This is a genomic window from Acinetobacter sp. S4397-1 (assembly GCF_024129285.1).
Lineage (GTDB): Bacteria > Pseudomonadota > Gammaproteobacteria > Pseudomonadales > Moraxellaceae > Acinetobacter > Acinetobacter lwoffii_C.
Map to the genome: position 1 here is coordinate 173,015 of NZ_JAMXXZ010000002.1, position 57,671 is coordinate 230,685.

A 57,671-nucleotide genomic window follows, 5' to 3' on the forward strand; every position below is an offset into this window, starting at 1 on the left:
GCTTTTGAATTGACTGAAGTACCATTACCTGACTGAACAGCAGAAACCCATTCAGCAAACTGAGCATCTGTCACAGAGTGAGCACGGAAATGCATTTGTGAGAAGCCGTAACCTGAGTAGTTGGAAGAGAAACCGCGGTAGCCTTCAGCCGGGCTAGTTTCATCAGCCAAGATATTCAAGTGGGTTTGCATACCTGCCATTGCATAGATCTGACCACTTAACGCCGGGATGAAGAACGAGTTCATCGTGAAGTTAGAGGTTAAACGAAGGCTTACCGGAGTTTTCTCAGGGAAACGCAATTCGTTAACAGTTGCAATATTTTGCTCAGGATAGATGAAAATCCATTTGAATTGTTCTGCAATTACTTGAACAGTTAGTGGTGCTTTATCCGCCTCAATTGGACGGTATGGGTCATACTTGTGGGAACCCCACCAAGTTAACCAGGCTAAAACACCAATAATAATGACAGGAATACCCCATACTACAATTTCAATCGCAGTAGAGTGTGCCCATGTAGGTTTATAGTCTGCGTCTTTATTCGATGCGCGATATTTCCAACCGAACCATAATGCCATAATGATAGATGGAATAACCACCAACAGCATTAAGTAGATCGCAGTCATCATCAGGTTACTTTGACCTTCAGCAACTGGACCTTTAGAGTTCAGAAGTACTAAATCACCACCACACCCAGTTAAGAGTGCAGCCATCGCAGATAAAGACAATACAGCTAAAATTGTTTGTCTCATTTTACAACCTCGGTGAAGAGTCCCATTCCCTAATTTAATATGGGATAGCGATTAAAGTGTGGCATGACTAAAAAGGCTGATTTTTTATAAAAACATCCTTCTGGTCACAACACACCGCTACGTTGTGGGGCATTATGCCTGATATTGATAAACTAAGCTATATATAAAGGTGCTTTAAATCCCTGTAAAAGAAACTGATTTTGCTGGTCGGGATTTAAGAATAATTGTTGGAATTTTATTTTAATTTCAACGTAATGAGGGAAAATGGGATGCACTCCATCCCATTTAAAAGAATGATAAGTTATTGTTTTACGACTTGTGTTTTAGCAAGTTTATCATGCAGGGTCTGTCGTTTTTCCCCCAGACCAAAAGCCCAGTCAATGATTGTGCTGATTGGCATAAGCATGATATTCAAGAAAATAAAGCAGACACTACGAATTGTAAAAGCACGTAGCAGACTGGTTTTCTCCCCAGTTTCAGCATCTACAATCTTAATTTTGGTTAGTTTTTTCCCGATACTCTGTCCTGATTTCGCAATCAGAAAAGCCTGTATTGCCAGCATGATAATGAGGTAAAGCGCGGTGGCGATCCAGGCCTGCTGTGAGAACATTTCGAACATTTGGGTTTGTAATTGTTGTGCCAGAGCAGGGTCAGCATTGCTGTCCAGCATGACATTTATAAATTCCTGATTCAGGGTTGCAAACTGAGTTTCCTGTGCCGGTGTAAAGAAAGCTGTCAAAATGAACGTCGCAGGAAGCCACAATAACAGATCAACAATCTTGGCAAGAATACGACTCGGGATGCTGGCCAGCTCATTTTTATTGGTTGTATGTTGAGCGTGGGTCTGCGTAGAAGAGGCTGGGGTTGAGGTGGTGTGCTGATAGGCAGTTGATGCAGGTGCAGGCGCGGGGGGGATATAGCCCTCAGGCATATATACTGATTTTCCTTGCGTCAGTTCACCTAAAGCCTTCCACTCTGTCATACCCTGATGCCAAGCCAGATCAGTCAGTAACACTTGCTGGTCAGCAAGCATCTGATTGAGTTGTTCCAAGGTATAAGGACCAGCTTGTTGATTATTTCGTGCCAAGTAAATCTGCATATAAACTGAATCTCAAAATGTAAATTTCAAAAAAGAACTGAAATCAGACTCTCTTGCGTTTTATGTTAAAACAAATAGAAGCGCCTGTGTTTAGATATAGAGATAAATTCAGTATTTTCAAGAATATTGATAATCTAAATTTTCTCTGGGTAAAACTAGTGTAACAAGGATTCGTGATTTTAGTACTCGAATATGGATTTCAGTGCTAATTAATTATGGCAATTTATAGGGTAATTAAATGTTGGTATTTGTTTGTTCTTGAATTAAGAAGGTGTACAGAGTGACCTATATTAAAATAATTAAAAATCAATAGATTAAGTTTTTCTGGAAACTGATTTACCACTATCTTTAAGCCATAAAAAAGACCCTGAAACGGGTCTTTTTTATCAGCATTTAGTTATGCTTTTTGAACTTTTTCTTCAGCCAGGAAGAACCAGGTATCTAGTACAGAGTCCGGGTTTAGAGACACGGATTCAATGCCTTGTTCCATGAGCCATTGTGCAAGATCTGGATGGTCTGAAGGACCTTGACCACAGATACCTACATATTTGCCTGCTTTACGGCAAGCATGGATAGCCATCGAAAGTAGCGCTTTAACGGCTGGATCACGCTCATCAAACAGGTGAGAGACGATACCAGAATCACGGTCCAGACCAAGTGTAAGCTGAGTCAAGTCGTTTGAACCGATTGAGAAGCCATCGAAGTGCTCCAGGAACTGTTCAGCTAATAATGCGTTCGTTGGCAATTCACACATCATAATAACTTTCAGGCCATTTTCGCCACGTTTCAAGCCGTTTAGGGCAAGGAGTTCGATTACACGTTTTGCTTCAGCAACTGTACGTACGAATGGAATCATAATCTGTACGTTGGTTAAGCCCATTTCATCACGTACTTTCTTCAGTGCGCGGCATTCAAGTTCGAAGCAGTCACGGAAGTTGTCAGACACATAACGGCTGGCACCACGGAAGCCCAACATAGGGTTTTCTTCTTCTGGTTCGTATAACTTACCACCGATCAAGTTGGCATATTCGTTTGACTTGAAGTCAGACATACGCACAATCACTGGCTTGTCAGCAAATGCAGCAGCAAGGGTAGAAATACCTTCGACCAGTTTTTCTACATAGAACTCGATCGGAGACGCATAGCCCGCAGTACGTGCCATAACTGCAGCACGAGTTTCACGTGGCAGGCTGTCAATATTTAATAGCGCTTTAGGATGCACACCAATCATACGGTTGATGATGAACTCCAGACGAGCTAAGCCAATCCCTTCGTTTGGAATTTGTGCAAAGTCAAATGCCCGATCCGGGTTACCGACGTTCATCATGATTTTGAACGGCAGTTTTGGCATTGATTCGATAGAGTTGGTTTGAATTTCGAAATCAAGTGCGCCTTCATAAATGAAACCAGTATCACCTTCTGCACATGATACCGTCACTTCCTGACCATCTGTCAGAACTTCGGTAGCATTACCACAGCCGACAATCGCTGGAACGCCAAGTTCACGAGCAATAATAGCCGCATGACAGGTACGCCCACCACGATTCGTCACAATGGCAGCAGCACGCTTCATCACTGGTTCCCAGTCCGGGTCAGTCATGTCAGATACAAGTACGTCACCATCTTGTACTTTGTCCATCTCTTTAATAGAGGTCACGATACGGACTTTACCAGAACCGATACGTTGACCGATTGAACGGCCTTCACAAATCACGGTGCCGCGTTGCTTTAACAGGTAGCGTTCCATTGTACCGACGTTTTCACGGCTCTTTACAGTCTCAGGGCGTGCTTGAACAATGTAAATTTTACCGTCATCACCGTCTTTCGCCCATTCAATATCCATTGGTGAGCCATAGTGATTTTCAATGATGATTGCTTGTTTAGCAAGTTCTTGAAGTTCTTGATCATTCAGTGCGAACTGTTGACGGTCTGCTTTTTCTACATCCACAACAACTACAGACTTACCTGCAGCGCCTTCCTCACCGTAGATCATTTTTTGGTGTTTAGAACCTAGGTTGCGGCGTAAAATCGCGTGTCGACCAGCATTGAGAAGAGGCTTGGAGATATAGAATTCATCCGGGTTAACCGCACCCTGTACTACCATTTCACCCAGACCATAAGATGCAGTGATAAATACCGCATCACGGAAACCAGATTCTGTATCCAGCGTAAACATTACACCGGCAGCACCTGTTTCAGAGCGAACCATGCGCTGTACACCTGCAGAGAGGGCAACCACGTCATGGGCAAAATTTTGGTGTACACGATAAGAAATTGCGCGGTCGTTGTACAAAGAGGCGAACACTTCTTTAATTGCGATCAGCACGTTGTCAATGCCGCGAATGTTCAAGAAGGTTTCTTGCTGGCCTGCAAAAGATGCATCGGGTAAATCTTCTGCGGTCGCAGATGAACGAACGGCAACCGCGATGTCAGTGTTGCCGTTTGAAAGCTCTGCAAAAGCTGTACGAATTTCTTTTTCTAATTCCGCTGTAAGTGGAGTATCCACAATCCATTGGCGAATTTTTGCGCCAGTTTCAGCCAGAGCATTTACATCATCTACATTCAGTGCTGCAAGCTCTGCATTAATTTTAGCGTTTAGGCCACTTTGCTCGAGAAATTCACGATAGGCATTTGCAGTTGTTGCAAAACCACCTGGCACTGATACACCAGCATTTGATAAATGGCTGATCATTTCACCTAGTGATGAGTTTTTCCCACCAACAAGCTCAACGTCGTGCTTCCCTAATTTTTCAAGACCAATTACGCGCGCTTCCAAAGTTGTTACTCCACTTTTGCAGTATTAATCACTATCTTGGCATGAGAGTATAGCAAATCGTCTAGGTTTTTGATTTTACTAAGCGACAGTCATGTAAGATCGGTTTACTATAAAGATTATATAGCACTAAGACAAATGTTTGAGGAGAATTTTAATGTCAGAAGGTAAACAAATTCAGCGTAGTGTTTTCTTTATTTCAGATGGTACTGCCATCACCGCTGAAACGCTTGGCCACTCGCTGTTAGCGCAGTTTCCACATGTAAAATTTGACATTCATATTATCCCTTACATTAGCTCTGAAGAAGCCGCTACAAGTGTGGTGGCAGAGATCAATGCAAGAGCTCAAATAGACGGTGAAAAACCTCTGGTATTTGATACTTTGGTTGATCCTTATGTGCGCGATATTATTAATACAGCAAATGCGGTAAATCTTGATGTATTTGAAGGGCTTATTAGTAAATTGGCTGATGAGTTAGGCACGATTCCTACGACTTTAGTCGGTCAGACTCATGCGGTTACAGATTCTGAATCTTATAAGGCCCGTATTGATGCAGTTCATTTTGCACTCGATAATGATGATGGCGCACGTACCCGCCATTATGATAAAGCTGATTTGATCCTGATTGGTGTGTCACGTTCGGGTAAAACACCCACCTCCATTTATCTGTCTTTACAGTTTGGAATTCGTGTGGCCAACTATCCATTGACTGAGGAAGACCTGGATGACAATCGCCTGCCAGCAGTACTCAGACCGCATAAGAACAAGCTTTTCGGCCTGATGATTGATGCAGACCGTCTGGTGGCAATCCGTACCGAACGTAAAGCCAATAGCCGTTATGCAAGTTTTAGTCAGTGCCAGATGGAGCTGCGTGCGATTGAAGGGATCTATATTTCAGAAGGCATTAAATACCTGAATGTCTCGGAAATGTCGATTGAAGAGATTTCCACCCGTGTGCTACAGATGACAGGTCTCAAGCGTCGTATCGGTTGAAAAATATCCAGGACCAAGCCTTAGCTTGGTCTTGATTTATAGATAAAAATAAACAAATCTCCCAAATTTATAGAAATAAAATATGAGAATTATAATTACAGGAAATGTTTACAATCACATTGAGAAATAAAAGAGCTGAATCATGATTAATTCTGGTTACTTAAACAGCTTAATTCTCATTGCTGAGGTGGCTTAGAGGGTCTTAAAAGTCATCGAAGCTTATGTGAATGACTTTATTGTGCATTATGTTCTGGTAAATAAGTATGCACAATAACTTCGACTTGATGCTGATCTCCATTAATGCAATAGAGAACATTGCCTGCAATTTTCAGGATTGGCCAAGTAATGAGCTGGCAGTTTTCACGCTGTAGCGCGACATAATAATCATCGGACTTTAAGTAAACTTTGGGCGGCGTTGCCAGATTAGGCATTAACTGACGTCTTAACCAGACATTGGCGACCTGATTTTCCAGATAGCGCAGTGAAAGTATGCTTTTAACCCGGTTGTTGAACAGGCGTCTATTTTTGCTAATTAAAGGATGGTGGAACATGCGCTGCAAGCTACGGGTAGAGCAAGGCAAGATAAATTGCGGACTAATCTGGAAAACTTTAACGGATTGAGCTTGCTGAGTGAGCCGGTCAAGCTGACTGACTGTAAACTGATCGGTCCCGATAATCGCAATGTGTTTTCCTGCACAATCAAATTCAGCCAGTTTGGAAGAAGCAAGTTGAACTCCCGTAAATTGCTGAAAACACTCAGCCCGATTTTCAAAAATACCGATGTGTGTATCCTGCTTGCTGGACATTTGTGTTCCTTGAAATTATTTATTAATTGGTTTTATTTTGAATAGATATAAACAAAATTGTGGAACAATAAAAGCAGAAAATTTAACTTAGGCAGTCATCTAATTTATAGAAACATAGATTTGATTTCTACTAAAGCATAGAAAGAGAGATCGCGTAGAAAGCTATTTTAGAAAGAGAAAATTTGCATCGGTGATATGCAAACAGTTCTTCTGCTCACGCATGAGGATGAGCAGAATATTTCAACTTCTAATTGAGGAGTTTTATTGCCCATTCTTGATATGCATGAGCAAATCAAAGTTATGCAGGCGTTTGTCCGTATCATAAATATCACAAGTAAAGATAAACTCATCAACCTCATATTTTTCCAAGAGTAATTCTAGGCCCTGTTTTACCGTAGCTTTAGAACCTACTTGCGCCATGCCAAAGAAATTATCTACGGACATTTTTTCAGGGGCTGACCACAGGCCTTCCATCGAATTAACAGGGGCTTTTAGTTTCAGGCTTTGACCACGAATCAGCGCCAATACTCGCTGATAAGCACTGGTGGCCAGATAGTGAGCTTCTTCATCTGTGTCAGCCACACAGGTGGGTACACCCATCGACACATAAGGGCGGTCCAGATATTCAGAGGGTTCAAAGTTGTCACGATATAATTGAATGGCCTGGCCCAGCATACGTGGGGCAAAGTGCGAAGCAAAAGAATAGGGTAGACCGAGTTTTGCTGCCAGTTGTGCACTAAACAGGCTCGAACCTAATAACCACACAGGTACGTGTGTGCTTTGGCCTGGAGTTGCAACAATACGCTGGTTGGGTAAAGGTTCTTTGAAATATTGCAAAATTTCCATAACATCCTCAGGGAACTGATTTTCAGTTTCCTGGCGGCCACGGCGCAGGGCACGCATAGTCATTTGATCTGTTCCGGGTGCGCGGCCCAGCCCCAGCTCAATGCGCCCCGGATATAAGGTAGCCAGAGTACCGAATTGTTCAGCTACTATAAGTGGTGCATGGTTGGGCAGCATAATTCCGCCTGAACCCAACTTGAGGGTCTGGGTGTTGGCCAGTAAATAGCCTAAGAGAACAGCCGTGGCCGAACTGGCGATGCCATCCATATTATGATGCTCTGCCAGCCACATCCGGTGATAACCCAGTTTTTCAGCGGTCTGTGCTAACTCTAAAGCATGTTGCAAGGAAAATTGAATGCTTTTGTCGTCTCGAACCGGCACCAGTTCAAGAATAGAAAATTGAATATCTGCGAGTGTGCGCATGATCAATCCAAATAAAAAATAATTGTAGACAGCATACGATTTTAGGCCGGTTTTGTATATCGATAAAAAACGATATAAATACAAAAGCATAAAAAAAAGCATCCGAAGATGCTTGAAGGGTAAAACAGAAAAGAAGAATAAATTAACGGCGTTTGCCATTTTTATAATGACCTAAATGGCGGCCATTATCGTGACGATTGTTATAGCGATAATCATTGTAGCGATAGCCATTTGAATTATAACGGCGATCATTACGGTCATCATAGCGGCGGTCCTCACTCACTTTCTTGCCCAGTACTGAACCACCAGCAGAGCCTAAAGATGCACCAATCAAGCCGCCATTGCTGCCTCCCATGTTATTGCCTACTGCATAACCGGCACCACCACCCAGTGCTCCACCAATAATTGCACCATTACGATCACGTTTATTGGCTGAAACTGCTGCGCCTGCACCACCGCCAATGGCTGAACCAATGGTTGCGCCAGTTTGGCCACCTAGCTGTTTGCCTACGGCAGCACCGGCCACTCCACCCAGAGCAGAAGCAAGAGCAGTATTGGTTGAATTGCCGGCATTGGCTGCTGTCATACCCATGGCTGAGGTTGCAATAACAGCAATTATTAAATTCTTATAGTTCATGAGTACACCTATAAAATATCTGGATCTAATTTGTATAACTTATAAGTTAAGGCAGTAAATTTGAGTGAGCATGAAGGCAATGTTATAAAACTGTATGGGTTTTATCCTTTATTTATTCATAATCTTAGAAGGTATTAAAAAGCATACTAAAAAAAGCACCCGAAGGTGCTTGTTAAATATCGTGGGTTTAAAACTTAGTGATGGCGATGACGTTTTTTCCAGTGTTTAGAGCGTTTTTCCGCAGCACGATCAGCAGCTTTGTCCTTAGAAATTTTGTTACCCAGTGCTGCACCACCAGCAGCACCTAATGCTGAACCGATATAACCGCCATTTGTGCCGCCCATGTTTTTACCTACGGTATAGCCTGCGCCACCACCCAATGCACCACCGATTGCAGATTCGGTGCGGTTACGCTTGTTGCTCGCGACTGCAGCGCCACCTGCACCGCCCAGTACGGCACCAATGGTCGCACCTGTATTACCACCCATATTTTTACCCACTGCCGTACCCGCAGCGCTGCCTAAAGCACTAGCTGCTGCAACACGTGCAGTACTGTCGGCATGTGCATTAACAGTCATCATTGAGCCGGCAGCAAGTGCTGCACTCATTAAAATTGCATTGAGTTTCATGTCCAACTCCATGTCCCTACAGGACTATAATTAATTTCGATGCGCAAAATGTAACAAATCATTCGTAAAAAAATGTGAAGATCAATCTCCATATTTGCTGGCTTTGTTGGGCAAATTGTAAAATGAGCGAAGAATAAGAATGCAATCGCTTATAAAAAAACCAAGCACAAGTATTTTGATCATATTGGTTAACAAATCTCAGGATCGTACAAATCTGCTAGGCGGACTTACTCAATAATGATGTTCATTAACCCAGAGAATCGTTAAACTAGGCGCAATTTTTTGATTTCGCTGTGCTAAATGAGTTTTAGTTGCAGCCTATGTTTGAGATTTTTTAGAAAATGAAAGAATCGTTACGTTTACGATTAGACCAACTCTCTGACCGCCACGAAGAACTGACTGCATTATTGGCTGATGCAGAAGTCATTTCAGATAACAAACGCTTCCGTCAATTGTCTCGCGAGCATAATGACTTGACCGAGATTAGTGAAGTCTGGAGCAGATACAAACAGGCGGAAGAAGATATTGAAACTGCGCAAGCAATGTTATCCGATCCTGACTTTAAGGAAATGGCACAGGAAGAGATCAAGGAAAATAAAGCCCTGACTGAGCAGTTGGAAGCTGACTTGAATATCCTGATGATTCCGAAAGATCCGAATGATGCAAACTCGGCTTATCTGGAGATTCGTGCCGGAACGGGTGGGGATGAAGCGGCGATTTTCTCGGGCGATTTGTTCCGCATGTATAGTCGATTCGCAGAAACGCAGGGCTGGCGTATCGAGATACTTTCTGAAAACGAAGGCGAGCATGGCGGTTATAAAGAAGTCATTTGCCTTGTAAAAGGTGAAGGTGTTTTTGGCCGCTTGAAATTTGAAAGTGGCGCGCACCGGGTACAGCGTGTACCCGCGACCGAGTCTCAGGGCCGTGTACATACTTCCGCCTGTACGGTGGCAATTCTGCCAGAAATTGATGTAGATACGACTGTGGATATTAATCCGGCAGATTTACGTATTGATACTTACCGTGCTTCGGGTGCCGGTGGTCAGCACGTGAACAAAACGGATTCTGCGGTACGTATTACCCACCTTCCAACGGGAACTGTGGTGGAATGTCAGGAAGAACGTTCACAGCATAAGAACAAAGCCAAGGCAATGGCGCTGCTGGCATCACGTCTGGAAAATGCCAAACGTGCTGCGGCTGATGCAGCGACTTCGGAAATGCGCCGTGACCTGGTGGGTTCGGGTGACCGTTCTGAGCGTATCCGTACTTATAACTATCCGCAAGGCCGTATGACAGATCACCGCATTAACCTGACGTTATATAAGCTGGATGCCGTGATGGAAGGTGATCTGACCGAGCTGCTCGATAGCTTGCAGCGCGAATATCAGGCTGATCAGCTTGCAATGCTGGCACAGCAGAATGGTGGCTAATGAATATTTTAGAAGCACTGGCCTTACGCGGCGAAGCTGAAAGTTATGAGCGTCAGGAAAATGCCTGGCTGCTAGAGCACATTACCAAGGTTGATTCTTTTGATTTGATAATGAAGAAAGAGCAGCAGCTGACAGCAGAACAGGAGCTGGCTTATATTGAAGGTTTGGCACGTATTGCAGCGGGTGAGCCTTTGGCCTATGTCACCGGTTCGCAGCCTTTCTGGACACTGGATCTGAAAGTCACTCCAGATACTCTAGTGCCGCGTCCAGATACAGAAGTGCTGGTCGAAACTGTCCTGAAACTGGAGCTGCCAGAAGATACACGTCTGGTCGATTTAGGTACAGGAACAGGGGCGATTGCCTTATCTCTTGCATCTGAACGTCCTCAGTGGGCAGTGACGGCTACAGATATTTATGAACCCACACTGGAAGTCGCCAAATATAATGCTGAAAAGCATGATTTAAATCATGTGCAGTTTGTACTGGGCTCATGGCTAAAACCATTAGGCCGCCAGTTTTTTGATGTGATCGTATCTAACCCGCCGTACATTGATGCCGATGATGAGCATATGCCAGATCTGGCGACTGAGCCGGAACGTGCGCTGGTTGCGGACAAACAGGGTCTGGCTGATATTGAAATGATCATTCTGCAAGCTAAAAAGCATCTTGCGGTGAATGGCTGGGTGGTACTGGAACATGGCTATGATCAGGGGGAGGCAGTACGTCAGTTGTTTACTCAGGCTGGTTATAAGCAGGTACGCACTCTGAAGGATTATGGTGGAAATGACCGCGTAACACTGGGGCAGTGGCCACATTAATCACTCATCCATGCGGGTTCTTATTGATAAAAAAGCGGCTGAACTGAGTCGCTTTTTTATTGGAATATGAGTTTTAGGGGGCATTTCTATCAAGACAGGAACCGGCTTTAAAACTAGATTTTGCAAATATAGAGTTTCCTGGCCACAGCTCGGTAGCTGGCCAGTATCTTAGCTGGCCGCCCTTCGTTTTATGGCCCTGAATCATTACTCCGGCAGGATGAACACTATCAACTTTATCTTCATAAGTGATTTGCTATTGGTTTTATTATTCAAACCAAAAAGCGATGCGAAGGCACCGCTTCTGAATAATCCTTTAGACGAATTACATCGGATAATCTTCTAGACAGTCATAAATTTCGACTTGATCGAGGCTGCCGGTTTCCATTGCCAAGCATAATGCGACAACTTTTATCGTATCTGTCAAAAATTTTTCATCTTTTAAGTCAATGCCTTGCTGTAATTCCTGCATACGCTCTGCCGGAATTTCAAGTGCATGCGCTGTTTCCGTTGCGTCCACCTGGTTAAAGAAGTGCGAAATTGCGTCTTTCAGTTCTGCATCCGATGCATTCAAAATTCCTTGATTCAACTGCTCTGTCAGCAGATCAGTTGAAGAAGATAAAGCTTGAGAGAATTTTTGAGCAAGGTTTTGACCCAGCACATCAGTCATCTTTAACATGGAGATACCTTCAACAATAAAGGAGAAAAGGGAGAACATAACCCAAAGGGATGTTTTAAATTGGTTGAAAATTAACCTATATTGGGTGGAAATGCAAAGCTTTGTAGATGACTGAGCAGTAGGATAATTTAAGAGAATAAGCCTTGAAATATATAACTATCAGATAAATATGAGCTTAAATGGGTTTTTAGAGCCGAATTTGATTTTTTGGAGCTATATTAAAGGAATTATTTAGTAATATTTTGCCGATACGCCCCTGGACTTACACCTGTCCATTTTTTAAAAGCCCGATGAAAAGCGCTGACTTCCTGAAAGTTCAATTGTTCACTGATGTCTTGCAAACTTTGGGCGGTACGGGTTAACAGCTCAATTGCGGTATCACGTCGAATCTCATTTTTAAGCTGCTGATAACTAAATCCTTCATTTTTTAGGCGCCGTTGCATCGTGGCTTCGGACATATTCATTTTCAGGGCCAGTTCATTGAATTCCAGCCATTCGGCGGGTGGAACCGTTAAAAGCCGTTTGCGAATCTGGGTGCTTAGCGCATAAGGGTTTTTAAACCGGACCAACAGATTGTCGGGCGTTCGCTGGATAAATTGATACCAGGAGTTTTGATCCTGCTTCACCGGCAGATGTAAATAGGCTGCATCAAACTGGATATAATTTTCGCTGGCCTGATATTCAATCTGTTCACAAAAACGGACTTTATAATCAAAATCTTCCAGCGGTGCAGCGCACTTGAGTTGAATCTGATTCAGCAAAATTCGCTGTCCACTTAACCAGCATAAGAGAGAATGAATTAGCATTAGATAGGTCGCATAGCTAAACATGCGCTTGGTCTGCTTCTGGTCATAAATCAGAATATAAGCGAAGTTTTCCTGAACCATGAGGGTGCTGTGCAGGTCGTCCAGAACCAGATTAAAAAATTGCAGGATTTGTTGCAGGGCTTTTTCCAGCGTGTCGGCTTGTAACAGCATTCTAGATAAAAGCTTAAAGCTGCCACGGCGCATCGGATGGCTATCCATCCCAAAAAATTCATCATTCATGCTGTCGGCAAGTACAGTCCACAAGGCGGCATATTGCGCGACCGAAACCCGAGCTTTGGCTGAGTGAAGAATTTCTAGCGGAATACCGGCTTTAGTTAAAATTACAGAAATGTCATAGTGCTGCGCTTTGGCATTTAATAGCGCCTCATGAACCAGATCAATCGAGATCGTTCCCTTACTATATTTCAAGGCAGGTAAATGCATGGCCAGTCCAATCTTCCTTTTTTATTGTCCAAATCCATCAATCAAGATGCGATATTTGGAAATTGTACAGAATTAAATCTCTGTTTACTCTGCCTATTAAGTCTTAGCTTGCCAAACTATCTTAATAGGACATTAAAATGAAGGTTCAGGGAAAAGTCATTGTGGTTACAGGTGGTGCATCAGGTCTGGGTGCCGCCACCGCCACGCATCTGGTAGAGCAGGGTGCACAAGTGATTCTGGTCGATATGAACCAGGAACTAGGCATTGCCTTAGCGCAGCAGTTGGGCGAACAGGCGGAATTTGTGCAACTGGATGTCACTGATGAGCAGGCGGTAGAAACCTTTTTTGCTCAGGTGGAAAATAAATATGGTCAGCTCAATGGTCTTGTGAACTGCGCCGGAATCGCACCTTCAGCGAAGGTGCTGGGCAAGAAGGGTATTCACGAGCTTGCTATGTTCCAGAAAGTATTAAATATCAATGTGGTTGGCACCTTTAATATGTTGCGTCATGCAGCGGCATTAATTGCAAAATATCAACTGCAATCAGACGAAGAAGAACGCGGTGTAATTGTGAATACGGCTTCAGTTGCCGCCTTTGAGGGGCAGATCGGTCAAAGTGCTTATGCTGCATCTAAAGGTGCTGTGGTTGCCATGACTTTGCCTTTGGCACGTGAGTTGGCGCGTGAAGCGATTCGTGTAATGACCATTGCACCGGGCATTATGGAAACGCCCATGTTGAAAGGTATGCCACAGAATGTACAGGATGCCTTGGGGCAGATGGTTCCTTTTCCACCACGTCTGGCCAAACCTCAGGAATTTGCTCAATTGGTCGGTCACATCTTTGAAAATAGTTATTTAAATGGTGAAGTGATTCGTCTGGATGGGGCGATTCGTATGGCAGAGAAATAAAGATTTGAGCTTAAAGGGCATAAAAAGACCGGGTAAGAGACTTTTTAGGCATTTACCCTGTATTAAAAAATAAGAAAGATGAGTAAAGGAAATACGCTGTGCTTTTAAATGATGAACAAAAAATGATTCAGGAGATGATGCGTAACTATTCGCAGCAGAAACTGAAGCCTACCGCGGCCTTGCGCGATAAAACGGCCCAATTTCCAGCTCAGGAACTCAAAGAACTGGGTGAGCTGGGAGCGCTGGGAATGACCGTTGCCGAACAGTGGGGCGGTGCAGGTCTGGACTATGTTTCTCTGGTATTGGCACTGGAAGAAATTGCCGCCGGAGACGGAGCTATCTCGACTATTGTCAGTGTACAAAACTCCCTGCCTTGTGGCATTACCCAGCGTTATGGCACAGAAGAACAAAAGCAGACCTATTTAACCAAACTGGCTTCGGGTGAATGGCTGGGTTGTTTCTGTTTGACTGAACCACAGGCTGGCTCAGATGCCAGTGCTTTGCAATGTAAAGCAGAACGTGATGGAGATGAGTGGGTACTCAATGGCACCAAGCAATTTATTACCACTGGCAAACATGCCCAGATTGCCCTGGTGTTTGCAGTCACCGATAAATCTGCTGGCAAGAAAGGTATTTCATGCTTTCTGGTACCGACAGATACGCCGGGTTATCTGATTTCAGGTCTGGAAGAGAAAATGGGCCAGCATTGTTCTGATACGGCCACGATTATCTTTGATCAATGCCGGATTCCAGCTCAAAACCTGTTAGGACAGGAAGGTGAGGGCTACAAAATTGCCTTGTCTAATCTAGAATCTGGCCGGATCGGGATTGCAGCACAGTCTGTCGGCATGGCACGAGCTGCGCTGGATGCCGCAGTGGAATATGCCAATGAACGCAAATCTTTTGGGGTGGAACTGGTTCAGCATCAGGCAGTAGCCTTTCGGCTTGCTGATATGGCGACCCAGATTGAAGCAGCGCGACAACTGACTTTGCATGCAGCTACTTTGAAAGATGCCGGTTTAGCATGCTTGAAAGAAGCCTCTATGGCCAAACTGTTTGCTTCGACGATTGCAGAGCGGGTCTGCTCTGATGCCATTCAGATTCATGGCGGATATGGCTATGTGTCGGATTTCCCCGTAGAACGTATTTATCGGGATGTACGCGTCAGCCAGATTTATGAAGGGGCTTCAGATATTCAGCGTCTGGTGATCGCCCGGGAGGTCAGCAAAATCTAAGGCGCAGGATGAAGAGGACTGTTCAAATCCTGCAGGCCTATTGAGGGATATGGAAATTGTAGAAGGTGATAAAGCATGGTGAATTATTGATTCAATCGAAAAGCCACTCGCTACAAGGACAGCAACACATGCTCTGAAGCTAAAGCAGCTTTTAACCTGCCTGTAATGGACTTCGCAGGCAGTAGAGATAACAACAACTACAACGGACACAGACACATCGTCTGAACATACAACAGAAATAGAGGTTGTCGGGATGAAGACACTAGAACAAGCATATCGCGAATTTGATTTTGACATGATGGTTCAACAACAGCTGGCAGGAACGCCGGAGGCTCTCAATGCTTATACAGAATGTTGCGGACGCTATCTGGGCCAGAACCGGACTGCGCTGATCTGGGAAGGTAAAAATGGCACAACACAGCATTGGAGCTTTGAACAGCTGGCAGATGCTTCAGCACAGCTTGCCCACTATATGACAGCACTCGGTTTGCAGGCAGGTGACTGCATTGCTGGTCTGCTTCCGCGTACTCCTGAATTACTGATCACTATTCTTGCCACCTGGCGTATTGGTGCTATTTATCAGCCTTTATTTACGGCTTTTGAGAGTAAGGCGATTGAGCATCGTATTAATACGGCTCACACTCGACTGATTGTTGCTAACCATGAACAGCGTCCAAAACTGAACGGGCTAGATATTCCCCATATTTTAACGGTGCAACCAAGTTCAGAAAATGCGGCTCGAGATGCTGATTTCTGGGCTGAGCTTAAAAAGCATCCTACCGAGTTTGACACGGTTCAGGGCGGTTTAAGTGATATTTTTCTGATGATGTTTACCTCAGGTACGACTGGTCTGGCGAAATCCGTACCTGTGCCTTTAAAAGCTCTGCTGGCCTTTAAAGGTTATATGTTGCACGCCGTAGATTTGCGTGAAGAAGACTCATTCTGGAATCTGGCCGATCCCGGTTGGGCTTATGGTTTGTATTATGGCATTGCCGGCCCATTGAGTCTGGGGCATAGCATTATTATGGATGAACGTGCTTTTAGTGTAGACCATGCAGTTGAGATTATTAAAAAATATCAGGTCAATAATTTAACCGGCTCACCAACAGCATTCCGGATGTTCTTTGGTTTTAAAGAAAAATTTGATGCTGAAATCAGTTCATATTTACGTGTGGTCAGTAGTGCAGGTGAACCTTTAACTCCAGAAGTCATTCAATGGTTTAACCATGAACTGGGAGTAAATATCCACGACCAGTATGGACAGACTGAGCTAGGAATGGTGATCGCCAATCATCATGCACTGGATCATCACAAGAAAATTGGTTCAGCCGGTTTTGCGATTCCTGGGCATCGTTTTGCAGTGCTTAATAATGACCTTCAGGAAGTAGGAAAAGGTGGTATTGGTACTTTGGCGATGGATTGTGCTGCTTCACCGCTGATGTGGTTTGAAGGCTATGGCGGTCATAACCGGAAGGCTTTTGCCGGCCAGTATTATTTAACTGGTGATACGGTCAAACTAAATGAATATGGCGGGGTTGATTTTATCGGACGTGCTGACGATGTTATTACAACTTCAGGGTATCGGGTGGGACCTTTTGATGTGGAAAGCACCTTGCTTGAATGTGAAGAAGTGCTGGAATCTGCTGTGATTGGCAAGCCTGATCCGGAGCGTACCGAAATTGTGAAAGCCTTTGTGGTATTAAAGCCACAGTGCTTGGCCAGTGAAGAGCTGAGGCTCAAACTTCAGCACTATGTACGTTCACGACTGTCCAAGCATGCTTATCCCAAAGAAATAGAGTTTGTGAAGGATTTACCAAAAACCTCAAGCGGTAAAATTCAACGCAACCTGCTCAAGCAACAAGAAATTGCAAAAACTCAGGACATTCAACAGGTCAGTTAATAATTTTACTTATCTTAAGGTCGCGGTTGCGGCCTTTTTTTGTCGGATTTGATTTGGTGAGGTCTAAAACTGATTAAACTCAATAACTGCTTTTTGTCATTACAATGTCATTTCATTTTTCTGGGGAATTTAAGTTTATCAAAAAATTAGCCCCTTTTAAAAAGAGGCTAAAAGGAGAGAAAGGTTTAAAAATTATAAGTTTATTTTCGCATGTTCTGCATCTGGCTTTTCTGGTTTTCCAGTCACATTACCTTTGAGTACTTTAAGTAAATGCGTCACTTTATTGTCGGTAATATTCCAGTATTCTGCACTGAAGGCTTTGGCCACCAGAACACGAATACTAGGATCATCCTTGCCGTCAAACCAGTTTTCCGCCCACGGATTCCATAATTTTTCAATGAGTGCACGATCGGTACTGATTTCACCATGCGCACTGATAGACACATAAGTATCATCCGAAGGCTTGGCAAATGACAGGCCTAAATGATGGCGTCCTGTAGTGATGGCCTGCACAATATCATTGGTATCTTTCATAATGAAATATAAGTTCTGGTTTTCATTCATTCCCTCAAAATTCAGCATTGTCATGGGCTGAGAGTGGATTTCTTGAGTCTCGGTCTGATGGCTGATCATGGTAAAACGAACACCTTTAATCAATTCCCATAATTTTTCACGATCATTATGTTCTGAATAAGATTCGGTCATACAAATTCTTCCTTCTGTTTTAGATGGGGTTTTCTGGGTGACTACTAAACAGCTTAATCTGATTTATAGGAGCAGGCAGAAGGTCTCACTGAACTTATACATTTTCAAACTGAAATACAGAGTGTGAATACAGAAGCACTCAAAAGAGTGCTATCTATTAAAGTTCGTTCAACAGAATAGGCAAAATAAGCGCCATGAATAAAGGCAGCATTCAAATGATTTCTACTTGATGCTGCGGGTTAAGCTGATATGCTATTTGACGCCCAGTTGCATTCTCCTTTATTAAATCGCTATTGAAGCGCTGTGACATTGATCACATTCTTATTGGTATGACATTTCCATATTTCTATAAAGGTAATTTTTGGGTAAGCGCTTTTTAAACATTTTGGAACAAGGAAAGACGTTGTCTACATTCACGATGGATGCTATCTCCCCGGAACTTGAATTGACAGATGCCGAATTGCACCTGTATAGCCGTCAGATTTTATTAGAGGGCTGGGATATTGAAGCACAGGAACGACTGAAATTCTCAAATGTCTGTATTGTGGGGTGTGGCGGGATCGGTTGTGTGCTGGCAGAACTGTTGGCGCGGGCTGGTGTGGGTAAAATCACCCTGATTGACCCAGATACGATTGAGATGAGTAATCTGCAACGTCAGCTGGCTTTTACACCTGAAGATCTGGGTTTCTATAAAGCAGAAATCCTGGCTAAAAGATTGAGACAGATTAATCCGCATGTACGGGTTGAATCTATTAATCAGGCTTTAACGACTGAAAATGCGACTGCTCTCATCCAGCATCAGGACTTGGTGCTGGATGGTTGTGACCAGTTTGCAACGCGTTATCTGGTGAATCAAAGCTGTGTAAAATTAAATGTGCCCTTATTAAGTGCCTCTGCCATTGGATTTCAGGGGCAGTTATTTATGCTTGAAGGAGATTCCGCCTGTTATGCCTGTCTGTTTCCTCCAGAAAATCAGGCGGATGAAAGCTTGCGCTGTGCGGATTCAGGTGTGTTGGCCACCACACCCAATGTCATGGCCAGTTTGCAGGCCCACCATGCTTTGCTTTACTTAGGCTTAGGAAAAATGCCATTGAGACAGAAGTTTCTGCTGTGGGATGGGCTCAATTTCAAACAGCGAATTTTAAGTTTCCAAAAAGATACAGATTGCCCGGTTTGTCAGGCAAGATAAGCCTGCAAAATTTATTTTTTTTGCTACACTGCGTGTAATTAATTTTTCCTAAGACATTATGAAAAACAATATCTGGTTAGATGGACTTCGTTCAGTGGCCCGTATGGGAGAAACTGCGGTCGTTGCAGCAAAGGCGGGCATTAAATATGCAACTGAAAAGCCGAGCAATGCCAAACTCATGCGTGAAACTTTTGAATCTTTAGGTTCGACTTATATCAAGCTCGGGCAGTTTATTGCCAGCACACCTTCGCTGTTTCCGCGTGAATATGTAGAAGAGTTTCAAGGCTGTCTGGATCAAACACCGACTTTGCCCTTTAGTTATATACAGCAAGTCTTAGCCTCTGAGTTTGCTGATCGTAATCTGGATGAAATTTTCGCTTCAATTGATGAAACGCCGCTAGCGTCTGCTTCTATTGCGCAAGTTCATGCTGCCAAGCTGGTGTCTGGCGAAAATGTTGTGATTAAAGTGCAAAAGCCTGGTGTGGAAACCATTCTTTACACTGACCTGAATGTGCTGCACTGGGCCACCAAGCTGCTGGAAAAAGCTGTACCTAAAGTTAAATTTGCGTCTCTGGCCGATATTGTGGAAGAAATTAAAACCCGCATGGTACGTGAAGTTGATTTTATCGAGGAAGCGCAAAATCTGGATGATTTTGTCAACTATCTCAATGTGACCAATAATCAGGCAGCAACAGCACCTAAGGTTTATCATCAATATTCTACCCGTCGGGTCTTAACCATGGAGCGTCTCTATGGGGTGTCATTGACAGACTTTGAAGTGGTCAAGAAAATTTCTAAAGATCCATCACAGGTGTTAATTACTGCAATGAACACCTGGTTTGGCAGCTTGATGATGTGTAACAGCTTCCATGCGGACTTGCATGCCGGTAACCTGATGTTGTTGGAAGATGGCCGGATCGGTTTTATTGATTTTGGTATTGTGGGGCAATTGAAGCCAGAAGTCTGGACTGCATGTATGGCCTTTATGGAGGCTTTGCAACACACCAATTATGGGTTGATGGCAGAGAACATGCTGAAAATGGGCATGACTGCGGTCGAGATTGACACCACAGTTCTGGCAGCCGATCTTGAACGTTTATTTAGCGGTGTACTGATGTCTGATCCTCAGGAGCTACTGAGTTCAAATCCTGCTGATCTGAATGACATCATGATGGATATGGTGGCCGTCGGTGAACGTCATGGTATTCGTTTCCCACGTGATTTTGCCCTGTTATTCAAGCAAATGCTGTATTTTGATCGCTTTATGCGAATTCTTGCACCGTATACCGATATTTATGCCGACCAGCGTCTGCAAATGGTGCAGGATATGGATCCTAATCTGCTGTTAAAGCATTAATTAAATCCCGCTCATCCTTCCTTTCATTCAAGTAAGGGAAGGATTCCCTCCAAAAGTTCTTTTTTATTCAAGGAGGGCTTTGGGGAGTTGACTTATCAATATCCTATTCTCGAGTGATCAAATGGACGCAATTATTATTGAAGGCTTAAAAGTCGATACGGTGGTCGGCTGCTTTAATTGGGAGCGTCAAATCATTCAGCCCTTATTGCTGGATTTGACCATCCATACCAGTCTGGAACAGGCATCACAATCAGATAGGCTGGACGATACGCTAAACTATGCCGAAATTTGTGAGATTTCAGCACGTGTCATTCAGGAAGCACAGCCAGAATTGATCGAACATGCAGCAAAATTGGTGCTGGATGCGCTTTTTACTACCTTTGAAAGTATAGAATCGATTATGATTACGATCCGTAAGCCTGCCATCATCGCGCAAGCCAATTCTGTAGGGATACGTCTTGAACGCCACCGAAACGATATTCGCCTTAGCACTGGCGAGTAATTGTCATCCACAGCAACATTTTCAGACTGCACAGCAATGTATTTCACAATGGGGAGAAGTGAAATTCTCGCCTATATATGCAATTCCATGTCGTGATGCGATTGGTTCAGATTACTGGAATGGCGCCTGTCTGCTATCCAGCCATATTTCTGTTGAGGAATTAATCAATTTTCTTAAGCAGCTGGAAGCAGACTCGGGACGGGTACGTCCATCCCATCAGATCACTCTGGACGTCGATTTAATTGCATGGGGATCTGATCTGGCCCATATGCAGCTGAATGAGAAAAAACTACCGCTCGCATTGGATGTCAAAATTCCAATGTGGGATGTATGGAAAAATGATCTTTTTCAACATCAAGCACACGCTTTTCCTGTTATCCAGCCTTAAGGCCTGAATATTAATTGCTTCATTAGACGATATAGTCTTCAAGCTGAATGGATGACTTGTTTATTATTAATTTTTGATCAATTTGGATAAATCGTTTTCAAATAGTCTGTTTTATAATTTTTGGTGCTGATGAATAAATAAAAATAATTATAAGTATAAAAAAAGCTTGTTTTAATGTGAAGGAAATAATTTTTCAATTTTAAATTGGCATTATTTTTATTTAAATTAAGTTTAAAACAGAATACAACATGGATTTAAGTCCGCGTTATATTCATTTTGATGGTCAGAATAGCGATATTGTTATGAACTAACAGGCACTAAATCTTCCTCGATCATCACATGGTAGATTTCTTCGTCCACCGCGGCGATCATCATCTTATGTTAGGGCGAAAAAAGCTCACCTTACGATGAGCTGTTGGGCTTGGTTAGCAATCAGATATAATAACTGGTTTGGGTCATTAATTTTGAAATTGCAGTCATGGTCATCCGTACGGGAGCAGGCAAATCTACGCCACCTGCGGCCAGCGCTGTATCGCGGTGATGCAGCTCATCTTCATTCATTTGCTGCAAGATGCGTCGGGAGCGCTCGTCTTGAGCTGGAAGCTGACGAATATGATGTTGCAAATGTATGCTGACCTGACGCTCGGTTTCTGCCACAAAACCCAGACTATATTTGTCACCTGCAATGCCGGCAATGGCGCCCATACCAAAAGACAGGCCGTACCAGACCGGGTTCAGCAAACTGGTATGACTGTCCAATTCTTTAAGCCGGTCTTCACACCATGCCAGATGATCCTGCTCTTCAATAGCTGCCTGTTGCATTTCCCGACGAACATTGGGAAGCTTTGCTGTCAAAGCCTGCCCGTGATAGAGTGCCTGTGCACAGACTTCACCACTGTGATTAACTCGCATCAGGCCAGCGACATGGCGGGCATCGCTCACCGTTAACTGGGTCTCTACCGATTGGGCTGGATTTTCACGTTGTGCAGAAGTACTCCCCGGAACAAGACTGCGTAGTGCCTGGTCAAAGGAATGAATAAGTTTATCGACACCTGTATATTGACGCATGAATTAATCCTCCAAAGGGGCGTTTGCGGTTTTGAGCATGGATTTGAGCCGGTAGAGTAGCCAGACCGTGAAGATGCCACTCAAGACTGCGGTAATACAAAAAAGTATTTTAAGATCAAACTCTAGAACGCTTAAAATAATAATTGAAAATATAGCAGAAGATACCATGAAAACAGCATTCAGGATGTTATTTGCAGCAACCACACGTGCACGATGTGAGCGAGGAGAATGTGCCTGCATCATGGTATATAACGGGACAATATAAAAACCGCCACTGATGCCCAGCAAGGTTACTGCCAGCATGACATGATAATAGCTCCAGCCTTGCTGAAATACCTCAGCCAGGCCGAGCAAAGCACCGCTACGTTCAGGAATGGCAGCCAGGCTTGCTGCCAGATAGAGGGCAAAAATAACGAGCCCAACTGCCCCAATCGGAACCATTTTAATATTGACTTCGGTGCCGCCCAATCTGCGGCATAAATAGGAACCAAGGCCAATCCCGACTGAGAAAAAAGTCAGTAGCAGGCTGGCTACATTTTCCGAGGCATGCAGGTTTTGTAGGGTCAGTTGTGGAATCTGGGTCAGATAGGTCGCCCCATAGAACCAGTACCAAGAGTTACCCAGTAAAATTAAAAAAATCAGCGGCAAGCTTTTTGCATATTTTAACGTCTGAAAACTGGTGCGAAAAAAATTCCAGTCAATCTGAATGTCCGGGGCTGGAATACTCTGTTTCAATATAGAGCGACTAGACCAATACCCCAGCATGGCAATTGTCAAGATAGTCAGACTAATCCAGAGCAGATGACCATTTGAGGCTGCAATAACAGCGCCGCCCAGAATCATACCAAACAGGATGGCCAGTGATGTGCCAGACTGAAACAGGGCATTTCCAGACATCAGCTCATCTGGCTTCAGGACTTCAGGTAAAATGGCGTATTTAATCGGGCCAAAGAACGTGGACTGGGTGCCCATCAAAAACAGGGCAAAGAGCAAAATCCATAAATTCCCCAGTAAAAAACCGATGGTTCCCAAAATCATAATGACGATTTCTAGAATCTTTAAATAACGAATCAGTTGGGCACGTTCATATTTGTCAGCAATCTGTCCTGCAGTGGCTGAAAAAATGAAATAAGGCAGGATAAATAGCAAAGCAGCCAAGTTGTTCAGTGTGCTGATATGGGTACTCTGTTGAATCCAGCCATAGGTGATGACCAGTAATAAAGCCTGTTTAAAAACATTATCATTTAAAGCGCCAAAAAACTGGGTCAGAAACATCGGTAAAAAACGACGGGAGCCCAGCAGATGTTCGTTATTATTCATAGACACGTGCTACATTAAGTTTTATGAAGAAATGTGAGAGATGCGTAAACATTCGGAAAAATCATGTAAGATACTTTCGGCTAGGTGAAGGTAAAAACCAGTAATTTAAGTTCTTTAGCTTATATTTTTTGGTCAAATAATCAATTAAAGAATGTATTTGTTTAGAGTTTGCTATGCTTGCAAAAAGAAATTTTAAAAAAACGATGCTGAATCGTAGTATGGGGAACCTCATACCACATCATGGCCGGACATGGCTGTGTATGAGCATATTTTTTATGATGTGGTCACATCAGGGCATAGCACAGACTGAACAGGCAGCAGACACTCCAGTCGCAGTGTCCCGAACGGAAAAGGTTGAAGAGCTGTCTCAGGAAGCCCTTCGCCAAGGTCTGGTTAATTCCGAAAGTGAAGCGGTCGAAACCATACAACAGGCACTGGTGCCGCAAATATCCGTTGATAGTATGCAGATGTTGCAAGAGCAGCAAAATGCCGGTGGTATTCTGGAAGAGTTTAGTCCAATTGAATTTGAAGATCTGGAAAACCTGCCGATGCAGAGTATTGACCAGAGCATGGCCAATGAAATTTACCGTGTCGCTGAAGAAGCCAAACGTGAAGCACAGGATTATCGCAATACCCAGCAGACTGAAACGGTGGTAGACATCAGTCAGCAGGAATTGCTTGAAATAAATCAGGCGCCAGTAAATGTTGATCAGCTGATGCAGTCTATTCGGGCAGATAGCAACATTAGCGTACAGAGTAATGAGGCGGCTCGGACTTTAAGAGATATTCCGGGGCCGACCGAGCCGGAAGATGCCAAAAAGCCCAATATCGTAAAACGACTCTGGTATAAGCTGCGCCCACCACGTCAGATCATGATCGCCAGCACACCCCGGATCAGTGCTGAAGTCATCATTATGAATGGGAATGGTACCGCCGAAAGTAATGGTGTGCTGAATCGTAGATATGAGTCTGAAGCTTATAATAATTTAAGCAATAATATTCGTGCCAAACTATCCAGTTTTACGCAGGAATCCTTTGAGGATTTTTCTTCGGCATTGCCCCAGTTACGCAACCTGTCTAAGCAGGCAGCGCAGGCAGTGGGCTATTATAATGCCGAGTTTAAGTTTGAACGAGTGTCGGATAGTCGCGTAAGAGTCCGGGTGACACCCAATGAGCCCGTACTGATTAGCAGTCATCAAGTGGAATTTACCGGACCCGGGGCAGAGCAGCCACAATTCCAGGTTATTGGTCTTTTACCGGAACAGGAAGAAGGTGATATTTTCAATCATGGTGCCTATGAAACCACCAAAGGCAGGATTGTTGAGGCAGCCAATCATAATGGTTATTTCGATTCCTTTTGGCGCCTGCATGATGTATTGATCAAACAGCCGCAAAATACAGCGGATGTTAACCTGCGCTTTGAAACCGGTGAACGCTATAAGCTGGGACAAGTTGAATTCAGAATGAGTGACCCTGAAAAAGAATTTCCGCTGGATCCAGATATTCTGGAGAGTCTGGTGACTTGGAAAGATGGGGCTGACTATGCCTTCTGGCGTGTCAATAGCCTGGCCAACAACCTGGCCAACTCGCGTTATTTTAACTATACACTGGTTGATGCGATACGTCCTGATCCGGTGGACAGAGAGCTAGAACTGGCTCCTGATATTCAGAACCTGATTGAACAGCAGAAACTGGAAGAGGATGGTTCTACTGCGAATGTTCCTCAAAAACCGGCTAATTCTCCTGAAGTCACGCAAAATGTCGTGGATGAAAGTCAATTTGCTGGTATACAGGATCAGGAAAATCCGAGTCTTATGAGCTTGCGTGTGGAGCAGAAAAGCAAGGAAAATGAGCAGGACCGTTTAAAAGCACAGGCACGTGAAGAGAAGAAAGTTCCGGTCATTGTGACTTTAAATGCAGACCGCCTGAATAGTGCTGAAGTCGGTATCGGTTATGGTACAGATACTAATGTACGCTTACGTGGGCAGTATCGCCGTGCCATTGTCAATAAACGTGGGCATTCATTTGACGCCAACCTTGAGCTTTCCGGGATCCGCCAGTCAGTTGATGGCCGCTATAACATTCCATATCATCATCCTCTCAATGACTATGTCAGTATTGTGGGCGGGTATGAACGTGAAGAGCGGGAAGATGTCGCTCAGGATACAGGCCTGTTAATTGAGTCGGCCGTACTAGGCGCAGACCGGCTTATTAAAAATCCGCTGGGGAATTGGCAGCAGGCCTTTGGTGTGCGTTATCGTCTGGACCGGCTGACACAGGACGGTTCGGTTGACTTTAACCAGATTCCAGAAGCTTTTAGATTTAATTCCGCTGCTGAGCAGCAATCTCTTCTGTTTGGTTATGAAGTGTCACGCACGGAGAGTGACCGCCGGATTAATCCGACCAAAGGCTTTAAGCAGATTTATAAGGTTGAACTCGGTAGTGAGGCTTTATTGTCTGATGCCGATATGGCCATCCTTAATGCGGGCTGGCGTTTTATCTATTCATTGGGAGAAAATGCTGACCATCAATTTGTTGGCCGTGCCGATCTGGGCTATATTTTCACAGAAGATTTTGCCAAAGTGCCTTATAACCTGCGTTATTTCAGTGGAGGCGATCAGACCATTCGAGGTTTTGATTATAAGAGTCTTTCGCCTGAAATTGATGGCTTTAAAGTAGGGGGGCAGGCTTTAGGTGTAGCCTCACTTGAATATAATTACCAGTTCAGGGAAGGCTGGCGAGCTGCAGTCTTTGCAGATGCCGGCAATGCCTATAATGAGGATTTTAGCAATCCGACTGAATATGGTGCGGGGTTGGGAATTCGCTGGGCCTCACCGATTGGCCCGATTCGGGTTGATGTTGCAACCGGATTATCAGATGACAGTCATCCAATCCGACTGCATTTCTTTATTGGTTCACCGTTATAAAACATTCATTTTTTAAAAAGATTTATTTGGGTACGTTATGGTCGAAAACCAACCACAGCCGGAACAAGAACAACCAAAGAGAGTGCCAAAGCAGCGCCGTATATTGAGAAGTATCCTATTGTCGGTACTTTTCTCTATCATTTTTTTGCTCTCTGTTCTGGCAGTTCTGTTTTCGACTAATCAGGGCAGCAAGTTTTTGCTGGAACAGGTCATGCAACGCCAGCAGATTATTCATTATGAATATGAAGGCGGGAATTTATGGCGTGGGATCATTTTAAAAAATATCCTGGTCAGTCTGGAGGCTGTAGATGTCAAAATTGACCGGGCTGATGTTACCTTGGGCTGGCGTGCGATACTCAAAAAGGAAATCCATCTCAATAACGCAGATGTGACGCATTTGCAGGTGATTAATAAAGGTCCTTCCAGTAATGAGCCTTTCAAGTTTAATGCAATCCGTCTGCCTTTTGAGTTGCGTGTCGATCATCTGCTGCTTGACCATCTGCTAATTAAAACCCAGACCACTGCGGTGGATATATTTAATATTGAATTAAATGATGCCTTATGGTCAGGAACTGAACTGAATTTTGAAGATTCCCGTATGGATATGGGGTATCTGTCGGTACGCGAAGCGAGCGGAAAAATGCAGTTTGAAGGCAAGTATCCACTTGATGCTCAAGGTATTGTAAATCTGCCTGCGTTAAGAGAAAGCCTGAATGTCCATGATATTCATCTACGGGCAAGAGGTACGCTGGATACAATTCAGGCTGGCGTTGCCACGAATACCCCTGATCTGCTGACCGGATGGGTAATCTTGCACCCGATGCGCCCTCATGTACCGATGAAAGGTGAGCTGAAGTTTAAAGAATATCACTGGCCAATTCTGCCTGAACAGAAGCTGTTTACTCAGGATGGTATTGCTGAATTTAATGGCAATATTGAACGCCTGAATTTAAATGTGCGTACCGACCTGAGCGGAGAAAATATTCCGCAAGGTGAATATAATGCGGTGATGCATACCGATCTGGTCAATCAGCTTAATATTAGCGACCTGAATGGACAGCTCATGAAAGGTTCAGTCAGTTTGGCAGGAACTGTGGGTTGGTCAGACCGGGTGGAGTGGGATTTAAGCGGTCGTATGAATGGGATTGATCCCAAGCATGATCGTATTCCACAAGTACTTCAGGATTTTTTGCCGCCTAGTCTGGATGGCAAGATAGCCTCTGCAGGTCATCTGGAAAAGGGTATGCATCTGACCGCTCTGGTCGATTTTGACCGCTATGAAAGCTGGAAGATCAAGCTGGATCAAGCTCCACAAAAAGCTAACAAACCGGAACCGATGCTACTGGATGTTGCCTGGAATAATATTGATCGTGCTGTCCCTTATATTGGCTGGCTGAGCAGTGACTCAGGGGATGTCAAACTGGCACTACGAGAAGGTCAGCAAAACATCCATGTGGCGACCAAGGTGAGCAGACATGACGACGGCGTGCTACCGCCAGGAATGTATCGGGCGCAGCTTGATCTGAAAGATAATATTCTGCGAGTGCCAGACTTTAATTATGGTGCTGATGCACAGGCCGGCAGCTTAAGCGGTAATGCGGTCATTGAGTTGCCGGACGAAAAACGTCAGCTGAAATGGAGCGCCGTATTAAATGCCAAGGGGCTGAATACACAAACGATTGCTGCGGCTTCACCCATTGACCGTTTAAGTGGTCAAATCAAGGCGAATGGCTATGCGCAACCAAATCAGCAGATTATTAAAGTAACGGGTGTGGACTTAAGCGGCAGACTGGCTGATCAAAATGAAACCGTACATTTAAAAGGAACCAGTGGAATTGCCCTGTTATTCCATAATGAAAAAGCCGGCGGCGGATTTAAAGGCTATGCGATGAATTATAATGGTTCATTAAGCAGTAGCCAGTTAAAAGCCAGCAAAGGGATGCTTAAAGTACGCCTGTCTGGAACGCCGGATATGTTGCGTATCGCAGAGCTACGACATGATGGGATCGCCGGGAAAATCAATGCCAATGGTCGCGTTCATCTGGCTAAAGGAATTGGCTGGGATATTAACGCCTCACTCATACGTTTTAAGCCACAATATTTTAATGCCAAGCTGAAAGGCGAGATTTCAGGCAACATCCAGACCCGTGGGCTGTGGTCAGATCAGCTGAAACGTATCCAGATTCAGCGTTTGAACCTGGCTGGGATATTAAACGATAAACCGGTTCGGGGCACAGGTAATCTGGCGGTCATTATTAATTCAAATCAGCGTGGCTTTGTACCGGAGCAGTTTGAAGCCAATAACCTGTTTCTGTCTTATGCCAGCAACCAGATTCAAGCGACCGGCAATGCGCAGAACTTGCAGTTAAAAGTGAATGCACCCGCCTTGTATGAGTTATACCCAGGCTTGAAAGGCCGGGTACAAGGTTATATTAATATGCAGTCCCAGCCGCGTTTGCAGGCCTCAACCAATCTTGCGATTGATAATTTAGCCTTTAAGCGACTGTTCAGTGTGCAGCAGGTTCGGGTGCGCGGTCAGCTACCGACTTCACAAAACACACCGACTTTATTAACTGCAACCATGGAGCGCTTACGTAGCGGATCACGGGAAATTGCTCATGGAGAGGTTTCTCTGGCGGGTACCCGTTCTGCACATATTTTAAAGGTTCGGGCAGAAAACCGCCTGTCAAAATTCTTTATCCAGCTGGCGGGTGGTTTTAATGCGCAAAATAACTGGTTGGGCCAGATTCAAAATGGTGACTTTGACTCCTTAAGAACTCATCTGGTGCAACGTCAAAATGTAGCGGTGATTTATAATACTGCTCAATCTGATCTTTTCATTGGTGCCCATTGCTGGATGAGTCAGCAAAGCCAGTTGTGCTTTGATCAGCCTGTTCGGGTGAATCCAGCGCGAGGCAATGTCTCTTTTGTGACCAAAAACCTCGACCTGAATGACTTTAGTGCCTTCTTGCCTGAAGGCTTGGCTCTGACCGGTAAAATTAACGGTTATGCCAAAGCTTCATGGGCTAAAAATGCCAAGCCAAAAATTGATGCCCGTCTGGTCACCCGCAGTGGTGTGGTCGGACTGTCTTCTGAAGATCCGGAATATCTGGGTTCGACCCTTCAGTATGATGAAGTGGGGCTGATCGCCAAGAGTGTTGCCGAGGGTTTACAGATTCGTCTAGATGTGAAAACGCCGGATATTGGTACGGGTTATGCCAATGTCATTATTGATCCGTATCAGGACAGTAAGCCAATGCGTGGTGAGATTGCCTTTAATCAGGTGCAGCTCAAAGTGTTTAAGCCATTTGTTCAGGATATCCGAAATCTGGAAGGGATTTTATCCTATGCCGGTAAGGTGGGCGGCACACTAAGAGATCCATTACTTGAAGGCGAAGTCCGGGTGAAAGATGCTGCCATCAGTATGATTTCCTTGCCGGTGAATCTGACCAATGTCCAGCTTTATTCATCCATTCGCCAGAATAGCGCCACTATTAATGGTGCATTTAATAGTGGTCGTGGAGCAGGGACACTGACGGGTTCGGTTGATTGGAAAGGCGATCCGCGTGTTCAGTTAAAGCTGCAAGGGGAAAATCTGCTGATCCGTCAGGCACCGCTGATTGCTGCAGTGGTTACTCCTGATTTGTCCTTGGACATGTATCCATTAAATAAAAAGCTCAGCCTGCGTGGGAAAGTAGAGGTGCCACGTGCGCTAATTTCCATGCCAGAAGCCTCTGAGCCGGTGGTGGGGCTGTCTTCTGATGTGCGCGTTGTGCATGAGGGAGATGATCAATTGGCCATTTTAAATGCGGCACGTCCATGGGATATTCGAGCAGATGTTGCAGTGTCTTTAGGTGATCGGGTCATTTTCCAAGGCTTTAATAGCCGGATTCCACTGGCAGGTCGGGTTAATTTATCTCAGCGTGGTCTGGAAACAGCAATGCGGGCCAATGGTGCAATTGGGGTATCACAACGGGTGAAGATTGAGGCTTATGGTCAAAGTCTGGACCTGACCCGTGCTATTGCCCGTTTTAATGGTGAGTTGACAGATCCGACTCTGGATATTGATGCCAATAAAACTGTACAGGGCAGCACCGTGGGGGTGCGTGTAACCGGTACGGCATCGAGTCCAAATATTCAGATTTATAACGATGCGGGCCTGTCTGAACAGGAAGCTCTCAATGCCTTGATTACCGGGCGGATTAATGAAGGTGCCTCTAGTCTAAGTCAGGCGGAAGGCTTTAGGTCTGATGTTAACAATACTATTGCTGCGGCAGGGATCAGCCTGGGCTTAGGTGGTACCCGTGCATTAACCAACCAGATTGGCCGGAGTTTTGGTCTAAGCGGTCTGGCACTGGATGCGGAGGGTACAGGTGATGATACGCAAGTATCGCTAACAGGTTATATTACGCCAGATCTTTATATCCGTTATGGGGTCGGGGTATTTACACCAGTCAACAAATTGACTTTACGTTATCAGGTAAACCAGCGTTTATATCTGGAAGCGAGTCAGTCTCTCGAACGAGCCATTGACTTGTTCTATAACTGGCGTTTCTGATTTAGAGACAATATATGTTGATATAAGTTGTTGTTATTTAATTCGTTATTCATTCAGTCTACATAGGAATGTGTAGACTATATAGTATATAGACTGTTGAGTAATTTCAGGCTTAAAATGCAAGTGTCGAATTTGTAGATTAAGCTTGAAATGAAACTCAACAAGACTAATGTTGATGCTATTGCATTGACTGAAAAAGGATAAACTATCTGTCTTGTCTGGGATCTGATTGGTTTTTTAGTTTAAGCCACTCTCAGATTTACCGATTATATCTGGCCTATCAACAACCTGCGTGACCGAAGTATGCGTCGGGGTTATCTTGCTGTGTATCCTGTGCACAGCTCATTCAGCTTGGACAGAGCGAGTAGTATTTCCAAGCCTCACCATTTTAAAATAACTTTTGGCAAGAAGAGGGCTATAAAATGCCCCGAAGCTTTGATCTCTAGTAAGTTGGTAATGATTCCGACCAAAGACTGGACTGCAAATGCTTTTCTGGCGTCAGCTGCGAAGCAAGTGTATGAATCTAAGAGTTAAAAAAGCCCTCAGGTTGAGGACTTTTTAATAATCAAGGTTTAATTCGCGAGATTACTTTTGACTTTTCAGCTTCTTTTTCAATTTAGCTAACTTGTCTTTGTGTTTAGATATTTTCTTAAGGCGAGCTTTAATTTTTTGCTTCAGGGATTTTACTTGCTTAGCCACAATGTTGCTCCTCTGTTGGTGTATCCGCTGACTGATTTTTTTTAATAAAACTACGGATGAATTTTCTTAACTCTCTAGCTGCGCTTGTATCCAGGCTATCACATAAGTGAATGAACTCATCACGCTCAGCTGTATTGATGCGAATTAAGAGCTGACCATCTTTTTTATTAAGCTTGGTTTTTTTGGGTAACTCAGTCATATCATGTTTCCCCACCAAAGCTAATAAATAAAATGTATATACAAAGTATATGCTGCACCGTATTTAGTCAACCACCTCTCATAAATCTCCAACAGTCAATATCCTATCCTGACTAAAATAATTCTGAATCAAGCTAACATAACTCATTGAAAAGAAATGATTATGTAGTTTGTATGGCCTGATAGTAAGTTTTTGTTGCTTAACTTCCATTGAATATCTTCCAAGCTGCGGCAGTTTTTCATTCTGTATAAAATATAATTAAATAAAGTCAACAAATTAAAACCTATATGCTCAGAGCTGATGCATTTCACGATAGGAACACAATCTTTTTAATGAGGGCTTTGTTTTTAAAAAGTTAATACGCAACGCCAATATTCTTGAGTCTGAACACCTACTATCATGTTTATTCCCCTCGACCATAAATCACAAAGGAATAGCTATGACTAATCAGACAGACCAAAAATCTAGTCCGCAAAAAGAATCTAATGATGATAAAGGAAAGCAGGAGTCTTATAAAAATACAGAGCCCAAGAAAAAACCGAATGCAGAACCGGAGAATCCACTGAAAGAGCAAAAATAGCTAATTCAACTTTAAAAAGCCCTCTGGGTGAGGGCTGATGATAAAAGTTAGATATTTGAGGAGTATAGATCATGAGGCTTAGATCAGCTTACAGAAAACTTAAACTCAAGCTATCTAAACAGTTTACAAAGCTATTGCTCATGGCCTGAAGTTTAAATGAATGAAAAATAGCCTAAGTCATATGGAAAGATCTGAGTGAATGCTATTTCTCATTCTTTGGAATTACTCCTTAAAAGTATCGTTCAACGCCGTTTGTACGGCTTCAACACGTGTCTTGCATGCTTTATAAGCGCTCATCGATTCTTCTACAATTTTCATCAGGTTGTCGATATCTGGCTCTTGCTGAGATTCAAGCAATTCAGCATTTTTTTTCAGGATGTTATAGCCTTCCTGAAAGCTTAAAGTGTCATGACTCATGAGAATTTACCTGTGTAAGTTGTACGGAGAAAATACCATCGTGTAATTCCACTTGAACGGGTTGTTGCATATCTAGTTGACGGACTGAGCGAACCACCTGATCTTGCTGGCGTACGATGGCATAGCCTTTAGCAAGAACATGACGCGGATTTTGTAATAAAGTTTCCCGCATCAGGGCATCCAGCTGTTGGCTGATGAGTTGAGTATGTTGTTGAGCTAGGTGTGAGGTATCAGCTTTAAGCTGTTCCACCATCTGCACGGCATAACTGAGTTGATGGCTGGCCAGATTTTGTATCAGCTTGAGATATTGATTATTCTGGTTTTGATAGGCCTGAATCTGTTGCTGGGAAAGACGCTGAATCTTTTGCAGGTTTTGCATCAGCGTCTGGGTGAGCTCCGCGATATGATTACGGATACCTGCAATAACTTTACTGGGTGTATCAAAGGAACGATGCGCAATTTCATCCAGAATTGTCCGGTCTTTTTCATGTCCAATGCCTACCCAAATTGGGACTGAGCGTTTACACAGCAGGGCAGCCAGCTCATAGTCATTTAAATAAGCCAGATCATTCACCGAACCACCCCCTCGAATGATAACGATCAGATCGGGTGCTTGGCTAAAAGTTTGTGCCCATTGTCTAAGTGCTTGGGCCAGACTTTGCATAATACTTTGCGGAGCCGTATTTCCCTGAAAAGTGGCGCTGTGATAAATAAACTGACAAACTTGTGCACGCTGCAATGCATCTGCATCTTTCTTGAAGTCACCCAAACCAGCAGCATTTTCAGGGGCGATTACCAGAATCCGGTTCAGATCAAAAGGGGCCGGCAGTTTTTTATTACGATCAATCAGTTTCTCAACAGTCAGCTTTTCTACGATCTGTTGATAACGTCGGGCAATGTCACCTAAAGTATAGCTAGGGTCAATCCCTACAATATTTAAAGAAAAGCCATATTGTGGGTCAAAACTGGCCTTGACCTTGAGCAGAACTTTTAAATCACAGCTGAGCTCAATTCCGCTGTGCCGTTCAAATTGGGCGACAATTTTTTGGGCACTAAATTTCCAGATTGTGGCACGACAGCTGGCAATGACCCGATCTGTTTCAGCTTCTTTTTCTGCCAGTTCCAGATAGTAATGACCCGCTTTTATATTCAAGTTACGAATCTCGGCGGTCACCCACACCGGCTGATCGAAAGTGAGTTTAACCACTTCCTGTACCGTAGACAGATATTCTTTCAGGGAGAGTTGAGCGTCGTTTTGCATGCCGGTATAAAGTGTATTATTCAATCGAATATTAAAGCAATATGGCAAACTTCACAAATCTCGAAGCTGATGAATGGGGCAAGTATTCCAGGATTTTAAAGCTTTTAAGCTCAATAAAATTGAGCATTTTTAAAATATGTAATGACATTATAATGTCATTGTGCTGTGAAGCTCCATGGATTTGATCAGTCATTATTTCGGAAATCAACACAGGAAGTCTAAATAGCTTTATATTCTTCAACTGATTTAAGCAATCATGTAGATCAATTAACAGATCACCACAAAATAGAATCCCCTTTTAGGAAAGAGATTCGGATTGAAAAATCCTGAGACAGGTAGGATTAAAAGAATAAGGTGTTGTGCTTTTAATGCTCAGCTAAGCGCTTAATAATTCAAACGAAGGATAGATTCAGGATTATGCGGCTGTAGTACCGGAAGATTTTGATCCTGTCCTTCCATATAAGCATAATCTGCCAAACTTAGCATTTCTTCATCTTCTTCACTATTTCCATAAGCATAAATTTCAGTAAAGTTTTCAAGGGGATATTTTTTCATTACCCTGATTTTCTTTTGTTCTTTACTACAGTCCGCAGTACGGTACATGCCTGTTAAATAGTCATTTTGAATGTCAGTTTCGCTACAAATCAGGTCGATTTTCAGATAGTCGCAAATCGGCTTCAAGTATAGATCTATGGAGGCTGACACCAGAACCACCTGATGGCCGAGCCGTTGATGCATTCTCAATTGCTCGAACAACTTGGGATTTAATTTAAAAACTAGCTGTTCGGCATAATCCTGAGCCAATTGCTGAATATCGGTAGCATTACTATTTTTGAACATGCTGGCATAAATTTTAGGGCGCATCGCATGAGCAGGATAGAGCTTGAGATAATAGGCCTGAATCCACGGCAAAATACGAATACCGCGTTTCAGAATATGCCTTTTCGACAAGGCATGGAAGATGAACCCGGTAAAACTGTCGTCAGGATACAGGGTGCCATCAAAATCGAATAAGGCTAAAGTTTGAGGTGTTTGACTTTGCGTATGCATGTTTGATATCGACCATCGACACGAGTGGCAAACCAGTTGGTATTATAATCCCGGCTGAGCTTCGGACCAGAAATTACCACTTCCGGCATTATGGCATAAAATGGGGTTTTACCTGTTTTCTCTTGGTAAAGTTTACTGACGCCTCGATAGGTCATGGTGTTTTCAAGGCTTTCTTCTTTTTCTTTCTTTAAGTCGGCCCGAATCTGGCGTTCAGTAATAACAAAATTATTTTTTGCGAAAACACTGATGAGCTCACGTTCTGACTGGCTCTTCTGTGCACGTATGCCACCATCTTTATTATAAAGTAATAAATCCCCATCTAGGCTGAGCTTAGTCTCGGTCAGGCTATTGAGCATCTTCTGGAAGGCTGCATTTCGGCTAGAATATTTACCTGAATTATAATCTGCAAAACGGTAAATCGGTTTGTCATAGTTTGTCGGATACATCATCAGCCGATGAATACCATAATATAAGCCGCCGTATTGGGTGTATAAGTCGCTGCGCAGCGCTGCAATATTTCCTCCCTGACGCTTATATTCTTTGGCATAACTTATATGAACCTGCATGGAACCCAAGGTGGTGATCGGATTCATCTTCTCACCAATATTTTGACCGAACAGTTTGGCGGCACCCGTTAAGGCACTTACACGATAATGCTTGGCCATGTAGTCAAAAATTTCACGATACAGTTCATCAAGTTCACGTTCGGTTTTCACCCGGCGCATCTGATTTAGATAATTATCTTTTGGATCCGGATGGTTTCTTAGTACATCCTGAAAATAACCCGCCACTGTTCCACCAATCGATTCGCCCAGTTTATCCTTGAATTTTTCTTCTAGGCGATCCTGCACTTCCTTCACGGCTTTTTCACCCAAACCTAGAACCACAGGATCGGCAACAAAGTTAGATTCCTGATCCACCACAGCTACAATAGTACAGATATTCTCTTTGGTTTGAGGAATGCCGAGCTGCTCGGTAATGTCATAAATATCCTTGGCCCAAGACTCGCGGTCATTGACCCGGGCTGGAATGGCTTTACGAATATGTTCAACCTCAAGGGTGGGTTCATGATCTTTAGACCACCAGGAACCATTACCGCAGCCCAGCAAACCTAGAGATAGTGTAAGCAAAGACAAGGACTTGATAGAAAAAGAAAGAGCAGGTTTTTTGTTCATGGTGCCGTAAATCAATTGAAAAGATGAGTGAACAAAGCAGATGCAGTATACTATGCTCATCAAAAAAGTGATGATTTTATATGTATATTGGTCCATATCAACTGTCAAATAATTTGATTGTTGCCCCGATGGCGGGCGTAACTGACCGTCCCTTCAGGACTTTATGCAAGTACTTTGGTGCAGGCCATGCCGTCAGTGAAATGATGACCTCGGATAAAACCCTGCGCATGAGTAAAAAGAGTTTGTATCGTGCAAATTTTGATGGTGAGCTGGCACCCATTTCAGCACAGATTGCAGGTTCAGACCCGCAGGATCTGGCAGAAGCTGCCCGTTATCAGGTTGCCAATGGGGCGCAAATAGTTGATATTAATATGGGTTGTCCAGCCAAAAAAGTCTGCAATAAACTGGCAGGCTCTGCCTTGCTGCAAGATGAAGATCTGGTAGCCCGAATTCTGGACACTGTGGTCGCAGCCGTAGATGTGCCTGTGACGCTCAAAACCCGTCTGGGTTTTCTCAATGGCCAGGAAAATATTCTACGTGTCGCCAAGCGTGCTGAAGAAGCAGGTATTGCAGCATTGGCCTTGCATGGCCGTACCCGGGAAGATATGTACCTGAATACGGCACGGTATTCGCTTATTAAAAATGTGAAAGAAATATTGACTATTCCTGTGATTGCCAATGGTGATATCGACAGTCCTGAAAAAGCCAAATATGTGCTCGACTATACGGGTGCCGATGCCATTATGATCGGCCGGGCTGCTCAAGGCAGACCCTGGATTTTTCGTGAAATTGGTCATTATCTGAAAACCGGAGAATATCTGGCTACGCCAAGCATTCATGAAGTTAAACAGGTTTTGCTTGGGCACCTGTCTGAACTTTATGAATTTTATGGTGAATACTCCGGTTGCCGTATTTCGCGTAAACATATTGCCTGGTACACCAACGGGCTGCATTCGAGCAATGAATTCCGGCAAAGTATGTATCAGGTGGAGAACACTGCTGATCAATATAAAGTAGTGGAAGATTATTTTAATCATTTACTTGAATATGGTCAGATCATGAGTGATGTGCAGATCGATCAAGTCAACCTGCTGGAAACCAAATAAATCAGCTCCATCGCTAATGAATTAAGGAAAGGTGCTGTAGTGAAAACAGTACCTTTTTTATCTTGAGTCGGACCTTTTAAGTGTTCCCGTTACATTCTATTCTGACTTAAACATAGCTGCATATTATATTCACCTAAACTGGACAGGACTTGGACACTGTTTACGTGAACCTTCTCTAAGATAGGTCTCTAGCATGGCAAGATGTAGTTTCAGTCTTGTTCATTCTCATGATCAAGGGAGATTCATAATGACTAATACTAATCGTCCAGTGACAGAATTCAGCCATAAAACTTCAACAGAATTACCAGAAGAACGCAGTGAAGCCTTAGATATTGATGCTACAGATGCAAGCGCACGTCCAGATTTAAATACACCTCCTAAAGAGAGTCATCGTGTTCCAGACATGAATGAAGGTGAAGATCATCTGGTGGCTACTGGTGCCGGTACTTTAGGCGGAGCTGCTGTAGGTGCCGCATTTGGTGCTGTGGGTGGTCCTCCTGGTGCAGTCGTTGGCGGTATAGTAGGGGGTATAGTGGGCGGTATTGCAGGTAATGATATCGCAACACCCGATCATCCAAATCAGGCAGATAATTACCAGCATCCCGAAAATTTGCGAGAGGCGGATAACTATCAGCAGCCAAGTGATCTAATTCAGGAAGATAACTACTGGAGAGATGAGTACCATAATCGCCCCTATTATAGTGAAACCCGTAATATGTATAGCGACTTGGACTATGACCGTGATTATCGAGGTGCCTATCAGGTCGGTTATGAGAACCGTTCACGCTATGATCGCCAGACTGAATTTTCTCATGCTGAACCGGAACTGCGTACGAAGTGGGAACAGGTCAAAGGCAATACCCGTTTAAACTGGGAAGAAGCCAAGTTCGCAGTTAAGGATGCCTGGGATCGTATGACGCGTTAAATAGCAGGTGAACATTCTGTAAATAAAAAAGCCTCTTTTTATAAGAGGCTTTTTTAAACTCTGACTTGTTATGAACTATGTCTCATTTCCAGAACTAGCTGATTCACCAGATCTGAAGCTTCTATTTCACGGATCTGTGCCACATTTGAACCTGCCCAGAAAGCCCCATAACCGTGATCGCCATGTTTGGCAGCCGCTGCGTATAGCTGCTTGGCCAGATCATAGGTATAAGGATAGGCCGGCACATCCAGGCGCTCAGGAGTATCTACTTCAATATGCCAGTGGTTGATAATTCCGCGAGCAGGACGACCAGAAATGCTGGCACTTACCTGAGTAAGCGGCTTAGACAATAAAGCTCTGCGATAAGCATCACTGGCATTCGAGGACTTGCATTGTACAAAGGCAGTGCCAAGCTGAACGGCTTCTGCACCCAGTTCCATCATTTGGCGTGCCTGCTGGCCATCCATAATACCGCCCGCTGCAACAACAGGCAGAGAAAAGTGCTGTTTGATCAGTTTGACTAAATTAGAGGTTTTGACAGAGGCATCAAATTTTGTGCAAAAAATTCCACGATGTCCTCCCGCTTCAATGCCTTGAGCAATAATAATATCAATTCCTGCAGCTTCAATTGCTTTGGCTTCGGCAAAGTTGGTTGCCGATACCATAGTTACAATCCCAGCTTCTTTTAAGGCTTGAATCTGGTGTGGATGCGGAATCCCGAAATGAAAACTCACTGCAGTGGGCTTGGTGTCCAGAACCAAATTCAGAAAATCATCATTGTCTTTAAAGCTGGGATAGATACATTTGAGCTGGGTAGGAGCATTGGCGCCGTATTCTGCAAATTTATCTTTAAACTGCGCAATCCATGCTTGGGCGATGCTGTCATCAAGTTCTTCAGTGTCATGGCAGAAAAAATTGACCTGAAAAGGGCAATCTGTCAGCTCTTGAGTCTTTAAAATCTGTGCACGAGCAGACTCAACACTGCTGGCTCCGAGACCCAGTGAACCCAAGCCTCCCTGGTTAGACACTTCAGCAGCAAGTTCAGGTGTTGAAACCCCAGCCATAGGTGCTAAAAAAATAGGATGTCGTATTCCCAGTTTCTCTAATAAAGACATAGATTTGCTCCTTGTTATTTTTATTACTTTGCCTCTGGCAACAGAATTAAGCAAATAATATTGGTTATTTTATTATGAAATATAAGCTCTTTAGTAACAGGCTGATTACATTCTGCTCAGCATGAAGGCTTATGAAAAAGAGAGTCTATTTCCAAGTGCAATAAACAAAGTAGTTATCATCAACTTTTACCCAAGTGTGGCCTAATTGGTGGCGAGATGAGTGAGAAAAATACTTTAAACCTAATAGGGGTCTGCCATAATAGGCTTATCTAGCATGAAACTGAGAAGGTCATTATGAAGGCAAGGCTAATGTCATTGGCCCTTGTGGTGGGATTAACCGCTTGTACGGCAGAGCAGCAACCTGAAGATAGGGTTAGTCCGGTGCAATATCAGGTGAAAACTGCTGCAGAGCTGCAACAACGCTTTAATACGCTCAATGCCCAGCTGGCGCAGGATTTCCAGCAGTTTAAAAAAGTAGAAAGCATAGCTTTTTCTCACCAGCTTCCACTGGATATCAATAATCTGCAAACCTTGAATCAGCATCCGGTGAGCCGGACAGCATTGAAATCCAGCAAGCTGGCTTATTGCGATATGATGAATGCTTACTTTGCCGAAATGTATCGTTTGGGCCACTATAATCTGGATCTGGTCCATGCTATTCAATTGCCGAATGCCAAAGAGGAAGATCTGAAAAAGAACTTCTCTGATTCTGATCAGTTCTATAGTTTTATTCTGGATCGTTATACCACCTATCGTCAGGTTCAGCAGACCATGAATTATGGTTGTAATTTAAAAGCAGCTTTATCAGTTTAGGCGCTGAATACAAAAGCCCATCTTTAGTAGATGGGCTTTATGGTTTAGCAGCCTGTTAATTTTTCAGTTTTCGGCTTTTCACCGGGGAAGAAAATCGGACGGAATTTAACACCAATGATATTGCCCAGAAAGGCAAAGACCAGCCATAACCAGCCATGGATACTGCCAGAGGCGATCCCACTAAAATAAGCACCGATATTGCAACCATAAGCCAAACGCGCACCATAACCCAGAAGTAATCCACCGAGCACAGCAGCCAGCAGGGAGCGGCGTGGGATCTTAAAATTCGGCGCAAACTTACCTGCCAGACTAGCTGCCAGCAAGGCACCCAGCATAATGCCAAAGTTCATCATCGAGGTAATATCAAACCAGAGCGATTGAGCCAAAGCTTTGGCATTGCCCGGTTGCTGCCAGTAATCCCAGGCACTAACCTCCATCCCTGCAAGACTGGCGACTTTTGCTGCCCAAACAGCAAGAGCAGAGGTAACTCCCCATGGACGACCTGCCAAAGCAAGCGTGGCAAAGTTGAGCAGGGTTAAAATAATACCCCCCCATATTAAAGGCCAAGGCCCGCGCAGAAAACGTTTCCAGCCTTGATATTCGCTGACAGGTTCCGCTTCCAGACTGCCATGGCGTTTCTTTTCAAAATACACCGTTGCAGCAGCAATCAGGCCGAAAATGATAAAGCTTAAAACAAGTGCCGGGATCACCCCAAAATTTTCTACCACGGAAATCGGTGCCAAATGAGGCAGGTTAAACCACCAGTCCAGATGTGAAGTGGCAATCAGTGAGCCTGTGCAGAAGAAAAATAGCGTAACCAGCATACGGGCACTGCCACTACCGACAGTATAGAGTGTACCTGAAGCACAACCGCCGCCGAGCTGCATGCCAATACCGAAAATAAATGCACCAATCATCACGGACATCGAGATTGGATTAATATTACCTTTAACCGGATTACCAAACAGTTCACCAGCTCCCAATGCAGGGAAAAACAAGAGAACTGCCAAGCCCAGCATAATCATTTGTGCACGCAGGCCGCGACCACGGCGCTCTTTAATAAAGACGCGCCAGCTTGAAGTAAAACCAAAGGAGGCATGATACAGGGTCATTCCCAGGGCGCCGCCGATGAGAAAAAGCAAAGCCTGGTTAAGACCGACAACTTGATAGGCACCAATCGTACCGACAATAAGCAAGATAAAAGCCACCCAGACCGAAAGATTCGATCGCTGGGAGGATGCAGCAATAACTGACATGGGAGATAAAGCTTTAGAGATTAAACCGCTATATTCTACGCGACTTCTCCCCTCAACTGAGATCAGTTCAGTCATTTAAAGAGCAATTGCTCAGTCTTATAATTGATATGATTTATTGGGTTAGCTGATTTATATCGTGTTGAGATTAAACAGCGAACCGATCCAACTGGAAAACAACATCGCTGCTACTCCCCACAGGAGTACCCTTAAGCTGCCTTTCAACATGGATGTGCCAGAAAAGTAACTGGCAAGTGCGCCTAATAAAGCTAGAGAAAACAGGCCTACAAACCCCACCACAGACTCAACCCACTGTGCCGGGCTGAGCAAAATCGAGAAGGTGGGGAGTAAGGCACCCAGAGAGAAAGCCAGTGCCGATGATGCGGCTGCCTGTATAGGTCTGGCTGTCGTATGTTCCATAATCCCGATTTCATCACGTGCATGGGCTTGCAAGGCATTATGTTGAGTCAGCTGCAATGCAACCTCCCGGGCAAGTTCGGGTGTTAAGCCACGTTGAATATAAATCTGGCTAAGTTCTCCAAGCTCTGCTGCCGGATTTTTAAGTAATTCACGATGTTCCATATGCAAGTCGGCTGTTTCAATATCTTGTTGGGATTTAACAGAAATATACTCTCCAGCCGCCATGGAGGAAGCACCTGAAATCAGTCCCGCAATGCAGGTAATCAGAAGTGTCTGCGTAGACGCACCGCTAGCTGCCATTCCCATAATCAGACTGGTGACTGAAATAATCCCGTCATTTGCACCCAATACGCTCGCTCTTAACCAGCCCGTGCGGCTAATATAATGTTTCTCATGATGCTGGGAATGAATCATAGGTATAAGCTCTAACTAGTCGGAACTTGGATGCAATGCATTGTTTTTCAAAAAATTCAATAAAAAATCACGATAAAAAAAGCCTGCATTTTGCAGGCTTTTTAACATAATAACTGATCTTAGTTTTCAGCTTTTTCACGCACATTACCTGCGCCTTCTTCAACTGTAGCAGCAGTCGCAGCAGTCGCATTTTTAGCTGCTTCAGCCGTAGCATCTGCGGCACGAGATGCAGCAGCTGCTGCCTCATCAGCTGCCTGTGCTGTATTTTCGGCAGCATTATCCATGGCTCTTTCAGTTTCTACAGCAGCTTCATGACTTGCATCTTCCATATCATGACCAGCTTGGGTCGCTGCATTTTCCAGATGTTCACCTGTGGTCGCACCTGTTTCAGGGGCGTCTTGTTTCGCACAGCCTACAAGAGATACAGTTGCCACCAGACCTAAAGCAATAAGTAACTTATTCATCAAATAATATCCTTTGTTGTTGTATGAATGACATTCAGTTTAACGACTGTTGGTAGGGTTTTGTGCTACAGAAAAGATCATAATTTGTTGAGAAAATGTAACTTTTATAAAGGCTTATAACGTTTTTTACTGCATTTTTAGTTAATCAAGGATTTTGAGCGGCCTGTTTTTAAATATTCAGTGGAGTGAAAATAAAGCAGAAGAAAAATAGGCACAATAGGTTGAATGATGACGCATAGGGGAGTGCTACATCTACCCACTCTGTATGAAATATAAAATCAGCAATAAAAAAAGCCCGTAATTATACGGGCTTTTCGGGTCTGGAGAATTAAAGACCGGCAGAGGCTTTCAATGCTTCGACCTTGTCGGTTTTTTCCCAGGTAAATGCAGTATCAGAACCTTCACGGCCGAAGTGACCATAAGCAGCAGTCTGCTTATACATCGGCTGAATCAGGTTTAACATATGAGTAATGCCATATGGGCGTAAGTCAAAGTGCTCACGTACCAGCGCAATAATCAATTCTTCTGACACTTTGGCAGTGTTAAAGGTATTGATAGAAATCGAAGTTGGCTCCGCAACACCAATTGCATAAGACACCTGGATTTCACATTTATCTGCAAGACCGGCAGCTACAATATTTTTAGCAACATAACGGCCGGCATAAGCTGCAGAACGGTCAACTTTGGATGGATCTTTACCCGAGAAAGCACCACCACCATGACGCGCCATACCACCATAAGTATCTACAATGATTTTACGGCCAGTTAAACCGCAGTCACCCACAGGACCACCGATTACAAACATGCCGGTCGGGTTGATATGGAACTTGGTATCCGCATGGAACATATCAGCTGGAATGATTTTTTTTACGATTTCTTCAATTACAGCTTCTTTTAAGTTCGATTGTGTAATTTCTGGATCGTGCTGGGTAGACAGTACCACTGCATCCAGACGTACAGGTACGCCATTTTCATAGGCAAACGTTACCTGGCTTTTTGCATCCGGGCGTAACCATGGCAGCGCACCACTACGACGCAATTCTGCCTGTTTTTCCATTAGACGATGTGCGTAAGAAATTGGCGCTGGCATTAACACATCAGTTTCACGGCTGGCATAACCAAACATGAGGCCCTGGTCGCCGGCACCTTGATCTTCCGGTTTCTGGCGGTCTACACCCTGAGCAATTTCAGGAGACTGTTTACCAATCATGTTAATGACTGCACACGTTGAGCCATCAAAACCCAGATCAGAGTGGTGATAACCAATACCGTTTACGGTATGGCGTACAACTGCTTCAAAATCGATATTGGCAGTTGTTGTGATTTCACCAGCAAGTATCACCGCACCCGTTTTTACAAGCGTTTCACAAGCAACCCGTGCATATGGGTCTTCTTTTAAGATTGCATCCAAAATAGCGTCACTGATTTGGTCAGCCATTTTATCTGGATGGCCTTCGCTTACAGATTCCGAAGTAAATACAGCGTACTCGCGCATAGTCCTATCACAGTTAATTTTAAAGACCCGGTATGTTACATCGACTTGCGTTTTAGAACTAGCATAAGACGACAAAATTGTCTAAAAATGTTTCAAATTATTGTGTTTTTATTTGATTATTGGAATTAAAAAAACTGATATGGCAGTTTGATTTGCTCTCCTTCAGCAATCCAGTATAAAAAATACTGACTCTATTCAGCAGAATAATAAAATTAACTGGTGATATTTTTGAATAAATTTTAAAAACAGGCAGTCCAGAAAAATAATCACCTTCATACCGGATAAATACTAAGAAAGTGATTGTTATATTAATAAAAAATCAGCGCCTTTATCACGTTCGATAAGCTGTCTTGTGGCAGGGTTAGTTTATTCTGCATATTAGCTCCAATTCTTCACTAGTCGCCAGTCGGGATAGCCAACCTTTTTATATGACTTGTTTAGGATGCTATGGGGAGAGCAAGAGATGTACCAAAAGGCTTTTAGTTTGATTGAAATGATGATGGTGCTCACGATGGTTACTATTCTGACCACTGTAGCCGTGATGAGCTATCAGGGCTATATTGTTCGGGCCCAGTTGGCCGAAGTATTTCAGCTGTCAGGTGCTTATCGAACCCAGTTTATTGCCTCAAATGAGCATTGTGATGCGGGGCGCCAGATTGGAAATGGAAGCCGGTATATTGAAAAAGTTGTGATTAATGCTGCTTGCCGGATTGAATTTCAATTGCGTCAGGAGGGAATCAATGCTGCCATTCGCGGAAAATCGATTGCTTTTGAGGTCTATAGTGGCAACTGCTTTTCCAGCAATATCAGTCAACGCTATTTACCTAAAGATTGTATTGGGCAATAAATATCTGGCTTGGGCCAAAGTTCACTTTAGCGATATTTACGTCAAGACTTATATATGTACGTACTGAATTATAAAAACTAGATAAGGGGTGTTTAAAATCTACCTTAGATTGACATTTTAAATCTAAAAAATAGCACAAAAACAGCACATGCCTTACTCTGGTTAAAATCAGATATTTTGCTGAACAAAAAGATCATTTTTTCTTAAAAGCTCTCTCTATGAGACAGATTTAAAATATATGGAAGTGATTTGAAAATTTTATTTTTGATCGGTTGTCAGGATTTGATGGTCTGGAATGAAAGGCTTTTCTCTAAAAAGTGCAGAATATTCACCCGATAAAAAAATACAAGATCAATAAATTGATAAATATTGTAGGGGAGTCTTTACCCCTCGCTGTTTTTTTAAGACAATAGAACACAGTTTTGAAAGTCTTTTCATCATTTCCTATTTCTGAATTATTTTGGACTCTGATTTATGACAACCCCGCTTAATGAACGTCGTATTGCAAACGCAATTCGTGTATTGGCAATGGATGCTGTGCAAAAAGCAAACTCAGGACATCCAGGTGCTCCAATGGGGATGGCAGACATCGCTGATGTGGTCTGGCGCGAATTCCTGAACCATAACCCAGCTAACCCGAATTGGGCTAACCGTGACCGTTTTGTATTGTCGAATGGTCATGGTTCTATGCTTCAATACGCACTTCTTCATTTAACGGGCTATGATCTTTCAATTGAAGATCTGAAAGCATTCCGTCAGCTTCATTCGAAAACTCCGGGTCACCCTGAGCTGGGCTATGCGCCCGGGATTGAAACGACCACTGGTCCATTGGGTCAAGGTATTGCCAATGCTGTTGGTTTTGCGCTGGCAGAAAAAACCTTAGCAGCACAATTCAACAAAGACGACATCAAGGTTGTCGATCACTACACTTACTGCTTCCTGGGCGATGGCTGCTTAATGGAAGGCGTTTCACATGAAGTCTGTTCATTGGCAGGTACTTTGGGTCTGGGTAAGCTGATTGCTTACTATGATGACAATGGCATCTCGATTGATGGCGAAGTAGAAGGCTGGTTCTCTGACGATACAGAACAGCGCTTCCTGGCTTATGGCTGGCAAGTACTAAAAGTTGATGGTCACAATGCAGATGCGATCCGTCAGGCAACTGTTGAAGCAAAAGCAGAAGCGAACAAACCAACTATTATTATCTGTAAAACCGTGATTGGTTTGGGTTCACCAAACAAGCAAGGTAAAGAAGACAGTCATGGTGCACCACTCGGTCATGACGAAATCGTGTTGACTCGTGAAGCGCTAGGCTGGACTGACGAAGCATTTGTGATTCCTGAAGATGTGTATGCAGCTTGGGATGCGAAAGCCAAAGGTGCTGAATCAGAAGCAGCCTGGAATGAAACTTTTGCCGCTTATGCAGCAAAATACCCAACTGAAGCCGCTGAACTTAAACGTCGTTTATCTGGTGAATTACCAGCTGACTTCGTCGCTAAAGCAGATGCCTATATTGCAGATGTAAATGCCAAAGCCGAAACCATTGCAACACGTAAAGCCAGTCAAAATACCCTGCAAGCGCTGGTCCCTTCTTTACCGGAGGTTCTGGGTGGTTCTGCTGACCTTGCAGGCTCTAACCTGACTTTATGGAAGGGTGCACAAGGTGTACAGGACAATCCGGCAGGTAACTACGTACACTATGGCGTACGTGAGTTCGGTATGACTGCGATTGCCAATGGTGTGGCACTGCATGGGGGTTTCATTCCTTATGTAGCTACTTTCCTGATGTTTATGGAATATGCGCGTAATGCGGTGCGTATGTCTGCACTGATGAAACAGCGTGTGATCCATGTCTATACGCATGACTCAATCGGTCTGGGTGAAGATGGTCCTACGCATCAGCCAATCGAGCAAATTGCGTCTTTACGTGGTACACCAAACCTGAATACATGGCGTCCATGTGACACGGTTGAAGCAGCGATTTCCTGGAAATCTGCTTTGATGCGTGCTGAAGGTCCGACGGCGTTGATCTTCTCTCGTCAAAACCTGCCATTCCAGAACCGTACAGATGCTCAAATTGCTGACGTGGCAAAAGGCGGTTATGTACTGGCTGAAGAAAAAGGCGAGTTAAAAGCGATCATCATTGCAACAGGTTCTGAAGTAAGCCTGGCGATGGAAGCTTGTGCTCAGCTAGAAGGTGTGCGTGTCGTCTCTATGCCATGTGCAGAAGAATTCATGAAGCAGGAAGCGGCTTATCGCGAAGCAGTCTTGCCGACCCATATCCGTGCACGTATTGCAGTTGAAGCGGCGCATGTAGATTACTGGTGGAAATTTGTAGGTCTTGATGGTCGCGTAATTGGCATGACCACATATGGTGAATCTGCACCTGCAAAAGATTTATTCCAGTACTTTGGTATCACCACTGAAGCTGTGGTTGCGGCGGTAAAAGAAATCACTGCTTAATCTTTAAGTAGGCTGTAGAAAAACGCTCCGGATTCGGGGCGTTTTTTGTTGATCAACAAAAATATAGTTCAACTTGTTTTATAGAGGTGCTGATTCGAATCCTCAGAGATGGTCATCAATATTCTTTTAAAAGAACGGTGTTTATTATGGTATAAACTTAAACACTAAGAATATTCCATTATTTTTTAATAATATAGAAACCTACAGGGCTGTTTTAAGCGTGACAGAAATTACAATTAAAGACATGATGAAAATTCCACAACAAGAGTGGCTTGTATTGTGGAAAGGCTATCAAAAGTTTTATCAAACCGAAATATCAGAAGAGGTGAGTTCTAACACCTGGTCAAAACTGACCAGCCCTGAACAGGACAATATGTACGGTTTTGCTGCACTCATTGATCAAAAAGTCGTAGGGTTGGTGCATGTGGTTGAGCATGAAAGTAGCTGGACCATGCGGCCTTATGCTTATTTGCAAGACCTATTTACTCATCCGGATTATCGGGGACAGGGGGTGGCGCGCAAACTGATTGAGCATGTATATCAGGTGGCACAGCAGCGTAATTGTGATCGGGTCTATTGGCTAACGCAGGAAAGTAATCGTCAGGCACAAGTCCTGTATGACAAAGTGGCCAAAAAAACCGGATTTATCCAATATCGTATGGCCTAAATGCCTAGCTTTACATGAGAATTTACAATTTCATTGTTTCATGGTTGCAACAAAACGTTTTATCTTTAGGGATGTAATCATTTTAATATTCTATAAACTGAAGCTTATTCAGATGAGAGATAACCACATGAATTTGAAAACATTAACTTTAGGGTTGGCTGTTGCATCCATTGCAACTTTTAGTTTTGCAAAACCATTGACCTATACGATTGACCCGACACATACAGCGACAGTATTTAGCTGGAGCCATTTTGGTTTCTCTACACCATCAGCCAACTTCTCTGATATTCAGGGTAAGATCGTGGTTGATAATGCGAAGCCAGAAAAGTCATCGGTCAATGTTACCATTCCAGTGTCGAGTATTAATACCAACGTAAAAGCACTGGATGAGCATATACTGAAGGCTGATTTCTTTGATGCGGCTAAATACCCAAACATTACATTTAAAAGTACCAAAGTAGAAACGAAGGACAAAAAGAACTTCAAGATTACCGGTGATTTAACCATTAAGGGAATTACCAAGCCAGTGGTACTGGATGCAGTATTGAATAAACAGGCTGAACACCCAATGGCTAAAGTGCCTGCAATTGGTTTTAATGCGACGACTTCTTTTGATCGTTCAGCATTTGGTGTAGGGGCTTATACACCTAATGTCGGTGATAAAGTGACGGTACAGATTACCACTGAAGCAAGCATTCCTGCTCAGCCAGCTAAAAAATAAGTTTGTAGTCACAAACTTATCAAAAAGCACTCTTCTGGAGTGCTTTTTTTGTTGCTGAATCAGGCAGCTGTAGTTAATAAAAACTCTCCCTTTCTATCAATCTATTGAACAGATTTTTGATCATAAAGATTCATTTTTAGTATCGAAAAAATAATGGCTACAGTTATAAACCAGAATAAGTTCTCTACAAAGATCTGAACCAAAAGAGAAGATTGTTCGGCTAAGCTGCTGGAGGACGAATTGCCCAAGAAAAATACTGTTGAAGTCAATCAGGGCTTTGGGGGTGCCATCATATTGGTGTAAAAGCCTTGAAGTCACAGTTTCAAGTATGAAGGTTGATGGTAGGAGGATTGCAATCTTGCTTTCTGGTCTGGGAAGGGAAGCTTTAAACTTGACCTCAACATCAGACTGCCCAGATAAAACAGATAGAGAATCCGCCAAAGATTATTAAAACCTGTTATAACCAGACAATTTTATAAAATGGAAAATGGGCCACTGAGCGCCCAGACTGACCACTGGAATACTCAGTAAAATACCTAAGGCTGAACATAAAGTCTGTTGTCTAGACTACCGGATGGCACTTGGTGTCACAGAGAAAGCTTTGGCCCTAGTGATCAGGGCGAAAAATGAATCATAGCAATCCCAAATCATGTGCCCATAAAATTTCTACAGGTAAGAGTCAGGTCTTGGTCTAAAATGCCGCTGGCCTGGAGGCCATATTTAATTGCGCCAGAAATTTGCTTAATACAGTGTGTGAAGTTGCTTCAAGTGTAGGAGCAAACTGTAGACTGGCAGTTCGTAATTCAGGAATATTAATCTTTGCCTGACGCAACTCAGAGCTATGGCCAATCAGCCATTTTTCCAGACTGTCACTGGCCACTTCAGCATGAAATTGTAGCGCCAGGATATTTGAACCCACACGAAAGGCTTGATTTGGGTAATGTTTGGAGCTAGCCAGCAATATTGCCTGTTCAGGTAAATCAAAGCTGTCACCATGCCAGTGCAGTACATTAATATTTTCTAAATCTTCTAAGGGGTTGTTTTCAATACAGGAAAGGTTGAGTTGAGACCAGCCGATTTCTTTATACGGTCCTGCATAGACTCGAGCACCGAGTGCATGAGCAATCAATTGAGCACCTAGACAGATACCTAAAGTAGGGAGATTCTTTTTCAAACGAACTTTAAGTAAGTCTATTTCCTGATGTAAGAAAGGATAGTCTTCTGTGTCATAAACCCCAATCGGGCCACCTAAAATAACAGTCAGACCTGAGTGCTCATACGCTTGACGCAAGTCATCTACACCGGCTTCAAAATAGCGTACCCGTAGTCCCAATTGATAAAAGACATCCTCCCAGGCACCTAAATCCTCAAAAGCCAGATGTTGAATTACATATACAGTATCGGGTAAATGGTCCAGGTTCAGCATAATGGTGAGATTGAAAAAGGAAATATTGATTTAACGTCATTTTGCATAAAAATAGAAGTCTTTTTAACTCAAAGGCTGGGTGTGCTAGAAAGAGCTTCTGTGCTCAAGCTAGCCTGAGGTTAAACATGAAAACAGCTTGGTATCATGGTACCGCCGTATTTTCCTTTTTAGCCGGAAAAGCGGTAGAGTAACGATAATAGAGAAAAAGAGTTCAAGAAGAAAAATGCCAAACATCTGCCTTTATATTGATAAAAAACGTATCAGCCCTTATGCCATGTCAGTGTATGTAGCTTTGACAGAAAAAGGACTTCATTTTCAGGAAAAAATGATTGATCTGGATCAGCAGGAACAACACTCTCTGGCTTATTGCAGAATTTGTCCAACTGGCAAAATTCCCTGTTTGGTGGTTAATGATTTTCATTTATTTGAATCTTTGGCCATTACGGAGTATTTGGAAAACACCTTTCCATTCCCGGAGTATCCCGCACTTTATCCTGATGAAACTAAAGCCAGAGCAAAGTGCCGCGCAGTTCAGGCCTTGGTAAAAACTGACTTTATCTCAATCCGGCAGGCAATGCCTTCAGATTCAATTTTTGTGCCACCTCAAGTACCTGCCATTTTTTCAGCCGAGGCCATGCAGGATATTCAGCGTTTATTGGCAGTCACAGACACTGTATTAGGAGAGGAACTTTGGTTAACTGAACACTGGTCCATTGCCGACTTTGATCTGGCCTTTATGCTACACCGCTTACTTAGTCATCAGGTTGAACTGCCTGAAAAAATTCAGGCGTATATCCAACGTAATTTCCAGCGTAGTTCGGTTCAGTCCTGGATTCAGGAAAATGCAAAGTTAGGTGCCTAAGCTATTTTTTATTGAGGCTGGGTTATGCAGATAGCTATGGCTGTTATAGGCAGACTATAAAAATTGGGTGGAGATTTAAGTGACCGAGGATAGACATTCCTGATGGGAGTTTTATCCCAATTATGTGATCTGTGTATTTTTAGATGAACCAGACTATACAAAAAAGAGTTTAAATATCAGTAGTTCCAACGTAGTATTGAAAATAAGCAGCGAAAAAACAGCTTAAAATCAAAGGTAATATTAAAAATAGAAGGAGCATTGTATGGGAGGCTCACATCAACATGATCACAGTCATGTAGAAGTCAGTGCTAAAAATGCTAAAAAACTGTCCTTGGCATTGCTTCTGACCACGACCTTTTTGATTGTAGAGGTCATAGCAGGTTTCATGACCCAAAGTCTGGCATTGCTCTCTGATGCTGCCCATATGTTTACTGATGCAGCCGCACTGGCCATTGCATTGGCGGCGATTAAAATTGGCCAAAAACCGGCAGATGATAAACGTACATTTGGTTATCAGCGATTTGAAATTCTGGCTGCTCTGTTTAATGCGCTCATGCTTTTTGTGGTGGCGATTTATATCCTGTTTGAAGCCTATCAGCGTTTTAGTCATCCTCCTGAAATTCAAACTGTGGGCATGTTGGCCGTTGCGGTACTTGGTCTGATCATCAATCTGATTTCAATGAGGATTCTGGTTTCTAGTAGTCAGGAAAGCTTAAATGTTAAAGGGGCTTATCTGGAAGTGCTAAGTGATGCGATAGGCTCAGTCGGCGTCATTATCGGGGCCATCATGATCTATTTTAGCGGATGGATGTGGATTGATACGCTGATTGCCGTCCTGATTGGTTTTTGGGTGATGCCACGCACCTGGGTTTTGCTGAAACAAAGTATCAATATCCTGCTGGAAGGTGTGCCAGATGAAATTGATATTGAAAAGCTGCGTAATGATCTGTTGTCACTGGAAGGCGTGAAAGAGATTCACCAGTTAAAAGTCTGGGCCATTACTTCTAAGAAAGTCATGTTAACGGTTCATCTGGTTGCGCCAGAGGTTGATTATAAAAAACTACATCAGCAGGCATTTGAGATGTTGAAGCATGCGCATCATATTACCGAAATGACCCTGCAAATTGAAGATGAGCATTGTCTACCAGAACAGCATCAACATGAGCCACACAAAGGGCAGGAAAACCATTCACATTGATCAGTGGATGGTTATTGCAAAGCCATTATTTTATTCACTTTCATTTAGCAACTAGAAAGACGGGGGGTGAGGCTCTAATTTCATATAGAAATTGTTTTCAAGGAAGCTATAAAAATGATTCTTAAAACTTTATGAAAAATAATGCTTAGGTTAAGATGAGTGATCATTTGTAAACGTACTTTAGAAGACCTATGCAACCATTTGTTCTATATAACTCAGAGCAACGTAAAAAAGTTGAATTTGTTCCACGCAAAGCAGGGCATATCGACATGTATGTGTGTGGTATGACAGTTTATGATTACTGTCATATTGGACATGCTCGGGTCATGGTTGCATTCGATTATATTATTCGTTTCCTGCGTAGTCAGGGCTGGAACGTAAAATATGTACGTAACATCACCGATATTGATGACAAGATTATTAAGCGTGCTAATGAAAATGGCGAAAGCATCACGGCACTGACAGATCGCTTTATTCAAGCCATGAATGAAGATGCAGCCAACTTGGGGTGCTTGGAGCCAGATGAGGCGCCTCGTGCTACGGAATACATCGACCAGATGCAAAGCATGATTGGCAATCTGGTTCAAAAGGGAACCGCCTATCCGGCAGCAAATGGTGATGTATATTTTCAGGTAGAAAAGTTTGAAAAGTATGGCCGTCTTTCGGGGCGTAAACTGGACGACATGCAGGCAGGTGCTTCGGAACGTGTAGATGTCGAGGTTGAAAAAAAACATCCTTTTGACTTTGTGCTCTGGAAACATGCCAAGGAAAATGAGCCGGCCTGGGCTTCTCCATGGGGCAATGGCCGTCCGGGCTGGCATATTGAATGCTCTGCCATGTCGACCTGCTGCCTGGGTAACCACTTTGATATTCATGGCGGTGGTTCGGACCTGATGTTCCCGCATCATGAAAATGAAATTGCGCAATCAGAAGCCTCCACAGGTGAACAGTATGTGAACTACTGGATGCATGTGGGCTTTATCAATGTTGATGGCGAAAAAATGTCGAAGTCGCTGGGTAACTTCTTTACCATTCGTGATGTTATGGAAAAGTTTCATCCGGAAGTGATTCGCTATTTCATTGTGTCTTCACACTACCGTAGTCCAGTGAACTTCTCTGATGTGGCACTGAAGGAAGCTAAAACTGCGTTGTCACGCTTCTATCATTCATTTAAGGCGTATCAGGCTGTTTATGGTGACAAGCGAGTAGACAACTTGGATGAAACCTTGGTGGAGCGCTTCAATGCCGCCATGCGTGATGACTTTAATACGGCAGAGGCAATTGCAGTCCTGTTTGAAATCAATAAAGAACTAAATCGCGCGGTTAAAGAGGACAAGGCTGAACAGGCTGCTATTCTGTATGCTACTTTAAGCCACCTAACCAATATTCTGGGGCTGGTACAGCACAATGTCGATGAGTTTTTAAAATCTGATATTGGGCAGGATGCTTTGGGGCTAACTGAAGAACAGATCGAAGATCTGATTCAGCAGCGCCAAGACGCTAAAAAAGACAAAAACTTTGCCCGTGCCGATGAAATTCGTCAGTCCTTACTGGATCAAGGAGTGGTTTTGGAAGATACCCGTCAGGGAACAGTATGGCGTCGTGCTGATTAATTCGACACTTGATTGCATGGAGAGTTGACAGTTGTAAGAAACTCTCTATAATCCATTTCCATATTGCGGGAATAGCTCAGTTGGTAGAGCACAACCTTGCCAAGGTTGGGGTCGCGAGTTCGAGTCTCGTTTCCCGCTCCAGAATTTTAAAAACCCTGATCGAAAGATTAGGGTTTTTTATTGCTTGCTAAAAAACTATAAAAAACCGATCAGGAAAAGAGAACTGTATAGCTCTAGATTTGGGGCGAATGAAGAATTTAAAGACATTCTGTTTAAGTTTTATTAAAAGCACACTATTTTCAAAACTGCGATTCACATAGATATGATAAAATTGCGAAAATTATTCGTATCTCACGAAAGTTTTTCTCTGTCCTTAGTGTAGGTAAACAGGCTTTGAATCAAGAAAAAACAGCGAACTTATTCGATTTCCAGAAGGTTGCACTTGAAACATTACGTATTGAAGAAAATGCGTTACAGATTTTAGCTACGCAGATTGATGGCCGTTTTAGTCGGGCATGTGAAATTATCCTGCGATGCAAAGGGCGTCTGGTCATCACTGGGATGGGGAAATCCGGTCATATTGGCCGTAAAATGGCAGCCACCTTTGCTTCCACAGGTACGCCGTCTTTTTTCATGCATCCGGGTGAAGCGGGGCATGGTGACTTAGGAATGCTGGTCGAAGGAGATGTGCTGATTGCCATTTCTAATTCAGGCAAAAGTGATGAAATCATGATGCTGATGCCTTTGATCAAGCACCTTGGTGTACCTTTAATTACCATTAGTGGTGATGATCGCGGCCCGATGCCACAAAATGCTGATGTTGCCCTGACTTTGGGCGATATTCAGGAAGCTTGTCCACTGGGCCTGGCACCGACATCTTCAACGACTGCCACTTTGGCACTGGGGGATGCTCTGGCAGTGGCCTTGCTGGATGCTCGCGGGTTCACCTCAGATGACTTTGCACGATCACATCCTGCAGGTGCGCTTGGTAAGCGCTTGCTGCTGCATGTAAAGCATTTGATGCATACGGGGGAAGATTTGCCGAAGGTCGCACCTGATACCCCGATGAATAAAGTGCTTTATGAAATTTCTGATAAGCGTTTAGGTTTGACCACAATTGTGGATGAGCAGGAGCGTTTGCTCGGAATTTTTACCGATGGTGACTTGCGACGCCTGATTGATAAACAGCAAGGTTTTGATGTTAATCTTCTGGTGCAGGACGTGATGATTCAAAATCCATGGACGATTTCTCAGGAAGCACGTGCAGTCGAAGCCTTGGAACGTATGAACGAGCGTAAAATAAACCAATTTGTAGTGGTGGATGAGACCAATAAGGTGATTGGTGTGATCAGTATGCATGACCTGATTCAGGCTGGGGTAAATTAATCGATGGCATCTTATGTATTACTAGAGCAGGCACGTCATATTAAGGCATTGGTGCTAGATGTAGATGGTATTTTAAGCGACGGTTTTGTCACGTTGACCAATACAGGCGATGAAATCAAATCTTTTGATATTCGCGATGGCTTGGGGATGAAACTGGTTCAGCAGGCTGGCATCAAAGTGATTATCATCACTGGACGTAAAAGTAATATCGTTGAAAAGCGTATGTCAGATCTGGGAGTCGATCTGGTCTATCAGGGTCGTGAAGACAAAGGCCTGGCTTTGAGTGAGGCTTGTGCACAACTGGAGATTGCGGTAGAAGATTGCCTGTATATGGGGGATGACTGGCCAGACCTGTCTGCATTTGCCATTGCTGGCATGAAGGTGACAGTACCGAATGGTCATGTGGAAGTTCGCCGTCGTGCCGATCTGGTGACTCAGGCCATGGGCGGGCGCGGCGCAGTGCGTGAAATTTGCGATATGCTGCTGACCTCTAAAGGCGTATACCAAGAGTTACTTGAAAAATATATGCGTGCACCTTATTAATAATTCATACGATTTGGATTAAGTACACCGCTTATGGATACTAGATTTTTATACCTTACGGCTGTCATTATTGCCGCAATAAGTGGTGGTTATTACTATTACAGTGGAAAAGGCAACAAGCTGCAGACAGATTCTGCCCGCAGCATGACTTATTCTGCCAAGGATATTAACTTAACCCAAACTGATGGAAATGGCATGCTGTCAGTTCGTGCACAAGTCGATGAGCTGGAGCAAAACCTACAGCAACGAAGTTCGCATCTGAAAAATCTGCTAGCTTCCACCTATAAAGATGGCAAAGTAGAGGCCACTTTTATTGCCAAGGTGGGAAATGGTTATGATGATAATACAAAAGTGGTACTTTCAGATGGCGTGATCGCGACCAAAATCCTGAACAATGGAAGAATCCGCTTTCGTACGGATGAGCTGACAGGTTTTCCGAAAACACGTGAAATTGAAACCGACAAAACCGTTCTGGTGGATTCTCCCCAAGCCGAGTTTGTGAGTCAGGGGCTTAAAGCCGATCTTAATGATGGTCAATACGAGTTCTTTAATATTCGAGGAAAGTATGAACCAAATTCGTAGAGTTAAAATAATGAGCACTTTCCTGAAGCGCATGGCGCTCGTGACGATAGCCGGATGCTGTTCGGTGACGGCTTTCGCTTTGCCATCTGACCGTAATCAGGCAATTACCCTGCTGGCAGACCGTGCAACCTTTAATGAGCGTACAGGGGTAACCACTTATTCCGGGAATGTCATTATCGAGCAGGGCACTATGAGGTTGCAGGCCAACTCAATTGTGGCCAATCTGAACAGTAAAAAGCAGATCAGTGTTATTACTGCAACAGGTAGTCCGGCTCGGTTCCAGCAAAAAATAGACGCGGCGAAAGGTCTGGCGAAAGGGCAAGCACAAAAAATTGTTTATAATGCTGAAACCGGTATTATTACCCTGTCAGGCAATGCTTATCTGCAGCAGGATGGTGCCAGCATTCGCGGTAATATCCTTAAATACAGTATGAACAAAGGGGATATCGAGGCCATCGGTACACCGAACAAAACCGGTTCATCTTCAGGTCGTGTAGAGATTGTGATTCCGCCATCTGCGAGTCAGTCCTTCCCGGGAGCACGTGATTAATGGAGCAAGTGCAGCAGGTTCAGACTTTATGCATCAAGCATCTGGCAAAAAACTATAGCAAACGCTGGGTAGTTAAAGATGTTTCTTTCAGCATGGAGAGTGGTCAGATTGTAGGGCTTTTGGGTCCTAATGGTGCCGGAAAAACCACCAGTTTCTATATGGTAGTCGGGCTGGTGCGCATGGATAAAGGTGAAATTCATCTGGATGATCTGGATTTATCTGATCTGGCCATGCATGAACGTG

At 43.7% G+C, this 57,671-nt stretch carries 51 protein-coding genes and 1 tRNA gene (2 of these 52 running past the window's edge); 29 read left to right on the forward strand and 23 right to left on the reverse strand.

Annotated elements, in window-relative coordinates:
- From cyoA to ppsA, 3 genes are all read right to left on the reverse strand, one after another.
- A protein-coding gene (gene cyoA / locus NI467_RS02125) for a ubiquinol oxidase subunit II (protein WP_151204404.1) crosses the window boundary here: on the reverse strand, nt 1–749 show its 5' portion. The gene continues 361 nt to the left of window position 1, outside the view; only the first 749 of its 1,110 coding nucleotides appear in the window; the start codon lies at nt 747–749; its stop codon lies off the left edge, out of view.
- A gap of 301 nt (nt 750–1,050) precedes the next feature.
- Nucleotides 1,051–1,848 (reverse strand): RDD family protein, encoded by a 798-nt coding sequence (locus NI467_RS02130; protein ID WP_174659704.1) that lies wholly within the window; start codon nt 1,846–1,848, stop codon nt 1,051–1,053.
- A 397-nt stretch (nt 1,849–2,245) separates the two neighbouring features.
- On the reverse strand, nt 2,246–4,624 hold the full coding sequence (gene ppsA / locus NI467_RS02135) for a phosphoenolpyruvate synthase (RefSeq protein ID WP_253150652.1): 2,379 nt from the start codon (nt 4,622–4,624) through the stop codon (nt 2,246–2,248).
- 154 nt (nt 4,625–4,778) lie between these two features.
- Between ppsA and NI467_RS02140 the strand changes: the two genes are divergently transcribed.
- A complete protein-coding gene (locus tag NI467_RS02140) occupies nt 4,779–5,615 on the forward strand; it encodes a pyruvate, water dikinase regulatory protein (RefSeq protein ID WP_151204401.1) in 837 nt (278 codons plus the stop codon).
- Between the two features lie 233 nt (nt 5,616–5,848).
- Here NI467_RS02140 and NI467_RS02145 read toward each other — a convergent pair whose 3' ends face one another.
- From NI467_RS02145 to NI467_RS02160, 4 genes are all read right to left on the reverse strand, one after another.
- Nucleotides 5,849–6,421, reverse strand: coding sequence for a flavoprotein (locus tag NI467_RS02145; RefSeq protein WP_253150653.1), 573 nt, complete (start codon nt 6,419–6,421; stop codon nt 5,849–5,851).
- Nucleotides 6,422–6,682: 261 nt separating this feature from the next.
- Complete coding sequence (locus tag NI467_RS02150; RefSeq protein WP_253150654.1) at nt 6,683–7,687, reverse strand: LLM class flavin-dependent oxidoreductase; 1,005 nt, start codon at nt 7,685–7,687, stop codon at nt 6,683–6,685.
- A gap of 142 nt (nt 7,688–7,829) precedes the next feature.
- Complete coding sequence (locus NI467_RS02155) at nt 7,830–8,324, reverse strand: hypothetical protein (RefSeq protein WP_253150655.1); 495 nt, start codon at nt 8,322–8,324, stop codon at nt 7,830–7,832.
- Between the two features lie 194 nt (nt 8,325–8,518).
- A complete protein-coding gene (locus NI467_RS02160) occupies nt 8,519–8,953 on the reverse strand; it encodes a glycine zipper domain-containing protein (RefSeq protein WP_253150656.1) in 435 nt (144 codons plus the stop codon).
- 341 nt (nt 8,954–9,294) lie between these two features.
- Here NI467_RS02160 and prfA point away from each other — a divergent pair, with 341 nt between their 5' ends.
- Both prfA and prmC read left to right on the forward strand, forming a co-directional pair.
- Entirely contained in the window at nt 9,295–10,383 is a 1,089-nt protein-coding gene (prfA, locus tag NI467_RS02165) for a peptide chain release factor 1 (protein ID WP_151208117.1), read from the forward strand.
- Nucleotides 10,383–11,201, forward strand: coding sequence for a peptide chain release factor N(5)-glutamine methyltransferase (prmC, locus tag NI467_RS02170; RefSeq protein ID WP_253150657.1), 819 nt, complete (start codon nt 10,383–10,385; stop codon nt 11,199–11,201). Before prfA ends, prmC begins: the two co-directional genes overlap by 1 nt.
- Before the next feature lie 322 nt (nt 11,202–11,523).
- Here the strand turns inward: prmC and NI467_RS02175 are convergent, their stop codons facing one another.
- Together NI467_RS02175 and NI467_RS02180 are read right to left on the reverse strand one after the other, a co-directional pair.
- Nucleotides 11,524–11,877: a hypothetical protein gene (locus NI467_RS02175; RefSeq protein ID WP_174659708.1), complete on the reverse strand. Its 354-nt coding sequence runs from the start codon at nt 11,875–11,877 to the stop codon at nt 11,524–11,526.
- 227 nt (nt 11,878–12,104) lie between these two features.
- On the reverse strand, nt 12,105–13,127 hold the full coding sequence (locus NI467_RS02180) for an AraC family transcriptional regulator (protein ID WP_253150658.1): 1,023 nt from the start codon (nt 13,125–13,127) through the stop codon (nt 12,105–12,107).
- 137 nt (nt 13,128–13,264) lie between these two features.
- Here NI467_RS02180 and NI467_RS02185 point away from each other — a divergent pair, with 137 nt between their 5' ends.
- The 3 genes from NI467_RS02185 (at nt 13,265) to NI467_RS02195 (ending at nt 17,170) form a co-directional block, all read left to right on the forward strand.
- Complete coding sequence (locus tag NI467_RS02185) at nt 13,265–14,035, forward strand: 3-hydroxyacyl-CoA dehydrogenase (RefSeq protein ID WP_253150659.1); 771 nt, start codon at nt 13,265–13,267, stop codon at nt 14,033–14,035.
- Between the two features lie 98 nt (nt 14,036–14,133).
- Nucleotides 14,134–15,270, forward strand: coding sequence for an acyl-CoA dehydrogenase family protein (locus NI467_RS02190; protein WP_151207707.1), 1,137 nt, complete (start codon nt 14,134–14,136; stop codon nt 15,268–15,270).
- Between the two features lie 253 nt (nt 15,271–15,523).
- Nucleotides 15,524–17,170 (forward strand): AMP-binding protein, encoded by a 1,647-nt coding sequence (locus tag NI467_RS02195; RefSeq protein ID WP_253150663.1) that lies wholly within the window; start codon nt 15,524–15,526, stop codon nt 17,168–17,170.
- A 192-nt stretch (nt 17,171–17,362) separates the two neighbouring features.
- Here NI467_RS02195 and NI467_RS02200 read toward each other — a convergent pair whose 3' ends face one another.
- The gene (locus tag NI467_RS02200) at nt 17,363–17,875 is read right to left on the reverse strand and encodes a pyridoxamine 5'-phosphate oxidase family protein (protein WP_151207711.1); all 513 of its coding nucleotides are present in this window, start codon (nt 17,873–17,875) and stop codon (nt 17,363–17,365) included.
- A 418-nt stretch (nt 17,876–18,293) separates the two neighbouring features.
- Between NI467_RS02200 and NI467_RS02205 the strand changes: the two genes are divergently transcribed.
- The 4 genes from NI467_RS02205 to NI467_RS02220 all read left to right on the forward strand — a co-directional run bounded on the left by NI467_RS02205 (nt 18,294) and on the right by NI467_RS02220 (nt 21,311).
- Nucleotides 18,294–19,064 carry a HesA/MoeB/ThiF family protein gene (locus NI467_RS02205; RefSeq protein WP_253150732.1) on the forward strand — a complete coding sequence of 257 codons (771 nt, stop codon included), beginning with the start codon at nt 18,294–18,296 and terminating at the stop codon, nt 19,062–19,064.
- Between the two features lie 58 nt (nt 19,065–19,122).
- Nucleotides 19,123–20,421, forward strand: coding sequence for an AarF/ABC1/UbiB kinase family protein (locus NI467_RS02210; RefSeq protein ID WP_253150665.1), 1,299 nt, complete (start codon nt 19,123–19,125; stop codon nt 20,419–20,421).
- Between the two features lie 121 nt (nt 20,422–20,542).
- On the forward strand, nt 20,543–20,923 hold the full coding sequence (gene folB / locus NI467_RS02215; RefSeq protein WP_151204128.1) for a dihydroneopterin aldolase: 381 nt from the start codon (nt 20,543–20,545) through the stop codon (nt 20,921–20,923).
- Nucleotides 20,880–21,311: a 2-amino-4-hydroxy-6-hydroxymethyldihydropteridine diphosphokinase gene (locus tag NI467_RS02220; RefSeq protein WP_253150667.1), complete on the forward strand. Its 432-nt coding sequence runs from the start codon at nt 20,880–20,882 to the stop codon at nt 21,309–21,311. The genes folB and NI467_RS02220 overlap by 44 nt, the downstream gene beginning before the upstream one ends.
- Nucleotides 21,312–21,743: 432 nt before the next feature.
- Here NI467_RS02220 and coq7 read toward each other — a convergent pair whose 3' ends face one another.
- On the reverse strand, nt 21,744–22,379 hold the full coding sequence (gene coq7 / locus NI467_RS02225; RefSeq protein WP_253150668.1) for a 2-polyprenyl-3-methyl-6-methoxy-1,4-benzoquinone monooxygenase: 636 nt from the start codon (nt 22,377–22,379) through the stop codon (nt 21,744–21,746).
- Between the two features lie 3 nt (nt 22,380–22,382).
- Nucleotides 22,383–23,699: an MFS transporter gene (locus NI467_RS02230; protein ID WP_151204131.1), complete on the reverse strand. Its 1,317-nt coding sequence runs from the start codon at nt 23,697–23,699 to the stop codon at nt 22,383–22,385.
- 173 nt (nt 23,700–23,872) lie between these two features.
- On the opposite strand from NI467_RS02230, the gene NI467_RS02235 reads away from it, so the two are divergent.
- Nucleotides 23,873–26,626, forward strand: coding sequence for an autotransporter assembly complex family protein (locus tag NI467_RS02235; protein ID WP_253150669.1), 2,754 nt, complete (start codon nt 23,873–23,875; stop codon nt 26,624–26,626).
- Nucleotides 26,627–26,663: 37 nt separating this feature from the next.
- The gene (locus NI467_RS02240) at nt 26,664–31,184 is read left to right on the forward strand and encodes a translocation/assembly module TamB domain-containing protein (RefSeq protein ID WP_253150671.1); all 4,521 of its coding nucleotides are present in this window, start codon (nt 26,664–26,666) and stop codon (nt 31,182–31,184) included.
- A 691-nt stretch (nt 31,185–31,875) separates the two neighbouring features.
- Here the strand turns inward: NI467_RS02240 and NI467_RS02245 are convergent.
- Nucleotides 31,876–32,082 carry a hypothetical protein gene (locus NI467_RS02245; RefSeq protein WP_151207723.1) on the reverse strand — a complete coding sequence of 69 codons (207 nt, stop codon included), beginning with the start codon at nt 32,080–32,082 and terminating at the stop codon, nt 31,876–31,878.
- 439 nt (nt 32,083–32,521) lie between these two features.
- On the opposite strand from NI467_RS02245, the gene NI467_RS02250 reads away from it, so the two are divergent.
- Nucleotides 32,522–32,662 (forward strand): hypothetical protein, encoded by a 141-nt coding sequence (locus NI467_RS02250; protein WP_162850572.1) that lies wholly within the window; start codon nt 32,522–32,524, stop codon nt 32,660–32,662.
- A gap of 222 nt (nt 32,663–32,884) precedes the next feature.
- Here the strand turns inward: NI467_RS02250 and xseB are convergent, their stop codons facing one another.
- The 4 genes from xseB to NI467_RS02270 form a co-directional block, all read right to left on the reverse strand.
- Nucleotides 32,885–33,079, reverse strand: a complete 195-nt coding sequence (gene xseB / locus NI467_RS02255) for an exodeoxyribonuclease VII small subunit (protein ID WP_253150672.1) — start codon at nt 33,077–33,079, stop codon at nt 32,885–32,887.
- Entirely contained in the window at nt 33,069–34,340 is a 1,272-nt protein-coding gene (gene xseA / locus NI467_RS02260; protein ID WP_253150733.1) for an exodeoxyribonuclease VII large subunit, read from the reverse strand. Before xseA ends, xseB begins: the two co-directional genes overlap by 11 nt.
- Before the next feature lie 384 nt (nt 34,341–34,724).
- Complete coding sequence (locus tag NI467_RS02265; RefSeq protein WP_253150673.1) at nt 34,725–35,390, reverse strand: HAD family hydrolase; 666 nt, start codon at nt 35,388–35,390, stop codon at nt 34,725–34,727.
- Entirely contained in the window at nt 35,357–36,565 is a 1,209-nt protein-coding gene (locus NI467_RS02270; protein WP_253150674.1) for a DUF1615 domain-containing protein, read from the reverse strand. The genes NI467_RS02265 and NI467_RS02270 overlap by 34 nt, the downstream gene beginning before the upstream one ends.
- Before the next feature lie 80 nt (nt 36,566–36,645).
- On the opposite strand from NI467_RS02270, the gene dusB reads away from it, so the two are divergent.
- Both dusB and NI467_RS02280 read left to right on the forward strand, forming a co-directional pair.
- Nucleotides 36,646–37,671 carry a tRNA dihydrouridine synthase DusB gene (dusB, locus tag NI467_RS02275; RefSeq protein ID WP_253150675.1) on the forward strand — a complete coding sequence of 342 codons (1,026 nt, stop codon included), beginning with the start codon at nt 36,646–36,648 and terminating at the stop codon, nt 37,669–37,671.
- A 247-nt stretch (nt 37,672–37,918) separates the two neighbouring features.
- Nucleotides 37,919–38,596: a hypothetical protein gene (locus tag NI467_RS02280; protein WP_151207729.1), complete on the forward strand. Its 678-nt coding sequence runs from the start codon at nt 37,919–37,921 to the stop codon at nt 38,594–38,596.
- 68 nt (nt 38,597–38,664) lie between these two features.
- On the opposite strand, the gene NI467_RS02285 is transcribed toward NI467_RS02280, so the two are convergent.
- A complete protein-coding gene (locus NI467_RS02285) occupies nt 38,665–39,711 on the reverse strand; it encodes a nitronate monooxygenase family protein (protein WP_253150677.1) in 1,047 nt (348 codons plus the stop codon).
- 294 nt (nt 39,712–40,005) lie between these two features.
- Here NI467_RS02285 and NI467_RS02290 point away from each other — a divergent pair, with 294 nt between their 5' ends.
- Nucleotides 40,006–40,524: a hypothetical protein gene (locus NI467_RS02290; RefSeq protein WP_253150679.1), complete on the forward strand. Its 519-nt coding sequence runs from the start codon at nt 40,006–40,008 to the stop codon at nt 40,522–40,524.
- A 44-nt stretch (nt 40,525–40,568) separates the two neighbouring features.
- On the opposite strand, the gene NI467_RS02295 is transcribed toward NI467_RS02290, so the two are convergent.
- The 4 genes from NI467_RS02295 to metK all read right to left on the reverse strand — a co-directional run bounded on the left by NI467_RS02295 (nt 40,569) and on the right by metK (nt 44,570).
- Nucleotides 40,569–41,780 (reverse strand): YeeE/YedE family protein, encoded by a 1,212-nt coding sequence (locus NI467_RS02295; protein WP_253150735.1) that lies wholly within the window; start codon nt 41,778–41,780, stop codon nt 40,569–40,571.
- A gap of 129 nt (nt 41,781–41,909) precedes the next feature.
- Entirely contained in the window at nt 41,910–42,611 is a 702-nt protein-coding gene (locus tag NI467_RS02300; RefSeq protein WP_151203169.1) for a VIT family protein, read from the reverse strand.
- Nucleotides 42,612–42,730: 119 nt separating this feature from the next.
- Entirely contained in the window at nt 42,731–43,075 is a 345-nt protein-coding gene (locus NI467_RS02305) for a hypothetical protein (RefSeq protein WP_253150681.1), read from the reverse strand.
- 328 nt (nt 43,076–43,403) lie between these two features.
- A complete protein-coding gene (gene metK / locus NI467_RS02310; RefSeq protein ID WP_151203167.1) occupies nt 43,404–44,570 on the reverse strand; it encodes a methionine adenosyltransferase in 1,167 nt (388 codons plus the stop codon).
- Between the two features lie 463 nt (nt 44,571–45,033).
- On the opposite strand from metK, the gene NI467_RS02315 reads away from it, so the two are divergent.
- The 4 genes from NI467_RS02315 to NI467_RS02330 all read left to right on the forward strand — a co-directional run bounded on the left by NI467_RS02315 (nt 45,034) and on the right by NI467_RS02330 (nt 49,268).
- The gene (locus NI467_RS02315) at nt 45,034–45,417 is read left to right on the forward strand and encodes a pilin (protein WP_253150682.1); all 384 of its coding nucleotides are present in this window, start codon (nt 45,034–45,036) and stop codon (nt 45,415–45,417) included.
- A 474-nt stretch (nt 45,418–45,891) separates the two neighbouring features.
- On the forward strand, nt 45,892–47,880 hold the full coding sequence (gene tkt / locus NI467_RS02320) for a transketolase (protein WP_253150684.1): 1,989 nt from the start codon (nt 45,892–45,894) through the stop codon (nt 47,878–47,880).
- A gap of 244 nt (nt 47,881–48,124) precedes the next feature.
- Nucleotides 48,125–48,547: a GNAT family N-acetyltransferase gene (locus NI467_RS02325; RefSeq protein ID WP_253150736.1), complete on the forward strand. Its 423-nt coding sequence runs from the start codon at nt 48,125–48,127 to the stop codon at nt 48,545–48,547.
- A gap of 127 nt (nt 48,548–48,674) precedes the next feature.
- A complete protein-coding gene (locus tag NI467_RS02330; protein ID WP_253150686.1) occupies nt 48,675–49,268 on the forward strand; it encodes a YceI family protein in 594 nt (197 codons plus the stop codon).
- A gap of 691 nt (nt 49,269–49,959) precedes the next feature.
- Here NI467_RS02330 and NI467_RS02335 read toward each other — a convergent pair.
- Entirely contained in the window at nt 49,960–50,694 is a 735-nt protein-coding gene (locus NI467_RS02335) for a glutamine amidotransferase (RefSeq protein ID WP_253150688.1), read from the reverse strand.
- A 223-nt stretch (nt 50,695–50,917) separates the two neighbouring features.
- Here NI467_RS02335 and yfcF point away from each other — a divergent pair, with 223 nt between their 5' ends.
- The 9 genes from yfcF to lptB form a co-directional block, all read left to right on the forward strand.
- On the forward strand, nt 50,918–51,556 hold the full coding sequence (gene yfcF / locus NI467_RS02340; protein ID WP_253150690.1) for a glutathione transferase: 639 nt from the start codon (nt 50,918–50,920) through the stop codon (nt 51,554–51,556).
- 262 nt (nt 51,557–51,818) lie between these two features.
- Complete coding sequence (locus NI467_RS02345) at nt 51,819–52,754, forward strand: cation diffusion facilitator family transporter (RefSeq protein WP_253150692.1); 936 nt, start codon at nt 51,819–51,821, stop codon at nt 52,752–52,754.
- A 191-nt stretch (nt 52,755–52,945) separates the two neighbouring features.
- Complete coding sequence (gene cysS / locus NI467_RS02350; RefSeq protein ID WP_253150693.1) at nt 52,946–54,367, forward strand: cysteine--tRNA ligase; 1,422 nt, start codon at nt 52,946–52,948, stop codon at nt 54,365–54,367.
- 65 nt (nt 54,368–54,432) lie between these two features.
- Nucleotides 54,433–54,508: transfer RNA gene (locus NI467_RS02355), tRNA-Gly, on the forward strand.
- A 252-nt stretch (nt 54,509–54,760) separates the two neighbouring features.
- Entirely contained in the window at nt 54,761–55,753 is a 993-nt protein-coding gene (locus NI467_RS02360; protein ID WP_151207750.1) for a KpsF/GutQ family sugar-phosphate isomerase, read from the forward strand.
- A gap of 3 nt (nt 55,754–55,756) precedes the next feature.
- The gene (locus NI467_RS02365; RefSeq protein ID WP_151203158.1) at nt 55,757–56,296 is read left to right on the forward strand and encodes an HAD family hydrolase; all 540 of its coding nucleotides are present in this window, start codon (nt 55,757–55,759) and stop codon (nt 56,294–56,296) included.
- 33 nt (nt 56,297–56,329) lie between these two features.
- A complete protein-coding gene (lptC, locus tag NI467_RS02370; RefSeq protein ID WP_151203157.1) occupies nt 56,330–56,878 on the forward strand; it encodes an LPS export ABC transporter periplasmic protein LptC in 549 nt (182 codons plus the stop codon).
- Nucleotides 56,862–57,428: a lipopolysaccharide transport periplasmic protein LptA gene (lptA, locus tag NI467_RS02375; protein WP_151203156.1), complete on the forward strand. Its 567-nt coding sequence runs from the start codon at nt 56,862–56,864 to the stop codon at nt 57,426–57,428. Before lptC ends, lptA begins: the two co-directional genes overlap by 17 nt.
- Nucleotides 57,428–57,671 carry the 5' end (the start) of an LPS export ABC transporter ATP-binding protein gene (gene lptB / locus NI467_RS02380; protein WP_151203155.1) on the forward strand. 500 nt of this gene lie beyond the right edge of the window, so 244 of the gene's 744 nt are visible here — the first part of the coding sequence; its start codon is at nt 57,428–57,430; its stop codon lies beyond the right edge, outside the window. The genes lptA and lptB overlap by 1 nt, the downstream gene beginning before the upstream one ends.

What these genes read in the sequence shown, in the direction of transcription:
- NI467_RS02130 (WP_174659704.1), bottom strand. Translation starts at nt 1,848, where the DNA reads ATGCAGATTTACTTGGCACGAAATAATCAACAAGCTGGTCCTTATACC.
- NI467_RS02140 (WP_151204401.1), top strand. Translation starts at nt 4,779, where the DNA reads ATGTCAGAAGGTAAACAAATTCAGCGTAGTGTTTTCTTTATTTCAGAT.
- NI467_RS02145 (WP_253150653.1), bottom strand. Translation starts at nt 6,421, where the DNA reads ATGTCCAGCAAGCAGGATACACACATCGGTATTTTTGAAAATCGGGCT.
- NI467_RS02150 (WP_253150654.1), bottom strand. Translation starts at nt 7,687, where the DNA reads ATGCGCACACTCGCAGATATTCAATTTTCTATTCTTGAACTGGTGCCG.
- NI467_RS02155 (WP_253150655.1), bottom strand. Translation starts at nt 8,324, where the DNA reads ATGAACTATAAGAATTTAATAATTGCTGTTATTGCAACCTCAGCCATG.
- NI467_RS02160 (WP_253150656.1), bottom strand. Translation starts at nt 8,953, where the DNA reads ATGAAACTCAATGCAATTTTAATGAGTGCAGCACTTGCTGCCGGCTCA.
- prfA (WP_151208117.1), top strand. Translation starts at nt 9,295, where the DNA reads ATGAAAGAATCGTTACGTTTACGATTAGACCAACTCTCTGACCGCCAC.
- prmC (WP_253150657.1), top strand. Translation starts at nt 10,383, where the DNA reads ATGAATATTTTAGAAGCACTGGCCTTACGCGGCGAAGCTGAAAGTTAT.
- NI467_RS02175 (WP_174659708.1), bottom strand. Translation starts at nt 11,877, where the DNA reads ATGTTAAAGATGACTGATGTGCTGGGTCAAAACCTTGCTCAAAAATTC.
- NI467_RS02180 (WP_253150658.1), bottom strand. Translation starts at nt 13,127, where the DNA reads ATGCATTTACCTGCCTTGAAATATAGTAAGGGAACGATCTCGATTGAT.
- NI467_RS02185 (WP_253150659.1), top strand. Translation starts at nt 13,265, where the DNA reads ATGAAGGTTCAGGGAAAAGTCATTGTGGTTACAGGTGGTGCATCAGGT.
- NI467_RS02195 (WP_253150663.1), top strand. Translation starts at nt 15,524, where the DNA reads ATGAAGACACTAGAACAAGCATATCGCGAATTTGATTTTGACATGATG.
- NI467_RS02200 (WP_151207711.1), bottom strand. Translation starts at nt 17,875, where the DNA reads ATGACCGAATCTTATTCAGAACATAATGATCGTGAAAAATTATGGGAA.
- NI467_RS02205 (WP_253150732.1), top strand. Translation starts at nt 18,294, where the DNA reads ATGGATGCTATCTCCCCGGAACTTGAATTGACAGATGCCGAATTGCAC.
- NI467_RS02210 (WP_253150665.1), top strand. Translation starts at nt 19,123, where the DNA reads ATGAAAAACAATATCTGGTTAGATGGACTTCGTTCAGTGGCCCGTATG.
- folB (WP_151204128.1), top strand. Translation starts at nt 20,543, where the DNA reads ATGGACGCAATTATTATTGAAGGCTTAAAAGTCGATACGGTGGTCGGC.
- coq7 (WP_253150668.1), bottom strand. Translation starts at nt 22,379, where the DNA reads ATGCGTCAATATACAGGTGTCGATAAACTTATTCATTCCTTTGACCAG.
- NI467_RS02230 (WP_151204131.1), bottom strand. Translation starts at nt 23,699, where the DNA reads ATGAATAATAACGAACATCTGCTGGGCTCCCGTCGTTTTTTACCGATG.
- NI467_RS02235 (WP_253150669.1), top strand. Translation starts at nt 23,873, where the DNA reads ATGCTTGCAAAAAGAAATTTTAAAAAAACGATGCTGAATCGTAGTATG.
- NI467_RS02240 (WP_253150671.1), top strand. Translation starts at nt 26,664, where the DNA reads ATGGTCGAAAACCAACCACAGCCGGAACAAGAACAACCAAAGAGAGTG.
- NI467_RS02245 (WP_151207723.1), bottom strand. Translation starts at nt 32,082, where the DNA reads ATGACTGAGTTACCCAAAAAAACCAAGCTTAATAAAAAAGATGGTCAG.
- NI467_RS02250 (WP_162850572.1), top strand. Translation starts at nt 32,522, where the DNA reads ATGACTAATCAGACAGACCAAAAATCTAGTCCGCAAAAAGAATCTAAT.
- xseB (WP_253150672.1), bottom strand. Translation starts at nt 33,079, where the DNA reads ATGAGTCATGACACTTTAAGCTTTCAGGAAGGCTATAACATCCTGAAA.
- xseA (WP_253150733.1), bottom strand. Translation starts at nt 34,340, where the DNA reads ATGCAAAACGACGCTCAACTCTCCCTGAAAGAATATCTGTCTACGGTA.
- NI467_RS02265 (WP_253150673.1), bottom strand. Translation starts at nt 35,390, where the DNA reads ATGCATACGCAAAGTCAAACACCTCAAACTTTAGCCTTATTCGATTTT.
- NI467_RS02270 (WP_253150674.1), bottom strand. Translation starts at nt 36,565, where the DNA reads ATGAACAAAAAACCTGCTCTTTCTTTTTCTATCAAGTCCTTGTCTTTG.
- dusB (WP_253150675.1), top strand. Translation starts at nt 36,646, where the DNA reads ATGTATATTGGTCCATATCAACTGTCAAATAATTTGATTGTTGCCCCG.
- NI467_RS02280 (WP_151207729.1), top strand. Translation starts at nt 37,919, where the DNA reads ATGACTAATACTAATCGTCCAGTGACAGAATTCAGCCATAAAACTTCA.
- NI467_RS02285 (WP_253150677.1), bottom strand. Translation starts at nt 39,711, where the DNA reads ATGTCTTTATTAGAGAAACTGGGAATACGACATCCTATTTTTTTAGCA.
- NI467_RS02290 (WP_253150679.1), top strand. Translation starts at nt 40,006, where the DNA reads ATGAAGGCAAGGCTAATGTCATTGGCCCTTGTGGTGGGATTAACCGCT.
- NI467_RS02295 (WP_253150735.1), bottom strand. Translation starts at nt 41,780, where the DNA reads ATGTCAGTTATTGCTGCATCCTCCCAGCGATCGAATCTTTCGGTCTGG.
- NI467_RS02300 (WP_151203169.1), bottom strand. Translation starts at nt 42,611, where the DNA reads ATGATTCATTCCCAGCATCATGAGAAACATTATATTAGCCGCACGGGC.
- NI467_RS02305 (WP_253150681.1), bottom strand. Translation starts at nt 43,075, where the DNA reads ATGAATAAGTTACTTATTGCTTTAGGTCTGGTGGCAACTGTATCTCTT.
- metK (WP_151203167.1), bottom strand. Translation starts at nt 44,570, where the DNA reads ATGCGCGAGTACGCTGTATTTACTTCGGAATCTGTAAGCGAAGGCCAT.
- NI467_RS02315 (WP_253150682.1), top strand. Translation starts at nt 45,034, where the DNA reads ATGTACCAAAAGGCTTTTAGTTTGATTGAAATGATGATGGTGCTCACG.
- tkt (WP_253150684.1), top strand. Translation starts at nt 45,892, where the DNA reads ATGACAACCCCGCTTAATGAACGTCGTATTGCAAACGCAATTCGTGTA.
- NI467_RS02325 (WP_253150736.1), top strand. Translation starts at nt 48,125, where the DNA reads ATGATGAAAATTCCACAACAAGAGTGGCTTGTATTGTGGAAAGGCTAT.
- NI467_RS02330 (WP_253150686.1), top strand. Translation starts at nt 48,675, where the DNA reads ATGAATTTGAAAACATTAACTTTAGGGTTGGCTGTTGCATCCATTGCA.
- NI467_RS02335 (WP_253150688.1), bottom strand. Translation starts at nt 50,694, where the DNA reads ATGCTGAACCTGGACCATTTACCCGATACTGTATATGTAATTCAACAT.
- yfcF (WP_253150690.1), top strand. Translation starts at nt 50,918, where the DNA reads ATGCCAAACATCTGCCTTTATATTGATAAAAAACGTATCAGCCCTTAT.
- NI467_RS02345 (WP_253150692.1), top strand. Translation starts at nt 51,819, where the DNA reads ATGGGAGGCTCACATCAACATGATCACAGTCATGTAGAAGTCAGTGCT.
- cysS (WP_253150693.1), top strand. Translation starts at nt 52,946, where the DNA reads ATGCAACCATTTGTTCTATATAACTCAGAGCAACGTAAAAAAGTTGAA.
- NI467_RS02365 (WP_151203158.1), top strand. Translation starts at nt 55,757, where the DNA reads ATGGCATCTTATGTATTACTAGAGCAGGCACGTCATATTAAGGCATTG.
- lptC (WP_151203157.1), top strand. Translation starts at nt 56,330, where the DNA reads ATGGATACTAGATTTTTATACCTTACGGCTGTCATTATTGCCGCAATA.
- lptA (WP_151203156.1), top strand. Translation starts at nt 56,862, where the DNA reads ATGAACCAAATTCGTAGAGTTAAAATAATGAGCACTTTCCTGAAGCGC.